The organism is Amycolatopsis sp. NPDC051102 (genome assembly GCF_040682815.1).
Classification (GTDB): Bacteria; Actinomycetota; Actinomycetes; order Mycobacteriales; family Pseudonocardiaceae; genus Amycolatopsis.
In genome coordinates this window covers 1-48,207 of sequence record NZ_JBFBBT010000040.1, presented here as the reverse complement: position 1 = coordinate 48,207, position 48,207 = coordinate 1, and the positions used below count along the sequence as shown (strand labels likewise).

General features: G+C 71.9%; 41 protein-coding genes, 1 rRNA gene and 2 pseudogenes. 15 read left to right on the top strand and 29 right to left on the bottom strand.

Annotated elements, in window-relative coordinates:
• Positions 1 to 312 precede the first annotated feature (312 nt).
• The 14 genes from AB0M93_RS47710 to AB0M93_RS47645 all read right to left on the bottom strand — a co-directional run bounded on the left by AB0M93_RS47710 (position 313) and on the right by AB0M93_RS47645 (position 18,876).
• Complete coding sequence (locus AB0M93_RS47710) at positions 313 to 501, bottom strand: acyl-CoA carboxylase subunit epsilon (protein WP_364287864.1); 189 nt, start codon at positions 499 to 501, stop codon at positions 313 to 315.
• A 16-nt stretch (positions 502 to 517) separates the two neighbouring features.
• Entirely contained in the window at positions 518 to 2,230 is a 1,713-nt protein-coding gene (locus AB0M93_RS47705) for an acyl-CoA carboxylase subunit beta (protein WP_364287861.1), read from the bottom strand.
• Entirely contained in the window at positions 2,227 to 2,412 is a 186-nt protein-coding gene (locus AB0M93_RS47700; protein ID WP_364287858.1) for a DUF6222 family protein, read from the bottom strand. Before AB0M93_RS47700 ends, AB0M93_RS47705 begins: the two co-directional genes overlap by 4 nt.
• Before the next feature lie 67 nt (positions 2,413 to 2,479).
• A complete protein-coding gene (locus tag AB0M93_RS47695; RefSeq protein ID WP_364287855.1) occupies positions 2,480 to 3,055 on the bottom strand; it encodes a flavin reductase family protein in 576 nt (191 codons plus the stop codon).
• A 1-nt stretch (position 3,056) separates the two neighbouring features.
• Positions 3,057 to 3,509: an acyl-CoA thioesterase gene (locus AB0M93_RS47690; RefSeq protein ID WP_364287852.1), complete on the bottom strand. Its 453-nt coding sequence runs from the start codon at positions 3,507 to 3,509 to the stop codon at positions 3,057 to 3,059.
• 1 nt (position 3,510) lies between these two features.
• Positions 3,511 to 9,336, bottom strand: a complete 5,826-nt coding sequence (locus AB0M93_RS47685; protein ID WP_364287849.1) for an SDR family NAD(P)-dependent oxidoreductase — start codon at positions 9,334 to 9,336, stop codon at positions 3,511 to 3,513.
• A gap of 270 nt (positions 9,337 to 9,606) precedes the next feature.
• Positions 9,607 to 10,401 (bottom strand): TIGR03084 family metal-binding protein, encoded by a 795-nt coding sequence (locus AB0M93_RS47680; RefSeq protein WP_364287846.1) that lies wholly within the window; start codon positions 10,399 to 10,401, stop codon positions 9,607 to 9,609.
• A gap of 229 nt (positions 10,402 to 10,630) precedes the next feature.
• Complete coding sequence (locus AB0M93_RS47675; RefSeq protein ID WP_364287843.1) at positions 10,631 to 12,283, bottom strand: GMC family oxidoreductase; 1,653 nt, start codon at positions 12,281 to 12,283, stop codon at positions 10,631 to 10,633.
• Entirely contained in the window at positions 12,280 to 12,837 is a 558-nt protein-coding gene (locus AB0M93_RS47670; RefSeq protein ID WP_364287840.1) for a DUF5987 family protein, read from the bottom strand. Before AB0M93_RS47670 ends, AB0M93_RS47675 begins: the two co-directional genes overlap by 4 nt.
• A gap of 37 nt (positions 12,838 to 12,874) precedes the next feature.
• Positions 12,875 to 13,873, bottom strand: a complete 999-nt coding sequence (locus tag AB0M93_RS47665; protein ID WP_364287837.1) for an enediyne biosynthesis protein — start codon at positions 13,871 to 13,873, stop codon at positions 12,875 to 12,877.
• Between the two features lie 4 nt (positions 13,874 to 13,877).
• Positions 13,878 to 15,851, bottom strand: coding sequence for a CRTAC1 family protein (locus AB0M93_RS47660; protein ID WP_364287834.1), 1,974 nt, complete (start codon positions 15,849 to 15,851; stop codon positions 13,878 to 13,880).
• Positions 15,848 to 16,810 (bottom strand): DUF1702 family protein, encoded by a 963-nt coding sequence (locus AB0M93_RS47655; protein ID WP_364287831.1) that lies wholly within the window; start codon positions 16,808 to 16,810, stop codon positions 15,848 to 15,850. Before AB0M93_RS47655 ends, AB0M93_RS47660 begins: the two co-directional genes overlap by 4 nt.
• A gap of 133 nt (positions 16,811 to 16,943) precedes the next feature.
• Positions 16,944 to 17,942 (bottom strand): DUF1702 family protein, encoded by a 999-nt coding sequence (locus tag AB0M93_RS47650; RefSeq protein WP_364287828.1) that lies wholly within the window; start codon positions 17,940 to 17,942, stop codon positions 16,944 to 16,946.
• 28 nt (positions 17,943 to 17,970) lie between these two features.
• A complete protein-coding gene (locus AB0M93_RS47645) occupies positions 17,971 to 18,876 on the bottom strand; it encodes an AraC family transcriptional regulator (protein WP_364287825.1) in 906 nt (301 codons plus the stop codon).
• A 492-nt stretch (positions 18,877 to 19,368) separates the two neighbouring features.
• Between AB0M93_RS47645 and AB0M93_RS47640 the strand changes: the two genes are divergently transcribed.
• Both AB0M93_RS47640 and AB0M93_RS47635 read left to right on the top strand, forming a co-directional pair.
• The gene (locus AB0M93_RS47640; protein ID WP_364287822.1) at positions 19,369 to 20,175 is read left to right on the top strand and encodes an AfsR/SARP family transcriptional regulator; all 807 of its coding nucleotides are present in this window, start codon (positions 19,369 to 19,371) and stop codon (positions 20,173 to 20,175) included.
• A gap of 69 nt (positions 20,176 to 20,244) precedes the next feature.
• A complete protein-coding gene (locus AB0M93_RS47635) occupies positions 20,245 to 20,943 on the top strand; it encodes a winged helix-turn-helix transcriptional regulator (protein WP_364287819.1) in 699 nt (232 codons plus the stop codon).
• 236 nt (positions 20,944 to 21,179) lie between these two features.
• Here the strand turns inward: AB0M93_RS47635 and AB0M93_RS47630 are convergent.
• Positions 21,180 to 22,417, bottom strand: a pseudogene (locus AB0M93_RS47630) (DUF6596 domain-containing protein).
• Complete coding sequence (locus AB0M93_RS47625) at positions 22,414 to 22,797, bottom strand: YciI family protein (protein WP_364287816.1); 384 nt, start codon at positions 22,795 to 22,797, stop codon at positions 22,414 to 22,416. Before AB0M93_RS47625 ends, AB0M93_RS47630 begins: the two are co-directional and overlap by 4 nt.
• A gap of 144 nt (positions 22,798 to 22,941) precedes the next feature.
• On the opposite strand from AB0M93_RS47625, the gene AB0M93_RS47620 reads away from it, so the two are divergent.
• The gene (locus tag AB0M93_RS47620) at positions 22,942 to 23,604 is read left to right on the top strand and encodes a maleylpyruvate isomerase family mycothiol-dependent enzyme (RefSeq protein WP_364287813.1); all 663 of its coding nucleotides are present in this window, start codon (positions 22,942 to 22,944) and stop codon (positions 23,602 to 23,604) included.
• Positions 23,605 to 23,608: 4 nt separating this feature from the next.
• Here AB0M93_RS47620 and AB0M93_RS47615 read toward each other — a convergent pair whose 3' ends face one another.
• On the bottom strand, positions 23,609 to 24,229 hold the full coding sequence (locus tag AB0M93_RS47615) for an L-threonylcarbamoyladenylate synthase (RefSeq protein ID WP_364287810.1): 621 nt from the start codon (positions 24,227 to 24,229) through the stop codon (positions 23,609 to 23,611).
• Between the two features lie 143 nt (positions 24,230 to 24,372).
• On the opposite strand from AB0M93_RS47615, the gene AB0M93_RS47610 reads away from it, so the two are divergent.
• Together AB0M93_RS47610 and AB0M93_RS47605 are read left to right on the top strand one after the other, a co-directional pair.
• A complete protein-coding gene (locus tag AB0M93_RS47610; RefSeq protein WP_364287807.1) occupies positions 24,373 to 24,885 on the top strand; it encodes a DUF899 family protein in 513 nt (170 codons plus the stop codon).
• A 162-nt stretch (positions 24,886 to 25,047) separates the two neighbouring features.
• Entirely contained in the window at positions 25,048 to 27,402 is a 2,355-nt protein-coding gene (locus AB0M93_RS47605; RefSeq protein ID WP_364287804.1) for a histidine kinase, read from the top strand.
• Between the two features lie 28 nt (positions 27,403 to 27,430).
• On the opposite strand, the gene AB0M93_RS47600 is transcribed toward AB0M93_RS47605, so the two are convergent.
• Complete coding sequence (locus AB0M93_RS47600) at positions 27,431 to 28,036, bottom strand: response regulator transcription factor (protein ID WP_364287801.1); 606 nt, start codon at positions 28,034 to 28,036, stop codon at positions 27,431 to 27,433.
• A 325-nt stretch (positions 28,037 to 28,361) separates the two neighbouring features.
• Entirely contained in the window at positions 28,362 to 28,538 is a 177-nt protein-coding gene (locus AB0M93_RS47595) for a hypothetical protein (RefSeq protein ID WP_364287798.1), read from the bottom strand.
• A gap of 458 nt (positions 28,539 to 28,996) precedes the next feature.
• Between AB0M93_RS47595 and AB0M93_RS47590 the strand changes: the two genes are divergently transcribed.
• On the top strand, positions 28,997 to 29,746 hold the full coding sequence (locus AB0M93_RS47590) for an AraC family transcriptional regulator (RefSeq protein WP_364287795.1): 750 nt from the start codon (positions 28,997 to 28,999) through the stop codon (positions 29,744 to 29,746).
• A gap of 254 nt (positions 29,747 to 30,000) precedes the next feature.
• On the top strand, positions 30,001 to 30,606 hold the full coding sequence (locus AB0M93_RS47585) for a response regulator transcription factor (protein WP_364287792.1): 606 nt from the start codon (positions 30,001 to 30,003) through the stop codon (positions 30,604 to 30,606).
• 75 nt (positions 30,607 to 30,681) lie between these two features.
• Here the strand turns inward: AB0M93_RS47585 and AB0M93_RS47580 are convergent, their stop codons facing one another.
• From AB0M93_RS47580 to AB0M93_RS47570, 3 genes are all read right to left on the bottom strand, one after another.
• Positions 30,682 to 31,851, bottom strand: a complete 1,170-nt coding sequence (locus tag AB0M93_RS47580; protein ID WP_364287789.1) for a histidine kinase — start codon at positions 31,849 to 31,851, stop codon at positions 30,682 to 30,684.
• 84 nt (positions 31,852 to 31,935) lie between these two features.
• Positions 31,936 to 33,381 carry a SagB/ThcOx family dehydrogenase gene (locus AB0M93_RS47575; RefSeq protein WP_364287786.1) on the bottom strand — a complete coding sequence of 482 codons (1,446 nt, stop codon included), beginning with the start codon at positions 33,379 to 33,381 and terminating at the stop codon, positions 31,936 to 31,938.
• A 51-nt stretch (positions 33,382 to 33,432) separates the two neighbouring features.
• Positions 33,433 to 35,751: a TOMM precursor leader peptide-binding protein gene (locus AB0M93_RS47570; protein ID WP_364287783.1), complete on the bottom strand. Its 2,319-nt coding sequence runs from the start codon at positions 35,749 to 35,751 to the stop codon at positions 33,433 to 33,435.
• A 290-nt stretch (positions 35,752 to 36,041) separates the two neighbouring features.
• Here AB0M93_RS47570 and AB0M93_RS47565 point away from each other — a divergent pair, with 290 nt between their 5' ends.
• The 3 genes from AB0M93_RS47565 to AB0M93_RS47555 all read left to right on the top strand — a co-directional run bounded on the left by AB0M93_RS47565 (position 36,042) and on the right by AB0M93_RS47555 (position 38,806).
• Positions 36,042 to 36,737: a winged helix-turn-helix transcriptional regulator gene (locus AB0M93_RS47565; protein ID WP_364287780.1), complete on the top strand. Its 696-nt coding sequence runs from the start codon at positions 36,042 to 36,044 to the stop codon at positions 36,735 to 36,737.
• Between the two features lie 165 nt (positions 36,738 to 36,902).
• Entirely contained in the window at positions 36,903 to 37,478 is a 576-nt protein-coding gene (locus AB0M93_RS47560) for a hypothetical protein (RefSeq protein ID WP_364287777.1), read from the top strand.
• The gene (locus AB0M93_RS47555; protein ID WP_364287774.1) at positions 37,475 to 38,806 is read left to right on the top strand and encodes a copper resistance protein CopC; all 1,332 of its coding nucleotides are present in this window, start codon (positions 37,475 to 37,477) and stop codon (positions 38,804 to 38,806) included. Before AB0M93_RS47560 ends, AB0M93_RS47555 begins: the two co-directional genes overlap by 4 nt.
• Here AB0M93_RS47555 and AB0M93_RS47550 read toward each other — a convergent pair.
• Entirely contained in the window at positions 38,803 to 39,480 is a 678-nt protein-coding gene (locus AB0M93_RS47550) for a maleylpyruvate isomerase family mycothiol-dependent enzyme (RefSeq protein WP_364287771.1), read from the bottom strand. The two genes, AB0M93_RS47555 and AB0M93_RS47550, sit on opposite strands and share 4 nt — an antisense overlap.
• 112 nt (positions 39,481 to 39,592) lie before the next feature.
• Here AB0M93_RS47550 and AB0M93_RS47545 point away from each other — a divergent pair, with 112 nt between their 5' ends.
• The 3 genes from AB0M93_RS47545 (at position 39,593) to AB0M93_RS47535 (ending at position 42,030) form a co-directional block, all read left to right on the top strand.
• Positions 39,593 to 40,312, top strand: a complete 720-nt coding sequence (locus AB0M93_RS47545; RefSeq protein ID WP_364287866.1) for an MgtC/SapB family protein — start codon at positions 39,593 to 39,595, stop codon at positions 40,310 to 40,312.
• A gap of 120 nt (positions 40,313 to 40,432) precedes the next feature.
• Positions 40,433 to 41,329 (top strand): M protein, encoded by an 897-nt coding sequence (locus AB0M93_RS47540; protein WP_364287768.1) that lies wholly within the window; start codon positions 40,433 to 40,435, stop codon positions 41,327 to 41,329.
• Positions 41,326 to 42,030, top strand: coding sequence for a CPBP family intramembrane glutamic endopeptidase (locus AB0M93_RS47535; RefSeq protein WP_364287765.1), 705 nt, complete (start codon positions 41,326 to 41,328; stop codon positions 42,028 to 42,030). Before AB0M93_RS47540 ends, AB0M93_RS47535 begins: the two co-directional genes overlap by 4 nt.
• 31 nt (positions 42,031 to 42,061) lie before the next feature.
• On the opposite strand, the gene AB0M93_RS47530 is transcribed toward AB0M93_RS47535, so the two are convergent.
• From AB0M93_RS47530 to AB0M93_RS47520, 3 genes are read right to left on the bottom strand one after another with little or no spacing between them, the layout of a single operon-like run.
• Positions 42,062 to 42,343 (bottom strand): metal-sensitive transcriptional regulator, encoded by a 282-nt coding sequence (locus AB0M93_RS47530; RefSeq protein WP_003089374.1) that lies wholly within the window; start codon positions 42,341 to 42,343, stop codon positions 42,062 to 42,064.
• Between the two features lie 56 nt (positions 42,344 to 42,399).
• The gene (locus AB0M93_RS47525) at positions 42,400 to 44,505 is read right to left on the bottom strand and encodes a heavy metal translocating P-type ATPase (RefSeq protein WP_364287762.1); all 2,106 of its coding nucleotides are present in this window, start codon (positions 44,503 to 44,505) and stop codon (positions 42,400 to 42,402) included.
• Positions 44,502 to 44,708, bottom strand: coding sequence for a heavy-metal-associated domain-containing protein (locus AB0M93_RS47520; RefSeq protein ID WP_013228663.1), 207 nt, complete (start codon positions 44,706 to 44,708; stop codon positions 44,502 to 44,504). The genes AB0M93_RS47525 and AB0M93_RS47520 overlap by 4 nt, the downstream gene beginning before the upstream one ends.
• 76 nt (positions 44,709 to 44,784) lie before the next feature.
• On the opposite strand from AB0M93_RS47520, the gene cobF reads away from it, so the two are divergent.
• Entirely contained in the window at positions 44,785 to 45,546 is a 762-nt protein-coding gene (gene cobF, locus AB0M93_RS47515) for a precorrin-6A synthase (deacetylating) (RefSeq protein ID WP_364287759.1), read from the top strand.
• A 58-nt stretch (positions 45,547 to 45,604) separates the two neighbouring features.
• Here cobF and AB0M93_RS47510 read toward each other — a convergent pair.
• A pseudogene (locus tag AB0M93_RS47510) lies at positions 45,605 to 46,132 on the bottom strand (IS1634 family transposase); the annotation flags it as partial.
• Between the two features lie 386 nt (positions 46,133 to 46,518).
• Between AB0M93_RS47510 and AB0M93_RS47505 the strand changes: the two are divergent.
• Positions 46,519 to 46,875, top strand: a complete 357-nt coding sequence (locus AB0M93_RS47505) for a VOC family protein (RefSeq protein ID WP_364287756.1) — start codon at positions 46,519 to 46,521, stop codon at positions 46,873 to 46,875.
• A gap of 3 nt (positions 46,876 to 46,878) precedes the next feature.
• Here the strand turns inward: AB0M93_RS47505 and AB0M93_RS47500 are convergent, their stop codons facing one another.
• Complete coding sequence (locus AB0M93_RS47500; protein WP_364287753.1) at positions 46,879 to 47,403, bottom strand: alpha/beta hydrolase; 525 nt, start codon at positions 47,401 to 47,403, stop codon at positions 46,879 to 46,881.
• Between the two features lie 710 nt (positions 47,404 to 48,113).
• Positions 48,114 to 48,207: ribosomal RNA gene (gene rrf / locus AB0M93_RS47495) — 5S ribosomal RNA — on the bottom strand; the annotation flags it as partial.

Sequence of the window (48,207 nt, the reverse complement as noted above, 5' to 3'; positions counted from 1 at the left end):
CTCCTGGCCATGAAACACTCCTCCGGATCCTCCAGCAGTCTACTTGGAAGACGTGTCCGGAAGCCTCGGAGCACTTCACTTTCCCGCCTTGACAACATGCCGCCGGCCGTAGTCACAATCAGGCTTCGGGGTGGCGGGGCCCACCAAGGTGCCGAGACAGCCAACGCATGTACCCACAGGGTCGGCCCACGTACCCAACCAGTCGGCGCGTACCCACAGGGTCGGCCCACGTACCCAACACCAGTCGGCGCGCGTGCCCAGAGGGTCGGCTCGCTTACCCAACCAGTCGGCCGACGTACCCACAGGGTCGGTTCACCGCGGCAGGGCAGACCGCCGCCAAGCCCCGGCCCCACGTCCCCAGGACTCGCCGGCCCAGGCGGAACGCACCGGCGGCGGAGGTTCTCCGGACGCGGCGGCGAGCCCGGCGAGCACCGTCACCAGCGCCGCCAGGCTCTCGTCGTCCGCTTCGCCGCGGACGACCAGAACCAGCTCCGATCTCACCGAAATCGCCACCCCGTCAGATCGGCAGGTTGCCGTGTTTGCGTGCGGGTCCCGGCTTGCGCTTGTCCTGCAGCATCGCCAGCCCGCGCGCGATCGCCGCGCGGGTGTCGGCCGGGTCGATGATGTCGTCGACCAGGCCGCGCTCGGCGGCGTACTGCGGGTTGAGGTACTCCTCGGTGTACTCCGCGACGAGCCGGGCGCGCAGCGCCGCCGGGTCGGGCGCGGCCGCGAGGTCCCGTCGGTACAGGACGTTCACCGCGCCCTCGGCCCCCATCACCGCGATCTCGTTCGTCGGCCAGGCCAGCGACAGGTCGCAGCCGATGGACCGCGAGTCCATCACGATGTACGCGCCGCCGTAGGCCTTGCGCAGGATCACCTGGATCCGCGGCACGGTCGCTTCGCAGTAGGCGTGCAGCAGCTGGGCGCCCTGGCGGATGATCCCGCCGCGTTCCTGCTCGACGCCGGGCAGGAAGCCGGGGACGTCGACCAGGCTGACCAGCGGGATGCCGAAGGCGTCGCAGAACCGCACGAACCGGGCGGCCTTCTGCGACGCCGGCCCGTCGAGCACGCCGGCGAACACCACCGGCTGGTTGCCGACGAGCCCGACGACCCGGCCGTCGACGCGCGCGAGCGCGCACAGCACGTTGCGGGCCCAGCCCGCGTGCAGCTCGAAGAACTCTTCGTCGTCGGCGATCTCCGCGAACACGTCCCGCATGTCGTACGGCTGGTTCGGCTCCGACGGGACGATGTCCGCCAGTTTCGGCCGGTAGTCCTCCGCCGCCCCGGTCGGGGCGGTCACCGGCGGCTGTTCCAGGTAGTTCGACGGCAGCAGGGAAATCAGGTGGCGCACGTCGGCGAGGCACTCCTGCTCGTCGTCGTGCACGACGGTGGCGACGCCGGAATGCGACCCGTGCACGTCGGCCCCGCCGAGTTCCTCGTGGCTGACGCGCCGGCCGGTCACGGCTTCGACGACGTCCGGGCCGGTCAGGTACATCCGCGCGGTGTCGCGCACCATGAAGGTGAAGTCCGCCAGCGCCGGCGAGTAGGCGGCGCCGCCGGCGCACGGCCCGAGGATCACGCTGATCTGCGGCACGACGCCGGACGCGTCGACCTGGCGGCGGAAGATCCCGCCGTAGCCGTCGAGGGCGAGCACGCCCTCCTGGATCCGCGCGCCCCCGCTGTCGTTCAGGGCGATCACCGGGGCGCCGTTCGCCACGGCGAGGTCGAGCACCTTCTGGATCTTCGCCGCGTGCGCCTGCCCCAGCGACCCGCCGAAGAGGGTGAAGTCCTGGGCGTAGACGAACACGCGGCGGCCGTCGATGGTGCCGGAGCCGGTGACGACGCCGTCGGTGTGCGGCCGGTTCGCGGCCAGCCCCGGCCCGGTGGCCTGGTGACGGCGGTACGGCTCGAGCTCCAGGAACGAGTCCTCGTCCAGCAGCAGCGCGAGCCGTTCACGGGCGGTGAGCTTGCCCAGCGAATGCTGGCGCCGCACCGCGTCGAGCTTCCCGTCGGCGATGTGCCCGCGCAGCTCCCGGCGCCGCTGCCGCAGCAACGGCATGCCGGGCGGCGGCGCGGGCACGGCGTCGGCGGTGGCGAGCGCGATCACCTGGGCGTCGCCGGTGTCCGCGCTCCGCCCGAGCCGGCGGCGCCCGGCGCGGAGTTCGGCCGGGACGGGCACCACGTCCGTCTCGTCCGCGCGCTGGGCGCCGCTGTCGGAGGGACCGCTCACGCGGCATCCCTCATCCGCTCGTCCCGGTCACGCTCGATCTCGGCGACGATGTCGGACCACACGATGCCCCGGCCGAGCCGCGGCATCGGGTGGGGGACCACCTCGGCGGGCGAGCTCACCTCGGGGACGAACCGCACCGGGGCCACGCCGGGTTCCGGACGGCTTGCTTCACTGGCGGTCACGGTCAGACCTCCTGTCGTCAAGGCGGCCCCGGCTCGTCCGGGGCCGCCGTCCTCGTGCACGACGTCCTCACGCCGCCCGGGCCCGGGCGTCCACGTCGTGGTAGCCCCCGCCGTAGAAGACGAGCGCCTGCTCGCCGGGCCCGGAGCCGGCCGCGACCACGCGGCCGAGGAAGATCGAGTGGTCACCACCCTGGACGACCTGCGCCACCTCGCACTCGAGCCAGGCGAGCGCGCCGGTGAGCAGCGGCGCGCCGGTGTGCGTGCCGAGGGTGCAGCCCACCGTCTCGAACTGCGCCATCCCGTCCGGCCGCCGCCAGTCGGCGAAGTACTTCGACAGGCCCTGCTGGTCCGACGCCAGGATGTTCACCGCGAACGACCCCGCGGCGACGATCGAGGCGTGCATCCGGGCCGCCTTCGACACGCAGCACAGCACCAGCGGCGGGTCCAGCGACACCGACGTGAACGCGTTCGCCGTCATGGCGTGGGCGCCCTCGCCACCGACGGTGAGGACCGTGACACCCGTCGCGAACCGGGCCATCACCTGCCGCAGCGCCGGTTGCGGTGACAGATCCCGCCGAGCCGGCGACTTGGGCAGCCGCTGCAACGGCCGCCGCTCGGCGGAATTCCCTGCTGCCTGGGCCACTTCACACTCCCTTGCCGTTGAGCGCTGAAGCCACCGTGTACGGCTTCAGCGCCTCCAGCAGCGCCTCGGGCACCCGGGACGGCACGGTCGCGTTGTTGGGCCCGCGCATGCACGCGATCCGCTGCCGCCCGCGCGCCACCAGCCGCTCGCCCTCGGGGTGCAGGTGCACGTAGTCGAACGTGAACTGCAGCTGGGTCGAGGTCAGCTCTTCCAGCCGCATCCGGATGGACAGCTGGTCGAACCCGGTGATCTCGGCGAAGAACTCGCACTCCACGCGGAGCGTGTAGAGCTTGAGGTCGCCGCGGATGTCCTCCAGGACCGCCGGAGCCTTCTCCAGGAGGAACATCTCGCGGCAGCGCCCCTGCCACCGCACGTAGTTGACGTAGTAGACGTTGCCCACCATGTTGGTCTCTTCGAAGCCGACCGTGTGGCGGATCTCGTAGTAGTCGGTCATCTCAGTTCCCCTCTGCCTGGAGCACGGCGAAGACGACGGGGTCCGGCCGGTCGTTGACCGTGGTCGACCAGGTCGCGATCAGGGCTCCGCCGCTCGCGAGCAGCGCCCACCCGTCGGGGTCGACCCGGCGGACGGTGAGCGCCTGGGTCATCAGGCCGGTCTTGCGCACGCATTCCAGCGCGCTCCACACCCGGGTGTTGGCCACCGCGACCGGCTCACCGGTGTCCGCGGCCAGCAGCCGGCCGACGGCGACGAGCTCTTCGCCCAGCAGCCCGGCCCAGTCCTCGTCGGTCCGCTCGATCGCGCTCTCGATGTCGCACGTGACCTGCCCGGTCCCGGTGACGGCCAGGGTCAGCTGCGCCGTGTGGGACGCACTCACCTCGACGCCGTCGGACTCCGGCTTGCCGTCGGGGCGGTACCGGATCTCGATCGGCCGGTCGAGGCTCCGGCTCGCGGCCAGCGCGGTCTGCGCCCGCCGCTCGGCGATGCCTTCGGCCGGGCGGCCGACCGGGTCCGGCTCGACGACCACCGACCGCGTCCCGCCGAGCAGCCGCTCGCACGCCCGCTCAACGTGGGAGCCGAGCATCGACGGGACCCAGGGGCCCGCGCCGTCGCGCTTGCGCACCGCGCGCAGCATCAGCCCTTCCCAGCGTTCGACCAGGGTGCCGTCCGGGTTGCGGACGTCGAGGTCGTAGACGTAGCTGTCGTCGTCCTGGAACCGTTCGCGGGCGTCGAGCAGGACGTACTCGTCGTGCTGCACGCCCGGCTCGGCCAGGTACAGCTTCTCGATGCTCTGCGGCAGCAGGGTCGCGTCGGGGATGCAGCACTGGATCGCGTGCATCATCGCGTCGCGGGTCCCCGGGTCGGCGAGCAGCTGGTCCTGCGGCAGGAACGGCGCGAACCAGGAGACGTTCGCGGTGGTCGCGATCTCGGCGACGGCGTGCCGGGCACTGGCCCGCCGGTAGCCGACGACGCGCTGGAACCGCTTGCCCTGGAACAGGACCGTGCCGTAGAGCTCGCTGATCGGCTCCACCGGCACCGGCGGCAGCGCGACGTCCCGCCGCACCGCTTCGCCGAGCTCCGCCGGGCGGGCGAAGTTCAGCCGGGCGCGGAAGTGGTCGGCGCTGAAGCCGGTCTCGTCGCTGCGGAGGACGACGTCCACCGTGTCGGCGTCCCGGGCCAGCGTGGCCAGCCGGATCGTCGTCGACCGGCCGGGCGAGACGATGATCGGCCGGAGGAACTCGACGTTCTCCAGCACCGGGGTCCCGTCGCGGCCGAGCGTCGCCGTCGCGGCCTGGGTCATCGCCTCCATGCCCAGCACGGCCGGGAAGAGCAGCTGGCCGTCGAGCAGGTGGTCGGCCAGGTACGGGTCGCTGCCCGCGGACAGCTCGGCCTCGGTGATCAGCTCGACGCCCGGGTAGTGCACGACCGCCCGGTCGATGAACCGGGTGAGCGGCAGCTCGCGCCGCTGGATCGGCAGCGTGGGCAGGCCGTTCATCCGGCCGCAGATCACCAGCACCGGCGGGGTGGCCGGGTCGGAGAGCAGGCGGCGCAGGATGGCGATGCCGTCGTCCAGCGGGATCGGCGTGATGCCGTCGCGCTGCAGGGCGGTGACCACGCCGAGCTTCTCGCCCATGCCGGCACCGGACCAGACCGACCACTCCAGCGCGATCGCCCGCGCCTGCGGGTACTCGCGGCCGAAGCGCAGGGTGGCCTCGGTCAGCCAGTCGTTCGCCGTGGAGTAGTGCGCCTCACCGCGCAGGCCCGCGCGGCCGATGATGCTGCCGAAGGTGACCAGCAGCTTGATGCGGCTCTTGTCGACCGCGTCGAGCACGGCGTTGAGGCCGCCGATCTTCGGCGCGAGCGTCTTGCGGAAGGTGTCTTCGGTCAGGCTGAACAACGCGGCCGGTTCGTTGCGGCCCGCGCCGTGCATCACCGCGGTGACCGGGCCGAGGTCGGCCTGCATCCGGCCGACGGCCTCGGCCACCTGCGCGGCGTTGGTGACGTCGGCGCGCTCGTAGCGGTACCGGACGCCGGCCGCTTCCATGCGGTCGAGGTTCTCCGCCAGTTCGGCGTCCTGCTCGGGGTCGCTGCGGCCGAGGAGGGCGAGCTTCGCCCCCGAGTCCTTCGCCAGTGCCAGCGCGCTTTCCGCGGTGATGCCCTTGCCACCACCGGTGACCAGCAGGACGTCGGTGCGATCGAGGGTTTCCGGGATCGGCCCGGCCGGCGCGGCCGGCAGCCCGACCAGGCGCGGCACCGTGCGGCCGCCCTGGCTGTCGTAGCGGGCTTCGGTGAAGTCCGTGGTCGCGGCGACCTCGGCGACGACCGCCGTCACCGCCGCCTCGATCGCCTCGGGCGCCGCCGGGGTCGGGTCGGCCAGGTCGACGATCGTGGTCTTCGCCGACGGGTCCTCCAGCCGCAGCGTCTTCGCCAGGCCGGAAGCGCCGTAACCGTGGTGCACGACGACGAACCGCGTGCCGTTGGGTGCGTTCAACAGGGTCCGGGCCGCGTCGAGGAACAGCCCGACGTGGCTCGAATCGCAGTCGGCCGGCAGGCACAGCAGCACGCCGTCGCCGACGCCGCTGTGGGCGAGCGCCGTCCGCAGCGGCTCGGCGAGCGCGTTCCGCGGGGTGGCGAAGACCTGCCACTCCGCCGAACCGGCACCCGTGGTGAGGTCCGCGGCCGGGCGCGCGGCGGGCAGGTACTCGACGGCGAACGGGCGGACCCACGGCCCGATCCCGGGCGCCTCGCCCTTGCCCGCGTTGTCGTCCGGCTTCGCCGTCTGCGCCAGCTCGTCGATCATCTCGGCGAGCTCGCCGAGGCAGACCGTGGCGAAGTTCGGCATGCCCTCCAGGGCCGGCCGGCCCAGTGCGCGGGTGACGTCGTTGACCAGCTGGCCCACCGTGATCGACGACAGGTGCAGGTCGTCGAGCGGGTGGGTGTCGGCGGTGACCGACTCCAATGGCAGCTCGACGCGCTCGGCGGCGAGCTTGCGGAGCAGGTCGAGCGTGCTGCCGCTGTCCGCGGTGGTGTCGGCCTCGGTCTCGGTGACCTGGGCCCGCTCCGCGGCCAGTTCGGCGGCGAGGTCGGCGTCGATGGCCGGCGCCGCTTCGCAGGGGCTGGCGAGGAAGCGGAACACCCCGTCGGCCGGCAGTTCCCGGACCACCCGGCCGGCGAACAGCCGCTCCGCGGTGACCGGCGCGCCCAGCGCGAAGGCCGCGCCCAGCACCCGCAGCACCCCGGAGAGGGAAGCGTTGTCCGTGTCCAGCGCGAGCACCGGCGTGCCCGGCGCGATCTCCTCGAACAGCCCGGTGAGCACCCGGCCGGGGCCGACCTCGATCACCAGGTCGCTGCGCTCGGCGACCTTCGCCGCCGCTTCGCGGAACCGGACCGGCAGCACGATCTGGTCGCGCAGCAGCTCCGGCAGGTTCTCCGAGGCGTGCAGGACGTCACCGGTGACCGTGGAGACCACCGGGCGCTCGAGCCGCGCGAAGGAGAATTCGGCGAGCCGTTCGATCATCGCGGTCGCCGCGGGCTCGACCTCCGGGGAGTGGAACGCGTGCGACACCTTGATCCGGCCGGCGCCGACCCCCTGGGCCTTCGCCCGGTCGACCACCCGGTCGACCGCCGCGGCCGGCCCGGAGATCACCGTCTGCTGGGGGGCGTTGTAGCCCGCGATGACGACGTCCGAGCCCAGGCCGAGCTCCTCGGTCCGGCCGGGCGAAGCCGCGATGCTCGCCATCGCGCCGGTGCCCGGGCCGACCTCGGTCGCCATCACCTTGCCGCGGATCTTCGCCAGCTTCAGCACGTCCCGCTCGCCGACCGCGCCCGCCCAGTGCAGGGCGGTCAGTTCGCCGAGGCTGTGCCCGGTGGCCGCGTCGGCTTCGATGCCGAACGCGCGCAGCACGCGCAGCCCGGCCAGCGAGCCGGTGACGATCCGCGGCTGCGCCACCTCGGTGGCGACCTGGTCGCCGGTCACCGGCAGCCCCGCCGCGTCGTGGATCTCGGCGGCCGCGGAGAACCGGCGACGCAGCGCGCTGTCCCCGCCGCGGCCGGAACCCTGGCCGGGGAACAGGAAGCCGATCTTCGGCGCGGTCGGGCGCGAGCTCGCGAAGATGCCGTCGGCGGCGTCGAAGACCGACGGGCCCTCCTCGAGCAGTTCGAGCAGCCGGGTCAGCTTGCGCTCGGCCTGCTCGGGGTTCGCCGCGACGACCGCGGCCCGGACTGCCTTGCCGGACAGCTCCCCGGCCAGCGAGCCGGCCAGGTCGGTCAGCTCGGCGAAGGACAGCTTCGGCACCAGCTCCAGCAGCGCGGCGATCCGGCCGCGCAGGGTGGCGACGTCGTCGGCGTCGAGCAGCAGCAGCTCGGCGTCCTGCCGGCCGGCGACGAGGGCGCGGGAGCGGTCGTCGAGGTCGGCGCGGCGCGCCGCGTTCGGTGCCTCGGCCACCGTGACGTGCGAGTTGATCCCGCCGAAGCCCATCGCGGACACGCCGGCGCGCACCGGCTGGTCCGACGGCCACAGCGTGGCCTCGCGCGGCACGTACATCCGGGCGGAGTCGCCGGTCAGCGACTCGTGCGGGACGTAGTGCCCGGTGGCGGGCGGGATGACCTGGTGGTACACCGAGAGCGTGGCCTTGATCAGGCCGGCGACGCCGGCCGCGGCCTTGGTGTGCCCGATGTTGCCCTTGATCGTCGAGAGCGCGGCCGGCTTGGCCAGCGGGTCGGCCTCCCGGCGGGCGCCGGAGAGCGCCTCGATCTCCGTGGCGTCGCCCAGCGCGGTGCCGGTGCCGTGCCCCTCGAAGTAGGACACGGTCTCGACGCCGTAGCCCGCGCGGGTGTAGGCGCGCTTCAGGGCGAGCTGGTGCCCGGCGGCTTCCGGCCGCGTGATGCCGCCCTTGCCGTCGGAGGAGATGCCCCAGCCGGCGACCGTGGCGTAGATCCGCTTGCCCTGCTCGATCGCGTCGGCTTCGCGCATCAGCACCAGCATGCCCGAGCCTTCGCCCGGCCAGAAGCCGTTGGAGTCGGCGTCGTAGACCTTCATCTCGCGCTTGGCCAGCGCCCCGGTCTTGGCGAAGCCGATCACCTCGAACGGGTCGATCGACAGGTCGACACCGCCGGCGATGGCGACGTCGAGGTCGCCCTGGGCCAGCGCGTTCGCGGCGCTGACCACCGACAGCAGCGAGGACGAGCACGCGCCGTCCACGGTGTAGCCGCCGCCGGCGAAGTCGAAGTAGTTGCAGACCCGGCCGGCGATGGTGTTCGCGAGGCCGCCGGCGAGGGTGTCCTCGTTGATTTCCGGGAACGGCTCCTTGTACTGGACCTCCAGCTCGCGCAGGAAGTCCGCGGTCTCGTCGTCGGCCCAGCCGCGCTCGGCCAGCGCCGCGGCGACCGTGCGCCGGACGTAGGGCCAGCGCAGCCGCAGCACGTTGGCGCGGGAGAACTCACCGGTGAGGCTGTTGCCGATGACGACGCCGGTGGCCGTCTTCGGCGCGCCTTCGCCGTCGGGGTACCCGGCGTCGGCGAGCGCCTGCTGGGCGACTTCGAGGGCGAGCCAGTGCGTCGTGTCCGTGGCGCGGAAGGTGCTGCCCGCGACCTTGTGCGCGACCCGGTCGAACTCGTAGTCCCGCAGCACCGCCGCGTTCTGGGCGTAGAACCGGTCCGGCGCCTTCGGGTCGGGCGAATAGTAGTCCGCCCGGTTCATCCGCTCGTCGGGCAGCCGACGGAAGGCCCGGCGACCGGCCAGCACGTTCTCCCAGAGCTCCTCCGGGGAACTTGCGTCCGGATACCGGAGGCCGATACCCACGATCGAAATCCGCTCACCGCTCATGCCAACGCACTCCCACTGGCTCTTGTGTCTTTTGGGGGTTCCGGGTGGCGGAGCCCCCGGCCCGGGGCCCAGCCCCGGTTATCACTGTGTCTTTTGGGGGTTCCGGGTGGCGGAGCCCCCGGTCCGGGGCGGAGCCCCGGATATCGCGGCCCCAGTAACCGATCCGGTTCCAGCATGGCTCCGCTGGCCGGTCACGTCTTCTTTCACCATGCCCGCGGCCACTTTGTCCGCACGCAGCGACAATCCGAAATCCACTTTGGACAGATTCGCTCAGTCGGCGAACTGCCCCGGCGCCCGGCCCTCACCCGCCGGGCCGCGATAGGCCTGCGCGATGTCGAGCCACGCGTCGGCCAGCGCACCCTCGGCCCGCAGGCCGAGGTCGTCGCGGTGCCGGCGCCGGGTGACCAGCAGGCAGAAGTCTTCCGCGCTCCCGGTGATCCGCTCCGGCGAGTCCTCGGGCCCGAACGTCCACAGCGCGCCCGACGGCCCGGTGATCTCGAACCGGAACTCGGTCTCCGGCGGCGTCAGCCCGTGCGCTTCGTAGCCGAAGTCCCGGACACGCACGGCGAAGCCGACGAGGTGCCCCAGCCGGTCGGTGCGCTCCGGGCGCACGCCGAGCGCGTCGGCGACGTCCTGGCCGTGCCCGAACAGCTCCATCATCCCCGCGCAGGCGAGGACGTACGGCGGCAGCGGCCGCACCAGCCACGGCACGAGCTGGTCGCCCGGCACCGCGGCGAGCGCCTTGATGGCTTGGTCCCGATCGGCCCGCCACTTCGTCAGCAGCACTTCCGCCGGGTCGTGCTCGAACTCCTTCAGCGCCGCGTTGACGGCCACGTCGAGCCCGCCGGTGAGCGACTTCGTCATCGCGACGAAGACCTCCGGCTGGGCCGCGGCCAGCCCGGCGATGCGGAGGATGAACGTGAGGTGGGCGATCTGCTCCCGGACCCGCCAGCCCGGCGCGGGTGTCGGGGTCTCCCACTGCTCCTCGGTGAGGCCGGCCACGAGCTCGTCGACCACGGCGGCCTCGGCGGTCAAGTCGGCGATCACGCCCGTCGTGTCAGTCACCTGTGCCGTCCTCTCGAACTTCGATACGTCCCTGGGTGGGCCCGCGGTGGCCGCGGGGGCGGGGGTACCGCCACCGCGGCCACCGGGGGACGGCGGATCGGATGCACCGGGGCGACGGCCTGACCCGGACTCGGGGTCGGTTGTCCCGGGGCTGCGAAGTCCCGGCGCCCGATCTGCCTTCCGGTCGTCACGTGCCGCGACGACCGGAGTTCTTCACTTGCCTGGTGGTTCAGTTGCCGGCCACGAGGTCCAGTTTGGACACCGCGCGGCGGCCGGTGATCGAACCGTCGGGTGCCGGGGCGCCGTACTTGACGTCGACCCCGCGCTCCTGCAGCGCCCGGACGATGCCGGGCACGGCCCGTTCGGCCAGCGCGGCGATCGTCATAGCCGGGTTGACCGTCAGTGCCCCGGGTACCGAAGCGCTGTCGGTCACGAAGATGCCCGCGTGGTCGCGCAGCTCGTGGCTGGGGTGCAGGGCCGACGTCGCCGGGTCGTCGCCGATGCGGCAGGACGCCAGCGGGTGCACGGTGTACGCCCCGACGACGTCGTTGGTCCACGGCGCGACCTTCCCCAGGCCGTCCTTTTCGATGATGGCCTTGCAGTCCGCGTCCGCCAGCGCCCAGCCGCGCAGGGTGTTCGCCGTCGGCTCGTAGCGCAGCGGCCCGCGGCCGAGCATCTGCTGCGAGATCCGGTAGGCGTTGCCGGTCGGCGGCGGCGTGCCGAACACGCCCTCGTTGTCGTCCTCGGTCATCAGGAAGATCGTCAGCCAGTTGGCCCACTGCTCGAGGATCTGCTTCTTCTCCGCGCCGAACCACCGCGGTTCCTCGCCGCCCGGTGCCTGGGCGAGGATCGTGCCGAGCCCGGGCGGGAAGTACAGCTGTTCCAGCGAGTACCGCTCGTACTCCGGCAGCGAGCCGTCGAGCTTGTCCCAGTTCGCCACCGTCGGGCCCTTGCCGATGTGGTTGGCCGCGTAGACGGCACCGTCCTCACGGGACAGCCCGAGCACCTCGCGCACCCGGTCCTCGTCGATGATCGCGGTGTTCAGCCGCTCGCCGTTGCCGGAGAAGTACCGGCCGACGCCGTGCGGCATCGTGCCCAGCGCCGCTTCCGAACGCTGCAGGATCACCGGCGTGGCCCCGGCACCGGCGGCGATGATGACGATCTTCGCCTCGATGACGCCGGAGCCGGTGTGGATCCGGTAGTCCTCTTCGTCGATCAGGTCGAAGTGGACGCGGTAGCCGCCGTCCTCGGTGCGCTCCAGCCGCTCCACCTCGTGCAGCGGCCGGATCTGCGCGCCGTGCGCCAGCGCGGCCGGCAGGTAGTTGGTCAGCATCGACCGCTTCGCGTCGAACCGGCAGCCCGCCATCTGGAAGTTGCAGTTGGTGCACAGGGCGTTGTCCACCGCCACCGGGGCCGGGTTCGCCGTGCGGCCCGAGTGGTTGCAGGCCGCGGCCCACAGCCCACCCGCGTACGAGACGTCGTTCCAGTCCTGTTTGGACACCGGGATCGACTCGTCGACCCGGTCGTACCACGGCTCGAGCGAGTCACGGCTGATCTCCGCCGGCCACATCCGGCGGCCGATGCTGCCGTGGCGGTCGAAGACGAACTTCGGCGCCCGCGGCATCGCGGCGAAGTACACGACGCTGCCGCCGCCGACGCAGTTGCCGCCGAGCACGCTCATGCCCTCGCCGGCGACGAAGTCGAACACCCGCGTGTACGACGAACCCAGCAGGTAGTCGTGTTCGAAGTCCTCCGCGGCCAGCCACGGCCCGCGTTCGAGCACGACCACCTTCGCGCCGCCCGCGGCGAGGTGGTACGCCGGGATCGAACCGCCGAAGCCGCTGCCGACGATGACGACGTCGGTTTTTTCGATGGCACTCATGCCGGGCTCCCCGAAGGTGTCGTGTCGGGATGGAGATCGGCCAGCTTGCGGCCGTAGGAGAACTTCGGGAACCGCCACAGCCCGTCGGCGTCCGGGAGCCGGTAGCCGAGCGCGAGCAGCCCGGGGTGCCCGTTCTCCAGCGCCTCCTTGGTGTGCCGGTGCGGGGCGGTGTCGAAGGCCATGTTGCAGAACAGGGCCAGGCTCACCCACCCCTCCTTCTCCGGGTGCCCCGGCTTGGTCAGCCGGGTCACCAGCGCCCGCCGGTGCTCGTACGGCAACGCGACGAACGGCGGCAGGTCGGTGTCGAGCTCCAGCTCGACCTCGCCCGCGTACGACTTCGCGTGGTCGTTCAGCGACTGCACCAGGTAGGGCAGGCCGGCGGTGATGCCGGTGGCGTCGTAGTTGAGCAGTTCCAGCGCACCCGCTTCCACCGCGCCGGGTCCCGGGGCGGCCCCCGCCACCGCGCGGTCCTCCGGGTACCGCTTCTCCCCCGGCACGATCGTGTCGGCGTACGCCTCCAGGGTCAGCACCTGGACCTCTTCTTCGCTTGCCACCGGCCTACTCCTCACCAGAACGTTGACGGCAGTGCGCTCACGCCGCCAGGGGCTTTTCGTCACCGGCCGGCGCCGGCGGCGCCGCGGCGAGCTGCACCTTCTGCGCCGCCTGTTCGGCCTCGAACTTGATCCGCGCCTTGTTCGAGAAGTGCAGGCCCCACAGGTACATCCCGCGGATCAGGCACACCGAAGCGGTGGCGAAGAACAGTCCGTAGGCGATGTGCGCGGCGGTGAAGAACCCGTACATCATCGCGATCCCGGCGCCGAAGGCGAACTGCGAAACCGGCTTCGACGGCGACGTGCCCGGGTCGGTCACCATGTAGTTCGTGTAGAGCACGAACGCGATCCCGGTGCCCATCGCCAAAGCGCCGGGGATGGCCGTGCCGAACAGCGCCCCGCGGAGGAACGCCTGGACGACGAAGAACGACAGCCAGCCGAAGATCAGCCACATCCGGCCGGTCAGCAGCGAGTTGAGCACCGTGCCCGAGATCAGGATGACCGCCACGATCAGCCAGCCGACCCAGGTGTCGACCTTCTCCGAGAAGTGGTACGGCGGCGTCATGTTGACCCACGGGAACACCAGCAGCATGATCGTGATGCCGAAGTTCGACGGGTTCATGTAGTGCCGCAGCCGGCCGTACACCGGCGCCTGCAGCACCCACTTCGCGCCGACCGCGACGACAACGCCGAAGATCATCGCCCAGACGTGGTCGTTGACGTAGGTCAGCATGTTCAGCGCCAGACCGCTGATGTGCGCCGGGAACAGGAACTCCACCAGGCCCCGGAACCCGTTGCCGCGGAAGCGGACGTCCCGCTTGGTGACGCGGGCGTTGATGATTTCCAGCAGGATCTCCGTGGTGTACGCGGTGCCCACGGCGATGAAGGGGTACAGCCACGGCTGCTCGAAGCCGAGCACGGTGTAGCCGAGGATGTTGAAGATCGTGATCGAGATGGCGAAGCGGCGCAGGGCCGTGATGACCTTGTTGGTCCGCTTCGGCGGGGCAGTGTCCACTTTGGTCGTTATGGGCGTCGCCATGACGTCACATCTCTTCCTTCGCCTGGGTACCGAGCTGGTACATGTGGCAGCCCGGTGCGAGCTTCAGGTCCTGCGTGCGCAGCTGCCCGGTGCGGTCCCGCCACTGCAGGTGCACCGCCAGCGGGCCGGCGGCGTTCTCGCCCAGCCCGATCTGGACGTCGAAGCTGCGGCGGCCGGAGTGCCCGCTGCTGCCGTCGACGCGGCCGACGTACTTCTTGCCGTCCGCGGCGGTCACCGTGACCTCGGCGCCGATCGCCGGTGAACCGGCCGAGGGCAGCGGGCCCGGCGCCACGGGGGCATCGGTGGTCAGCTTCAGCTGCAGGAACTTGCCGGTCTTCGGGCTGTCGTTGTGGTAGAAGACGGGCTGCTCCCACTGCCGCGCGACGGCGAACTCGGGCAGGCCGTCGCCGTCGGCGTCACCGACGCCGATGCCGCGGGTGGGCACCGGAACGGCCAGGCCGAGCTTCGGCGCGAGGTCGACGTAGGTGCCGTCCGAGCGCTTCACGAAGAAGTGCAGGGTCTGGTCGCCGGCGAGGTCGTCGCCGGGCCGGGCGTTCGGCCACCAGAACGGGTTGGACGTCATGCCGTCGTTGGCCACCGCCAGCTCCTGCAGCTGCGGCCAGCGGTTGACCTGCCCCTTGATGAACCCGGTCGCCTGGGCGATCTGGACGTCACCGCTGTTGTTGAAGTCCTCGATCTTGGGGTCCCAGCCCCAGCCCGACCACGCCGTCCGCGTGTCGCCGCTTTCGTCGTGGAACGGGGCCACGCCGTCCTTCAGCTGGTTGCGCAGGTCCGTCAGGTCCTTGGCGGTGTTGACGAACTGGAGGTTCGACTCCTCGACACCCCACGACGTGGTGATGTTGCTGACGAAGATGTCGTAGAGCCCGTCGTGGTTGAAGTCGCCGAAGTCGACGCCCATGCCCTTGAACGAGTCGTTGCCGAGCACCTTCGACTTCGGTTCGGTGACCCCGCGGACCGCGGTGACCTCGCCGAAGGCCACGTGCCCCGGCGCCGACTTGTTGTAGAGCAGGTGGTCGTGCCCGAAGTCGTTGGCGATGTAGAGCTCGGGCAGGCCGTCGGAGTCGATGTCGGTGGCGCTGGCCCCGAGGGTCCACCCGGAGCGGTCGTCGGCGGGGATCGCGTCCGAGGCGTCGGCGAAGGACGCGCTCGGCTGCGTGCCCGCGGTGGCGCCGGTCCAGCGGTAGAGGTACTTCCCGCCGCCGTTCTTCGCGTGCGACATCGACTGGTTCATCGTGATGCCGCCGTCGGCGTTCGGGTCGAGGACCTTGCTGTCCGGGAAGTAGTTGCCGACGAAGACGTCCACGTGCCCGTCACCGTCGAAGTCGCCGATGGTGGCCGCGTTGCTGTTCCACAGCGGGCCGTCGTACTTGCCGTCCGGGCCGCGCTTGCTGCCCGGCACGAGTTCGACCGGCTCGTAGGCGGCGGGAGCGAGCTTGGTGGCGCCGGCCTTCTGCAGGAACACCACCGGGGTGCGGCCCCAGTAGTAGACCAGGACGTCCATCCGGCCGTCTTCGTTGAAGTCGCCGGGGACGCAGCCCATCGGGGCCATGTACTGCCACGTCGGCAGCGGCGCCGGGTCGAGGGCGAACGGGGCGTACCGCTCCTGGCCCTGGCCCGGCGTCGGTGTGACGACGACCTGGTCGCTGCGCGGGTCGACCAGGCAGATGTCGTTGGCCAGGCCGTCGCCGTCGAGGTCGTTCATCGCGATGGCGGCGCCGGTCGAGGACATCCAGGCCGAGATGTGCTCGTACTGCTTGTTGAGCGTCCGGACGTACTGCGACTTCGCCGCCGGCGGCAACGCGATGGTCATCGGGGTGAACTGGAACTTGCCTGCCAGCTGGTCCTGCTCGGCGGCCGAGACGCTCGGCAGGCGCGCGACGAAGAACAACGTCAGCACCAGCGCGATCGCCACGATGCCCGCGAGCTGCCGACGCAGCCAGCGTGTGGTCGCGGTCATTGGTTCACTCCTCCATGGGTCAGCACTTCGCCGGCGATCCGCTGCCGCCAGGCTTCGAATGCCGGGACCTCGCCGTCGACGACCTCCGCCGGGCGCACTTCCTGGGTGATCGCCGCCGCGCGCGCGGCGGGCAGCCCGCAGATCGCCCGCGTGGCGACCTCGGTCTGGGGGATCAGCACGCCGCCGCGCACCCGGGCGTCGGCCGCGAAGGCGCTGCCCTGGGCGAGCTGCCCGCGGTGCTTGCCCGCGCGCTCGGCGAGCTCGACCAGTTCGGCCTCGTCGACACCGCACGCGTAGGTCGACGCCAGCCCGACGCCGGCGTACAGGTCACCGTGGCGGGACGGCGCGAACCCGGCGATCGTCTTCGTCACCAGGTCGACGTCGGTGCCGCAGATGAACCACAGCGCACGGCCGATGCCCTGGTCCATGGCTCGCAGCGCGTAGGCGCTGTACCGCTTGTCCGGCCACGGGAAGCCCGGCTCCTGGTACTGCTGCCGCACGTATTTCTCGGTTTTGAAGTACGCCTGGTGGAAGCCGTAGCCGTCGAGCACCAGCCAGCGCAGCAGCGGGTCGAACCGCTCCGCCTTCGGCCAGGCGAAGCGCGGCAGCCGCGCCATCGCCCAGCCGACGCCGACCAGGATGATGTACTCCTGCCGGGTGCCGCCCGGGCCCGCGACGAAGTCGTCGATGTGCCGGCGGCCGCCGAACGGCAGGCCGTCGAGCATCGCGTAGCCCATTCCCGCGCCTTCGTAGGCGAATCCGCGGAACTGTTCCGGAATGCGACCCAGCCATTCTTCGCACTGGGCGGGAGTCCGCGCTTCCACGGCGTGTGCGTAGCCGAGCAGGAACTTCTCCCCCACCGTTTCCAGCAAGTACTGAGCCTGCGGGCTCTTCTTGTGGAAACCACGCTTGTCCAGCGACGTCTCGGAGACGTCCGGTGTCAGGATGCGGCGCCTCAACGCGCGCCAACCGTCGCCCAACGCACTTCCCCCTTACGGGTCGCATAAATCTTTGGCCGAATACATCCACGGTCACAGATTCCGCACCGGCAGCTCTACTCCACGTTTGCCGCCGGCCCGCGGACGCAGGCGTTCAGCTCGCCGCCCGGTGCGCTTCGGGCCGCAATTCCGCCCGGATCCGCTCGCGCCAGACCTCGTACACCGGCAGCGGTCCGTCGTCGTCCCCGCCGGCGGCTTCGGTCCGGTCGGAGATGTCCCGCAGCGCCTGCACGGACCGGCCGGTGAGGACCTCGGCCGCGAGGTGGGTGTGCGCGGGCACGTAGGCAGCGTAGGTCCGCGCCTTGACCGCGAAGGCCACGCCCAGGGCCAGTTCGTCGTGGTACTCACCCGCCGCGCGCCGCAGGATCCCCAGCCCGCGCTGGTCGGCCCCGCCGGCGAAGGTCGAGGCGAGCCCGACCCCGCTCCACAGGTCCGCCCGGCGGTGTTCGGCGAACCGCCCCACCGCGGCGGCGGCCGCGGTGGGGTTCCCGCCGTGGATGAACCACAGCGCCCGGCCGACGCCCTGGTCGAAGGCGCGGGCGAAGTACTCCGGCCGGCCGGCCCACGGGTAGGGCACCGGCTCCGCCTGCTCGTCGACCCACTTGCCGGTGTCGAAGTAGGCCCGGTCGAAGCCGTAGCCGTCGACGGCGAGCCAGCTCATCGTCGGGTGGTAGGCCACCCCGGTCAGCTCCGGCAGGATGTTCTTCCACAGTGGCCGCGGCAGCCGCGCCATCGCGAAGCCGATCCCGATGTAGGTCAGGAAGATGTACGGGCGCGCCGGCCCCTCCAGCAGGGCGCGCGTGCGGTCGCGGCCGCCGCCGGGCATCGCGTCGAGGATGGTGTAGCCCATCGTCGCGCCCTCGTAGGCGAACCCGCGCTGCTCCGGCTCGATCAGCGCGAGGCGACGCTCGATCTCCCAGAGCGGCGCCCCTTCGATGGCCCATTCGAACCCGCACACGACCGCCTGCGGCACCGCCTCCAGCCGGGCCGTCGCGTCGGTGTGGGTGACAGGGAAGCCGCGTTCGGCGAAGCCGACCGAAGCGAGTGAAGGAGCGAGAAACCGCTTGCGCAGAACTCCGATTACGGTGGACATCTGTCTTGGTCCCTTGTTCGGCGGGGGATCAGGCGACGGCGCGCAGGTGCGGCCGCGCCGCGGCGAGCATGCGCTGGGTGAACGGCGACTGCTTCGACGCGAGCGTGATCGCGATCGGAGCGTCGGTCGGGGCCGGGGCACGCAGCGCGATCCGGCTGGCGGACCGGCCGTGCGGCGCCACGTGCACGGTCGAATAGGCGATGGAGAACCGCGGCCCGGCGGCACCCGGCTGGTGCTGCGCGACCGCGATCGCGGTCCACTGGCCGGCCGGCGCGCCGTGGATGGTCAGCTCGCCCGAGTTCATGCTCGCCATGCCGGTGAAGGCGACCGGGCCGCACTGGGGCACCGGGTCGGCGAACAGCCCGACGAGCGTGTCCGCGGGGGCCGAACCTCCGGGCAGGTCCAGCTGGATCACCAGCTCGCCGGTGCCCGACTGCAGCGACGCGCAGCTGCGGCCGGCCGCACGCAGCGTCCGCAGCGGCGGCAGCCGCCGCAACGTCGGCGAGATCGCCACCAGGAGCTCGGCGACCTGCGGTTCCCGGTACTGCGTCGGCGTCATCCCGACCGCCCGCGAGAACCGGCTGGTGAACGTGCCGACGCTGCTGTAGCCGACGCTGCACACGATGTCGGAGACGTTCAGCGACGTGGTCAGCAGCAGGCGCTTGGCCTCGAAGAGGCGCACCGCGGTGAGGAAGCGGCCGGGCGTCACGCCGGTCGCGTCGGCGAACATCCGGGAGAAGTGGAACCGGCTGACGAACACTTCGGACGCCAGGTCGGCGAGCGTGATGGGTTCGAAGTACCGCTCCCGGATGGACGAAATGGCCTGCAGGACGGCGGGCCGGACCGACTTGTCCACTCTGTCGAGCGCCGGCTCGCGGGCGGGAGCGTCGAACTCGCCGCCGTGTCCGACAGCCGCTATCGATCGCAACATCATCAGCCCAACCTCGAATCCCCTGGTGGAAGTTCTTCTTCTCCTCGTGCCAGGGAAGACGCCGTTTCTCGGGGATCGATTGACGAGCGATGGAGGAGACCGGTGATCCGGTTCACCCGTCGGTGTGACACCCGGTCGGGGCCGGGTGGTCCGCCGGTCCGGGGCGTGCAGAACGCCTGGACGCGGTGTGCCGGACGCCCGCGGCCTTGATCGGCGGCGGTCCCGCGGGACGCGCGTTTGGTCCGATCCGGGGAGGCCACGGCCCGGACGGCGGCGGGTTCGACCAGATGGCGGCGGGTGCACCGCGCACCCCCGGAACCTGCGAAACGCATGCGGGGCCGGGAAGAACCCACGCCGGGTCCGGTGGGCGGTTCACTGGCCGCCGGAGCGGCGCTCTGTCACATTCGGATAGAAGCCCGGAGATCGGCCGTCCACCGACCCGCGCGGCACAACCTGGGGAGCGCGAGGACGCATTGACGATGCTGGAGGCCAGCCATGTACTCCGAACTGCAGCCCACCGACGAGCCGGTCGACGGCGACGTCCACTTCAGCGTGCTGGGGCCGCTGGAAGTGCTGCGCGACGGTGTCGATTACGCACCGAGCGCCCCGAAGGTGCTCTCGTTGCTCGCCGTGCTCGTGATGCGCCCGGGCAAGATGGTACACATCGACACCCTGATCCGGGAGCTGTGGTCGGACAACCCACCCCGGACGGTACGGACCACCCTGCACACCTACGTCTACCATCTGCGTCGCTGCATCATGCAGAACGACCTCGCCGAGGACGCCGAGAAACTGCTGGTCACCAAGCAGTCCGGCTACACGTTCAACATCAATCCGTCCCAAGTGGACATCCATCGGTTCGTGCGGCTGCAGCAGGCCGGCTACGAGCGCCAGGCCGCCGGCGACCACGCGGGTGCCGCCGACGCCTGCCGCTCCGCGCTCGACCTGTGGTCCGGGCCGCCGCTGGCGAACATCCACTGTGGACCGGTGCTGTCGGCCTACCGGACCGAGCTGCTCGAACTGCGGCGCAGCGTGCTGCACCTGCGGATCGAAGCGGAGATCGTCAGCGGCCGGCACCGCGAGCTGATCGGCGAGCTGCGTTCGCTGGCCACCGGCAGCCCGCTGGACGAAGCCCTGCACGGACAGCTGATGCGGGCGCTCGGCCGCAGCGGCCGCCGGTCCGACGCGATGGCCGTCTACCGCAGGCTCCGCACGCGGCTGGCCGGCGAGCTGGGCGTCGAACCCTGTGACGACCTGCAGTCCCTGCACCGAGAGCTGATTTCCGAGGGCGACCACCGGTGAGCCGCCCCACCCGCGTCCCCGGCTCCCGCCGGGCCGTCGCATCGCCTGAGAAGAAGTGAGGAATGTTCGATGCCCACTCCGCACACCCGTGCCTACGGCCAGTTCTGCGGCGTCGCCCGCGCGCTCGAGCTCATCGGTGAGCGCTGGTCGCTGCTGATCATCCGGGACCTGGTGCTCGGCGCCAAGCGGTACGACGAGCTGCAGGCCGGCCTGCCGAAGATCCCGCCGTCCATCCTGTCCGCCCGGCTCAACGACCTGGAGGCGACCGGCGTGATCCGCCGCCGCGTCCGCGCCGAGCTCGACGCGGGCCTGGTCTACGAGCTGACCCAGTACGGCAGCGAGCTGGACCACATCGTGCTCGACCTCGGCCTGTGGGGCGCCCGCTCGCTGAGCAAGCCGGCGGCCGACGACGTCGTCACCCTCGACACGGCCATCCTGTCCCTGTACACGACGTTCCGCCCGGAGAGCGCGGAAGGCGTGCAGATCAACTTCGAGATCCGCTACGACGACCGCATGACGGTGCACGCCCTCGTCGAGGACGGCGCGGTCAAGGTCGGCGAAGGCCGGTTCCCCGGGGCCGAGCTGGTCATCCGGACCGGCCACAACGCGGCCTTGCTGGACCTGATGAGCGGCCAGCTCACCGCGGCGGCGGCGATCCGGTCGGGCAAGCTCGCGATCGAGGGCGAAGCGGCGGACCTGGAGCTGTTCGCGCAGCTGTTCCACGTCCCGGCGGCCCCGGAGCCGGCGAGCGGCCTCGCGGTCCACTGAACGACGGCCGGGCCTGCTCGTCCGGCAGGCCCGGCACCCGAGCGGTCGACTCGCGTGATCGCACGCTCAACTCGCGTGATTGGGCAGTCAACTCACGTGATCGGACGGTCGACACGGCTCCGCGGCAACCAGGATCGGCGTGTCGACCCTCCAGACACGCGTGTCGACCCTCCAGACACGCGAGCCGACCGCCTGGGTACGCCAGTTTGCGTGAGCGGGGGGATGCCGGACCTCCCTCAGGACGGCGGCAGCTCCGCCTCGACGCGCGCCGCCTGCGCCTCGAGGTACCGCCGTTCCGGCCGCTCTCGGTCCGCTTCGCGGCCTTCAGGTAGTGCTCGCGCGCGTCCGCCGGGCGCCCCGCGCGCTCCAGCAGGTGCGCCCGGACCGCGTCCACGCGGTGGCCGACGTCGAGCTTGGCGTCGATGCCGTCCAGCACGGCCAGGCCGGCGTCGGGGCCCGCGACCTGGGCGACGGCGACCGCCAGGTTCATCGTCACCACCGGGCCCGGCATGAGCTCGCCGAGCACGCCGTACAGCTCGACGATCTGCGGCCAGTCGGTCTCGTCCGTGCCAGGTGCCTCGTCGTGCAGGGCGGCGATCGCCGCCTGGACCTGGTACGGCCCGACCGGGCCGCGGCCCAGCGTCGAGCGCACCAGCGAGACGCCCTCCTCGATCATCGCCGCGTCCCAGCGGCCGCGGTCCTGGTCCGGGAGCGGCACGAGCTCGCCGTCCGGGCCGGTGCGGGCCGCCCGGCGGGCGTCGGTGAGCAGCATCAGCGCCAGCAGGCCGGCGACCTCGCCCTCGCCGGGGATCAGCGCGTGCACCGCGCGGGTCAGCCGGATCGCCTCGGTGGCGAGCTCGACGCGCAGCAGGTTCTCCCCCGACGTCGCCGTGTACCCCTCGTTGAAGATCAGGTACAGCACCTGGAGCACCACCCGCAGCCGCGCCGGGAAGTCGTCCGGCGACGGCTCGCTGAAGGTCGACCCCGCGGCGGCGACGCTCTCCTTCGCGCGGGTGATCCGCCGCGTCATGGTCGCCTCGGGCACCAGGAAGGCGCTCGCGATCTGGGCCGTGGTCAGCCCGCCGACCGCGCGCAGCGTCAGCGCGACCTGCGAGGGCGGCGAAACGGCCGGGTGGCAGCACAGGAACAGCAGCGACAGCGTGTCGTCTTCGGCGGCGGGCTGCTCCTCGCCGGGACCGGCGACGACGGTCACCGGCTCCCGCACGGCGACCGACTCCTCACGCCGCCGTCGCGCGCTCTCGCTGCGCCAGTGGTCGGTGAGCCGCCGGGTCGCGACCGTGATCAGCCAGCTGCGCGGGTTGTCCGGGACACCCTCGGCCGGCCACTGCTCGCTCGCCGCCAGCAGCGCCTCCTGGACGGCGTCCTCGCACGCGTCGAACTGGCCGTACCGGCGGACCAGCACGCCCAGCACCTGCGGCACGAGCGGCCGCAGCACTTCGGCGACGCCGGTCACGCCATGGGCACTTCGGTTTCGGCGTCGGCGAAGAAGACCACCTCGCGGACCTCGATGCCGAGCCCTTCGACGGCGGCGTCCGGGATCATCCCGGCGAGCTCGACGGCGCGCTCCTTGCTCGCGCACTCCACGAGGTAGTAGCCGGCCAGGAACTCCTTCGACTCCAGGAACGGGCCGTCGGTGACGGCGGGCAGGCCCCCGCGCACGCGCACGACGCTGCTGTCGGCGACCGCGCCGAGCGCCTGGGTGCTGATCATCTCGCCGGATTCCCGGATGGTGCGGATGAACTCCTGGTGCCCGGTCATGATGCCGTTCATGTCCTCCTCGGACAGCTTCGCCATCACGTCGGGGTTCAGGTACATCGCCAGCAGGTACTTCACGTCCGGGCTCCCTTCAGCCACCCTCGCCGCGTCCGTGGCCGAACATAGCCGACCACGCCGCAAGCGCGGAGTGGAGCTGCCGCGCGGCCGCCTGCGAGGCTTGATCCGGGCAGTCCCGGCTGCCGGACCAGGAGGTTGGCGCCGATGGCCGACGTGTTCACGGACCTGCAGACCGAGACCGAGGCGCTGGCCGAGCTGGCCGAGCGGCACGGGTACGGCCCCGGCCCGGACCTCACCGGGTACTTCGCCCGGCTGACGTCGACCGCGCGGCTGGTCCGGCTCAGCGTCGAGCACCCGGCCGCGTTCGGGGTCACCCCGCAGATCTCCTACGACACGCTCGACGAGGCGATCCTGTGCTGGCTGATCGAGCAGCGCAAGGCCACGGCCCTGCTCACCTCGGCCCCGCCGGCCCCGGAGCTGCCGTGGAGCGACGGCCCGCTGCGCCCGTCGGTGCTGGCGGCGGCGGTGCTGACGGAGCTGTTCGCCTGCGGCCAGGACATCGCCGACGTGGTCGGGACCCGCCTGCGCCGCACGGACGCGATCGGGCACGTCGCCTACTACGGCGTCCGCACGCGCGACCGCCTCTACCACCGCCACCAGGAGACACCGCCCGGCCAGTTCCGCTTCGAGCTGCAGGCGCCGTCGGGCGAGCTCTGGATCTTCGGCCCGGAGGGCGCCCGCGACCGCATCACCGGCCCGGCCGAGGACTTCTGCCTGCTGGTGACCGGCCGCCGCTTCGCCGAGGACCTGTCGCTGGCCTTCACGGGCAGCCACACGGCCGACTGGCTGGAACTGCTGGAGCGCTGAGCCCCTACTCGAACGGCGCCGGGTCGCCCGCGCCGACGCGCAGGATTTCCGCTTCGCCGGAGGAGAAGTCGATCACCGTCGTCGGTTCGACCCCGCAGTCGCCGGAGTCGAGCACCGCTTCCAGGGCGTTGTCCAGCTCTTCCTTGATCTCCCAGCCCTGGGTCATCGGCTCGCCCTCGCCGGGCAGCAGGAGCGTGCTCGACAGCAGGGGTTCGCCGAGCTCGGCCAGCAACGCCTGCGTCACCCGGTGGTCCGGGATGCGCACGCCGACCGTCTTCTTCTTCTCGTGCATCAGCCGGCGCGGCACCTCCTTGGTGGCCGGCAGGATGAACGTGTAGCTGCCCGGGGTCGCCGCCTTGATCGCGCGGAACACCGCGTTGTCGATGTGCACGAACTGGCCCAGCTGGGCGAAGTCCTGGCAGACCAGGGTGAAGTGGTGCCGGTGGTCCAGCTTGCGGATGGAGCGGATCCGGTCGAGCCCGTCGCGGTTGCCCGGGCGGCAGCCGAGGGCGAAGCACGAGTCGGTCGGGTAGGCGATCAGCCCGTCGTTCCGGAGGATCTCGACGACCTGGCCGAGCGCCCGCTTCTGGGGGTTCTCCGGGTGCAGGTCGAAATAGCGTGCCATGGGTCGAGCCTAGGGTCGCTCGCCCGGACCGGCACGCCCGCCCCCGCGCGTCTCCCATCTTGCGGAACCCGGGCCGAACGCTGGGCCCGGCCGCGGGGCACGGCCCACAATCCGCAGTGGACCACAGCCAGGGAGGGCGAGTCATGACGGAGCTGACCGTGCCGGAACTCGACCGTCCCCGTGTCGTCGCCGGGGCGAAGTACCTGTTCGAAGGCCCGCGTGGCCGCGTTTCGCTGACCGAGCTGTTCCGGGCGCACCGGCGCCTGGCCGTGCACCACCCGATGGCCGACCACAGCGGACCCGCGGACGTCGTCCCGGCCGCCGAGGTCACCGCCGCGCTGCAGGACCCGGGCCTGCGGCTGGTGCTCGTCTCCCGCGCGCCCTACGCCAAGCTGGAGCAGTACCGGCGGCACCTCGGCTGGGACGTGGCCGCGTACTCGGCCGCGGGCACGGCGTTCACCGAAGACTTCCCGGCGACCCGGCACGTGCCCGGCGCGGCGGGCGGCGACTCCTGGGACGACGAGTCCGGGCTCAGCTTCTTCCGGCTGGTGGACGGTTCCGTGCTGCACACCGGCTCGGTCGCGGTGCCGCGGCTGGACTTCGTGGGCCTGCTCGCCGCCGCCGGCGTCCTGCCGCCGGCCCCCGGCGGCCACTGACCCGATCGGACGCCACCCGGCGTTCCGGGCCCGATGGCAGGTTTTCGCACCGCTGCCGGCGCACCCCGTTGAGTTATGATCGGCCGTCAGCTCGCACGAAGCGCCCAGACCCGGCCTCCCGGGCGGCCCGGTCGCCGCACAGATCCCGGAGGGTCCGCACTGATGTCTCCGGTCGCCGCACTCGAGCCCTCCAGCGGGCGCTCCGCGACCGCCGAACCCCGCGGCACCACCGCGGCGGACCGGCGCCCCCGCCTGGCCACCTACCTGGCCTCGGCCATCATCGTCGTGGTCATCGCCGGGTTCAGCGTGATCGGGGTGGTCGGCTTCCTCCCGGCGTCGGCCGGCAGTTTCCACGCCGTCTACGCCATCACGGCCGTGGCCGGGCTGCTCGGGATCCAGCTGCTGTGGTTCAGCCGTCCCTCGGCCCGGCTGGACTCGGTCACCAGCCGGGTGCTGCTCGCCGTGGTGGTCGTGCTCGCCTACGTCCCGCTGCCGACCTTGGGCATCCTGTGGGCGGACATGCCGGACTTCGTCGGCGGCGCGGCGCTGCTGGTGCTGCCGCCGCGGTACGCGTGGCCGACGCTGGGCGTGGTCGCCCTCAGCGAGGTGGCGGTCTACCACACGTTCGGCGCGTCCCTGTCGGACACGGTCTACATCGGCTTTTCCGCCTGCTTCTACAGCATCCTCTACTACCTGCTGGCCCGGCTCGCGCGGATGGTCCACGAACTGCACCGCGCCCGCACCGAACTCGCCCAGCGCGCGGTCGCCGAGCAGCGGCTCGCCTTCGCCCGCGACCTGCACGACCTGCTCGGGCTGAGCCTGTCCGCGATCGCGCTGAAGGGCGAGCTCGCGCAGCGGCTGATGCGGAAGTCGGTCGAGGCGGCCAAGGCCGAGCTCGGCGGAATCACCGCGACCGCCCAGCGCACCCTGTCCGACGTGCGCGCGGTCTCGCACGGCTACCGCGAGCTCTCGCTGGAGAAGGAATCGCGGACGGCCGAGACGCTGCTCTCGGCGTCCGAGATCGCCGTGCGCGTCCACCTCGACCAGGGCGACCTGCCGGTCCAGGCCCGCACGCTCCTGGCCAAGGTGCTCCGCGAAGGCGTCACGAACGTCCTGCGCTACAGCGATGTCGAACACTGCGAGATCGACGTCCGCCACCACGACGGCAAGGTCACCCTGGAGATCGTCAACGACGGCGTGACGGCCGACGACCCGGCGAGCACGCTGGCGACGCTGCCCGACGAGGTCGCCGCGCTCGGCGGCTCGGCGACCGCGAAGACCGGGGCGGACGGCCGCTTCCGGCTCAGAGTCGAGCTCCCGGTCCCGGAACGGCTGGGCAGCGGGGGCGCGCACCAAGCCGAACGGCAGGCGGAGACCGACTCCAAGCGGATCCGCCGGCTGCTGCCGGTGGTCATGTCCCTGATGGCGTGCGGGGCCACGCTGCACGTGCTCCAGCTGACCACGCAGCCGTGGCAGGTGATCCTGGTCGTCGGCTCGATCGTGGCGCTGCTGGCGCTGCAGTTCTCCTACTTCAACCGCCCGGCCACCAACCTGCGTTCGGCGCAGAGCTACGGCATGTTGTTCGTCCAGGCCTGCCTCATCTACCTGCCGCTGCTGCCGCTGGGCTCGAAGTGGGTCAGCCTGCCCGGGCTGCTGATCGGCAGCGCGCTGCTGGTCCTGCCGCCGGTCGCGGGCTGGGTGTTCTTCGCGCTCAACATCGCCGCCTACGCGCAGATCCAGCGGATCTCGGGCGCGGACGTCACGTCGACGGTCTTCTACACCGCCGCGACCGTGATGACCGGGCTGGCCGTGTTCGGCCTGTTGTGGCTGGTCCGGCTGGTCACCGAGCTCGACAACACCCGGCGGCGGCTGGCCGAGATGGCCCTCGCCGAGGAGCGGCTGCGCTTCGCCCGCGACCTGCACGACCTGCTCGGCATGAGCCTGTCGGCGATCGCGCTGAAGAGCGAGCTGACGGCCCGGATCCTGCCGCTGGACCGCCACCGCGCCGCCGACGAGCTCGCGGAGGTCCTCGGCCTGACCCGCCAGGCCCTCTCCGACGTGCGGTCGGTGGCCAGCGGTTACCGCGAATTGTCGCTGGACAGCGAGTCGCGCACCGCCAAGTCGGTGCTGATCTCCGCCGATGTCCGGGTGCGCATGGAGATGCTCGAAGACGAGCTGCCCACGCCGGTGCGCACGGTGCTGGCCGTGGTGCTGCGCGAAGGCGTCACGAACGTGCTGCGGCACAGCAAGGTGGAGAGCTGCGAGATCGCCATGCACCGCACCGACGGCGGGATCAGCCTCGACATCGTCAACGACGGCGTCGGGGGCTGCCGGAACGGCGACAGCGGGGACGCCGGGGAGCCGGTGGTGCCGGCGCCGCCCGCGGTGCCCCGCGATTCGTCGCCGGGCAGCGGGATCGGCAACCTCTCGCACCGGGTCGCCGACCTCGGCGGCGAACTGACCGCCGGGGTCGAGCCGGACGGCCGGTTCCGGCTGCGGGCCGTGGTTCCGGTCTGAGCCTTACTGGTCCATACCAGTTGGGGGCTCAGAGCCAGCCGGACTCTTCGGCGATGCGGATGGCGTCCACCCTGTTGCGGGCGTTGAGCTTCGCGACCACCGTCGTCAGGTAATTCCGGACCGTGCCGGCGGAAAGGTAGAGCCGCGCGGCGACCTCCACCGTCCCGTAGCCCTGCGACGTCATCCGCAGCACGTCCAGCTCGCGCGTGGTGAGCGGGCAGTCGACGGTGTCCCAGGCGGCCAGCGCCAGGTCGCCGTCCACCATCCGGCGGCCGGCTAGCACCCCGCGGACGGCGTTGGCCAGCTTGTCGGGCGGGGCGTCCTTCAGCAGGAACCCGCCGACCTTGGCGTCCAGCGCCCGCCGCAGCGTCCCCGGGCGGCCGAGGCTGGTCAGGATGAGGGTCCGGCACCCCGGCAGCTGCTCGTGCAGCTCACCGGCCGCGGTGAGGCCGTCCTTGCCCGGCAGGTCGATGTCGATGACCGCCACCTGGGCCTGGTTGGCGCGGGCCGCGGGCAGGATTTCCAGGCCGGACGCGACCTCCGCGACCACGTCGATGTCGGGTTCCAGCCGCAGCAGGGCGACCAGCGCGCCCCGCACGATGTGCATGTCCTCGGCAACCAGCACTCTGATCACGGGTGCCTCCGCACTCACGATTCCCCAGAAGTCAAGTCAACCATTCTGCTTGACGAATCGGTTGCACCGTTCGGGCATCTCTCGGGGCCGACGCCACAAAATGCACAGTCGCAGGCAAATGCGAGGTTAAAAATATCGTGTCGCGATCGCGCGGCTACGTCCCGTAACGAACTTACCCCATGATCGGTGCATTGTTGGAAATTTTCCTGTCAGGTGGTTTGCGGACACCACGGCGCTCCACATGCGACGAGCCGGTCACCACCCGGCGCGCGGTGCGCGCCCGGCGTGACCGGCTCAGCAGACACGAGAACAGCGGAAACGACACTCAGGCCGCTTCGAGGACGTCGAGGCGGCAGATGCTCCCCAGGATCGGCCGAACGTCACCGGTGCCGTCGCTCCACTGCTCGAACCGGTCGATCGACAGGTCGGTGGCGGCCTGCTCGACCTCGATGCCCAGATCGGCGAAAAGTGCGCGGACGTTGGCAGAAACCTGTGCGGACATTTTGTGCTCCCAGTGGCGAAGATGAATGCTTCACGTGACATAAATCGTCGCCCAGTGGTGCCCGGACAGCCAGTGCCCGCGTCATCGGGCCGCTATGGCTTACGAATGGTCCGTGCGGTTTCGGGAAAGAGTCCGAACGGCCTAACAGGCCATCGAATAGGGGGCGAATCACGCTGGTTTCGTCACCATGCGCGATCGCCCGGATGCGCGGTGCGGTCGCCGCGGACCGCCATGTGCATCCGTCATGTCCGGGATACCCAGCCAGCCCGCCGTCAAACGGGGCATGTGCAAAACGCATGTCGACCACCGGTGAAATCCATCCGCACCGGTGCACAGAGCACTTAAGAAGTAGACGTCCGCGGTCCTACAGTTTTGGTCGGAATCGTTTTTTTCCGCACCCGGAAGCCTTCGCCGGAAGGCCCGGACGCGGCACCGTCGACCGGAGGGGACGGCCCACCATGGATGAGATCGTCCGGCAAGCCGTGGCACGTGCGATCGTGACCATGCGAGACAACCTGGGCGAGCGGCTCACGATCGACGACCTCGCCCGCGCGGCCATGTTCAGCAAGTTCCACTTCACCCGGGTGTTCCTGCGGGTCACCGGGCTGTCGCCGGGCCGGTTCCTGTCGGCCCTGCGGCTGGCCGAGGCCAAGCGCCTGCTGGCCACGACCGTGATCTCGGTGGCCGACATCAGCCACCAGGTCGGGTACAACAGCGTCGGCACCTTCAGCGCGCGGTTCAGCGGCAGTGTGGGCGTTTCGCCGTCCCGCTACCGCCAGCTGCACGGCATGGCGCCGCGGATCGCCGGCCGGCAGGCCCAGCCGGGGTCCGGGGCGACCGTGCGCGGTCAGCTGCGGGTCGCCACCGACGCCGAGGTCGGGCCGGTTTTCGTGGGTCTGTTCGCCGCCCGCATCGCCGAAGGCGCGCCGGCCCGCCACGCGATCCTGCCCGGTCCGGGGCCGTACGCGCTGACCGACGTCCCGCTGGGGTCCTGGTACGTCCTGACGCACGCCTACGGCACCACCCCGCTCGACAACCACGGGCTGCGGCCGTTCACCGGCCTGACCGGGCCGGTGACCATCCACCGCGGCGTCACGGCGAGCCTCGCCGACGTCCGGGTGCGCCCGCGGCACGGTTTCGACCCGCCGGTCCTGCTGGCCCTGCCCGACCTGCGCCAGGCCGTGGTCTCCCGCCCGCTCGCGAGCTGAGCGGGCAATTGCCGGCACCCGAATCCGCCGTCCGTTAATCCACGGGCGGCGGACTCACCTGTCCGGGGTGAACACAGCCATTCGGCCCAGCAGCCGGCATCGGCCGCCGGATTGCCCGCACCGGGCGGGATCGGGCAGGCGAGGCGGCGAATTCCGGTATTCCGGGGATCCCGATCGCGGGAAACTCCGGCAGCGCCGCGCAATGGCGTACAATTGCGGTTCGGAGTCGCCGGACTGGGGTGCGAGGTACCGACGTGATCAAGGTGTTGCTGGCCGAGGACATGCACATGGTCCGCGGCGCCCTGGTCGCCCTGCTGAACCTCGAATCCGACATCGAAGTGGTCGCCGAGGTGTCCTCGGGCGACCAGATCCTCCCCGCCGCCAAGGCGGCCAAGCCCGACGTCGCGGTCATCGACATCGACCTGCCGGGCAAGGACGGGCTGTCCGCGGCGATCGAGATCCACGAGAGCGTGCCCGGCTGCCATACGCTCATCCTGACCAGCCTCGGCCGCCCGGGCACGGTGCGCCGGGCCCTGGACGCCAAGGTGAACGGCTTCCTGCTGAAGGACGCGCCGTCGGACAAGCTGGCCAACGCCGTGCGCTCGGTCGCCATCGGCCGCCGGGTCATCGACAGCGAGCTGGCCTTGGCCGCCTGGGAAACCGACGACTGCCCGCTGACGCCGCGCGAAGTCGAGATTTTGGGCCTGGCCGCGAAGGGGCGCACGGTCTCCGATATCGCCTCCGAGCTGTTCCTGTCCGCCGGCACGGTCCGCAACTACCTGGCCTCCGTCGTGACGAAGCTGAACGCCCGCAACCGGGTCCACGCCATCCGGATCGCCACCGAAGCCGAGTGGCTCTGACCCACCCTCCACTGTGGAGGGTGGCAACCGTCTTCGCACCAATCAGGACGACCGCCTGGGCCTGCGGGAAAACGTTTACCGTCGCCCCAGGGGGATGGCCACCAGCAGCCGGTGGGTGCCGTCGGCCCCCGCTTCGGTCGTCAGCGTTCCGTTCAGGACGTCGATGCGGTCGCGGAGGTTGCGCAGCCCCGCCCCGGAATCGGCGGCACCCTCGCCGGCCGCGCCGGCCGCGCCGTCGTTGACGATCTCCAGCCACGCCGTCCCGTCCCCGGCGCTCACCGACAACGCGCACCAGCTGGCGGTGCTGTGGCGCACCACGTTCGTGACGCCTTCGCGCAGCACCGTCCCGAGCGCGGTGGCCACCCGGGGCGGCAGGTCGCCGAGGCCGGCGCGGGCCACCGTCACGCGGGTCCCGGCCGCGCTCAGCACGTCGGCCGCGACCTTGCATTCCTCCTCGAGCGACAGGTCGCGGTAGCCCGCGGCGATCGTGCGGACGTCGGCCAGCGCGCGCCGCGACATCACCAGCAGCTCGGCCAGTTCCTCCTTCGCCTGCGCGGGCCGGGTGGGCACCAGGCGGTCGACGAGTTCACCCTTCAGGGTGATCGCCGAGAGGCTGAGCCCCAGCAGGTCGTGGAGGTCGCGGGAGAACCGCTTGCGTTCTTCGATGCCGGCCTGGCGCTTCAGCTCGCGGACCTCGTCGTCCCGCTCGTCCACCAGCCGCGCGGCCGTGCCGAGCCCGAACAGGGTGAGCGCGGCGACCCCGGCGGTCACCGTGGCCGCCACGCCCACGACCACGTCCACCGAACCGGCGTGCCAGGCCGGTCCGAACCCGGCCACCGCGCACGCCGCCAGCGCGCCCGCGACCGCCCTGGCCGGCGGGTACACCAGCAGCAGCCCGCCGGCGAAGAACCCGCCTGCCGTGCTCCACGAGGCCCCGAACTGCAGCAACGGCCCGAAAGCCACCGCTCCCTGGCCGACGAGGACCAGCGCCGGGTGGGCGATGCCGCCGTAGACGAACCAGGCCAGGTGCCCGCCGGACAGGGCCACCGCGCAGACCAGCGCGGCCAGCCGCACGGGCCACGGTTCCCCGCCGGTCAGGACGGGCAGGACCGCCAGCAGCGCGACCCCGGCGGCGGCCGCCGCCTGCGCGCCCAGCACGAGGACGCGGATCCCGGGCCGCTCCCGCTTGAACGGAGAAGCCTGCCCGGCGTCCCGTCCCCGGAACCCCGTACCGCGAATGCGCACCGGCCGAACCACGGCCCCTCCCCACGCCCCCACGCCCCAGTGGTACCAAGGTAACAGGGCGGGACGTTCCGGGCGGATCGTCCGTCAGCGGGAGAACGGGAAGTCCAGGACGCACTCGCCGACGCTCACCTCCGTCGGCCACTCCAGTTTCAGCGAGCGGTCGACGCGGTCGCCGGCGTCGACCGGGACGGCGTGCGCGGTCAGGCCCATCGCCTTGGCGGTGAGGTAGAGGACCTGCTGCAGCGCCCCCACGTGCACCAGCGTGGTCGCGTAGGCGGCGCTGCCGAGCACCCAGGCGATCCGCGACATCCGCGCGGTCATCGTCAGCAGCACCGAAGGCCTGCGGTGGCTGCCGGCGCCGATCATCGCGACGTCGAGCATCCCGTCCAGGACCCCCATGTCGTCGTTGATCAGCGTGAGCGTGTGCCACAGCGGGTCGTAGTGGTAGGTCCCCCGCGCCAGGCCCGCGCAGCGGTTGATCCCGACGTAGATCTCCAGCTCGTACAGGCAGGCGACGCTGAAGTACGGGCGCTGGGACGCCTCGTGACCGGGTCCGCCGGGCAGGTGGGCGGGCCCGATCGACCGCACCCGGGCCGCGCGGTAGAGCAGCTCGCCGACCTGCTCGGCGGACAACGCGCGTTCGGTGACCTCCGGACAGGTGTGGTCGGCTTCGAGCAGCGTGGTCAGCGCCGGGTCGGTCGCCTCGATCACGGCCGGGTCCGGCCGGGGCAGCGGGAAGGTCGGGCCGGCGGTGATCTGCTTGACCACCGGCGGTTCGGCACCCGCCCGGCGCGCCTGCGGGTCCGGCGGCCTGCCCTTCTGCCAGGTCCGGCTGCGGGCGTGGAACCGCAGGTCCTCGGGCGACCAGGCGGCCAGGTCGGCGTCGGTGTCCTCGGCGAACGCGGCCCAGTCGTCGGCCACCAGCACCACGCCCGCGGCCACCAGGAACGCCACGACGTCCGCCACCAGCGGCTCGGCCAGCCCGGTGGCCTCGGCGACCTGCGCGACCGTGACCGGCCCGGCCAGTGCCGACGCCACGGTGACCGCGGGCGGCCGCAGCAGCGCGACCCGGTACCGGGCGCGGGGCGACTCGAGCTGCAGGCCGCCGTCCTCCGGGCGGATCGCCGAGAACCGGGACAGCTTGATCAGCCGCCCGGGCGGCACCGGATCGCTCGGGAAGACCGGGGACTGGGTCACCGGGATGGCCGACAGGACCGGCCCGCGGCCGTCGTTGAGCGCCAGCGAGTGCACGACCGAGCCGGACAGCCGGTTGAGGACCTTCCGCAGGACGCCCGCCCAGGCTTCCGCACCCCCGCTCGCCGACGCCGCGAGGTTGCCCATCGACACCGGGCCCAGCACCATCCGGCTCAGCGATTCGCGGACCGACCCGGGTATCCCCGCCAGCTCGTACTCACCCCACCAGGTGATCGCGACGACCGTGTCGTCGTCCCCCGCCTCCAGCAGGGTGTCTTCGGTGAGGGACCAGAGCCGGACGGTCTCCGGGATCCCCTCCGGGCGATCAGCAGGCAAGGCCAACTCCTCAAGCCGGGCAACGAACACGTGCCCCCGCCGGGGGCGCCGTCACAGGAACATCGGGAACGGGTTGAGCCGCTCGTACGGGGTCGGCGCGTCGAGCCGGCCCAGCCGGACCGGGACGTCGAAGAGCCGGCCGGGCGCGAACCGGGCCCAGAACGGGCGCAGCCCCGGCACGATCACCTTCGCCACCGGGATCCCGACGTCCGGCCGCGTCTGGTCGAGCACCAGCAGCTCCAGCCCGGCGCGGCCGAACACCCGGCCCAGCGCCTCGACGTCGTCGCGGACGTCGGTCCGGTTGACGAACGGGAAGTCCGCGGCGGTGCGCATCCGCTGCCCCGCCGCGGGCCGCAGGTACGGCTGGTTCGCGACGGTGGCGTGGGCGAGCCAGCGACGTGCGTCCGGGTCGTCGAGGCCCTCGCCGGCGGCCCGCACCACGGGCAGCATCTGGTTGAGCTCGGTCACCGCGCGACGCACCGCGATCCGCGGGTCCAGATGCGCGCCGAAGCCGAGCATGATGTCCTCGTGCGGGCTGTCGGTCCGCCGGGACAGCGCGGCGGTGACCGGGATCCCCAGGTCCGACGTCACGTCGAGGACCCACAGCTCGCGGCCGATCGCCCCGTAGTTCGCGGACATCTCCGCCAGCCACGGATCGGCGAAGGACGCGAGGTCGACGCCCGGCACCGGCGTGCGGTTGTACCACCACAGCGCGACGGCGTCGCGCTCGACCAGTTCCAGCGCACCCTGCAGGATCGCGTCCTCCAGGCTGCTGCCCGCCGCCGCGCCGTTCGAGTCGGCGCGCACCCCGCGCGCCGCGCTCCCCCGCGGCGTGCCGTAGTACAGGTAGGACGTCGGCAGCAGGCGGCGGTGCCCGGCGGTCGACCACACCGGCGTCCAGTCGATCGCGGCGGTGCGGTCGAACGGCTCGCCGACGCGCTGGAAGTCCGCGTGCTCGGGGTTCCAGGTCGCGCGTTCGGCGTACTGCCGGTCGGCGAAGAGCATGCATTCGTTGGGGTGCACGGCCTGCTCGGCCAGCTCGTCGTAGGACCCGTGGATCCGCAGTTCGTCACCCTGGAAGTTGCCGGAGAACCGTTCCGCGGCCTCGCAGAGCGCGCTGACCTCGGCGTCGAGCGGGCTGACGCCCTTGCCGCCGTTCTCGCAGCGCAGCCCGGCCCGCAGCGCCGCCATGCCGGTGACGCCGCGGGCGATGTTGGGCCCGGAGCGGTAGGCGTTGGCGAACCACGGCGCGGCCGGGTCGCGCTGGATCTCCTTGATGATCCCGGTGATCGGGCTGACCAGGTGCCGGTGCCGGTCGAGCATCTGCGCCGGCGTCGCCGTGCGGTGCCCGCCGCCCCCGGTGGTCGCCTTCTTGGCCGGCTGCAGCACGACGGGGCGCGCCGAGCGCCAGGCCACTTGCCACGGGTCGCCGCAGCGCGGGCACTGCGGGCGGCGGCGCAGCTCGTGCAGCCGGCCCTGCAGGTCGAGCGTGTCGAGCGTCCACACGCACTGCTGGCCCTGGTACCGGTACCCGGCCACCCACTTGGCCGCCTCCAGCGCGACGAGGTGCGCGGCGGCCGCGGTCAGCGGCGGCAGGGCGGCCACCGGGTGGCGCGCCGGGCCGGCGTGGCCGAGTTCCTCCTGCACGCACGCCTCGGCGTGCCGGTGGCCCCACAGCCGGTGGGTCAGGCAGTGCCAGCACGCGCCGCCCGGCTGCAGCACGGGCCCGATCCACACGTGGGCGCCCCACGGGCGCGCCAGCAGCCACGGCCGCCCGGCCCGCCGGTGCTCGGCGTCGATCCGGGCCAGCCGCGGGTCGAGGTAGTCGGCGCACAGCACGACCGACAGGTCCGCGGGGCCGCTGTCGGTGCGGACACCGAGCCCGGCGCCGGCCAGGGCCCGCTCGACCGCGCCCGGGTCGACGCCGTCGGCGTCGTCGCCCACCGCGGTCAGCCGCACGGTGCCCTGCCGCGCGGCCGCGAGGTCGGCGTCGACGCCGCAGGCGTCCCAGTAGGCCAGCACGCCCTCGTTGCCGGGCCGGGATTCGGCGGGGGCGCTGCGCAACGTCACCAGGCCGGCGTCGACCAGCTGCGTCAGCAGCGCGGCGACCTCTTCCGGCGCCATCCCGCCGGGACGGCCGCGCAGCAGCCGTTCGAGGTCGTGCGTGCCGTCCAGCAGCGCGGCCAGCGACTCGATCTTGGCGCCGCGCATCGCGATGACGCCCTGTTCGGAGAACAGGTAGGCCCCTTTGCCTGCCCGCACTTCCGCCCTCAGGTGCCGTCGGAACGCGGGTGCCGGGGTGGCGGCCGGCGCGGGCGCGGGCTCGCCGTCGCCTGCCTGGACCCGGGCGTCCACCGCTGCGTTGCGCATGCGCTCTCCTGCCGGTCGTCGGATGGGCGGGACGAGGAATCAGAATCCTGCTCCACCTGGTGACCTGCGGGCCAGTGCCGCGAGCACGGAGAAAGAGGTGCGTTTTCCACGTTTGGACATGAAAAACGCACGGGGTGGCAGTGCACGGCTCACTGGCCGCGCGCGGCGGCCACCCGTCACCGTAGACAGCAACGCCCGTGGCGGCACGGCGCACCGTAACCGAAGTCGCGGCCCCGCGCGAACCGGACCGCTCCCGGGCCGGCACTCCGAGACATAGTGAGGACCCGAGTATGCCTACCTCTGCTCGCACCTACGGACAGTTCTGCGGCCTCGCCCGGGCACTCGAGATCGTCGGTGAACGGTGGTCGCTGCTCGTCGTGCGCGACCTCATGCTCGGCCCGAAGCGGTTCAACGACCTGCAGCGCACGCTCCCGCGCATCCCGGTGAGCATCCTGACCTCGCGCCTCAACGAGCTCGAGGAGGCGGGCGTGCTCCGCCGCCGCGTCCTGTCGCAGCTGGACGCCGGCGTCGTCTACGAGCTCACCGAGTACGGCGCCGAGCTCGACCAGATCGTGCTCGACCTCGGCCTGTGGGGCGCGCGCTCGCTGAGCTACCCGAAGCCGGACGACGCGTTCACGCTGGACACGGCGATCATCTCGCTGTACGCGACCTTCCAGGAGGACGCCGCCGCGGGCGTCCACCTCAACTACGAGCTGCACCACCTCGGCGGCGAGATGATCGTGCACGCGATGGTCGACGACGGCGCGCTCAAGGCGTCCGCCGGTGCGCTGCCCGATGCCGACCTGGTGATCGAGCCGCAGGGCCCGGCGCTGTTCGACCTGCTCACCGGCAGCCTGTCGGCGCAGGAGGCCATCGACGGCGGCAAGGTGCGGCTGGAGGGCGACCCCGCCCACCTCGACGTGTTCACCCGGCTGTTCCACATCCCGCCGGCCCCGGAGCGCTCGACCGGTCTCGCGCTCCACTGAGGCTCTACCCGTTCCGGAGCGAGTGGCCGCGGCACCCGGCGCAATCCGCCGGGTGCCGCAATTCCCGTTCCGGAATCAGCATTCTGGAGTAATCGGCCGCCGCGTACCAGCGGATATCGTCGACCCACCACCGAAATGCCGGATTCGCGAGACACTGGGGTGCACATGTCGACGTCCGAAGCCGTTCGCCGGGGCGGGTTCCTCGGCGAGCTCAACAGCCGCCACCACCACCGCGCACTGACCGTGTTCATGGTCGTCGTGGTCGCGCACTGGGCCGAGCACATCGTCCAGGCCGTCCAGATCTACGGCTTCGGCTGGCCGACCTCGCGGGCGCGCGGCATCCTCGGGATGCCGTTCCCGTGGCTGATCTCGCAGGAGTGGCTGCACTACGGCTACGCGCTGGTGATGCTGGTCTTCCTGTGGGTCCTGCGCCACGGCTTCGCGGGCCGGTCGCGGCAGTGGTGGAACCTCGCGCTGGGCATCCAGTTCTGGCACCACATCGAGCACCTGCTGCTGTTCATCCAGGCGCAGTCCGGCTGGCGGCTGGCCGGGCAGAAGGTGCCCACCAGCATCATCCAGCTGCTCGTGCCCCGCGTGGAGCTGCACCTGTTCTACAACACGATCGTCACCATCCCGATGATCGTGGCGGTGGTCCTGCACCGGCGCGCCTCGGCCGCCGAGCGCAAGCTGACCGGCTGCTCCTGCGGCGTGCCGCGGCGGCCCGTGCTCGCCGCGTCGTGAAGCGGGCGCTCGCGCTGCTGGCGCTCCTCGCCGGCTGGCTGCTGTTCAGCGCCCCACCGGCTTCGGCCCACGTCGAAATCGTTTCGTCGGCCCCGGGGGACGGCGCCCGCCTGAGCGCGGCGCCGTCCCTGGTGTCGGTGACCCTGTCGGAGAACATCGGGATCCAGCCGGGGGCGATCAAGGTCGTCGACCTCGGCGGCCGGCAGGTGGACTCCGGGCCGGTGTTCCAGCCCGGCGACGTCCCCGAGCAGGTCGCGGTGCGGCTGAAGCCGGGCCTGCCGGACGGCAGCTACCTCGTCGAATACGCCTTCGTCTCGGCCGATTCCCACCCCGTGCGGGGCACGTTCGCCTTCGTGGTCGGCACCGGGCCGCTGGTGACGTCGGCGGGCGCGGTGTCGGCCGCCACCGGCACCGACCCGGCCGTCAGCACCCTGTCGACGGCGGTGCGCTGGCTCGCCTACCTGGGTGTGGTGCTGCTCGGCGGGCTGGCGTTCGTGGTGCTCTGCCGCCCGGCGGCCCGCACCGACTCCCGCGCCCGGCGGCTCCTGAACTGGGGCGCGGGACTGGTCGCGGTGACCACCGTCGCCGCCTTCGTGCTGCAGGGCCCGTACGCGGCCGGCCGGAACCTGGAAGCGGTGTTCGACACCGGGCTGCTCGCGGACACCTGGCGCGTCGCCTACGGGAAGCTGCTGCTCCTGCGGCTGGCCGGGGTGGGCGCGCTGGCCGTGCTGCTGCCCGGGCTGCTGCGGCCCCGCCTCCCGGACCGGCTGCGCTCCCGGTACGAGAACCTGGCCATCGTGAGCGGCTTCGTCGTGCTGCTGACGTTCTCGGCCACCGGCCACCCGGTGACCGACCCGATCATGTTCGTGTCGGTGACGGCGGACCTGGTGCACTTCGGGGCGATCGCGCTCTGGGCGGGCGGCCTGACCCAGCTCGCGCTGGCCCTGTACCGCCCGGCCGGCGGCGAAGACCTACGCCCGGTGGCGGCGCGGTTCTCCCGCATCGCGGCGGGGTCGGTGCAGGCCATCGCGATCAGCGGCGTGGTGCTGGCCCTGCGCATCATGCCGTCGCTGTCCACCTTGTGGAGCACCGGGTTCGGCCTGCTGGTGCTGCTGAAGATCGCCGGCTTCGCGCTGCTGCTGGCGGTGGCGAGCCGCTCGCGCCGGGCGGTGCAGCAGAGCCTGACGGAGGCACCGGCCGAAGGAACGACGAAGACGGTCGCGACGAGCCTTCAGCGCCTGCGGCTGGCGGTGGGCGTGGAAGTACTGCTCAGCGTGGTGGTGCTGGCCTTGGCGGCGCTGCTGACGGTGACGCCGCCGGGCGGTTAGCGACCCGGTGCCGACGGCGGGGCGAACGGCCCCCAGGTGAACGCGGGCAGCCACGGCCCCGGCGCCTCGCTCCAGTCCAGCTCCGCCAGCTGACCGAGCGAGCGCCGGCCGGCCAGTGCGCGGTACAGCTCGTAGGCCGGAGCGGTGACCGACGCCGTGGGCCGGCCCGTGCCCGCCGTCCACGCCGATCCGCCGGTCGTGCGCAGGCGCAGCGGCCGGAGCTCGCGCCCGGCGAGCGAGCCGGAAAAGCCGCGGACCAGCACATCGAAGCTCGGCACCCAGGCCGCGTGCTCGGCCGGCGGCGGGACGCCGAGCGCGGCGCGCAGGTCGAGTTCGTGGGTGTAGGCGTCCATGACCATGATCTCGCCGCTGTGCCCGCCCGCCGCCGCGAGCCGCCGGTCGAGCTCCGCGCCGACGTCGTCCCAGCGGTCGAGCAGGGCGGGGACGCCGGGCGGCCCGTCGAGCGCGGGCGGCGGGGTGCCGCCGTGGCGGACGAGCACGCGTTCGGCGATGCCGGTGAGGTGGCCGAGCAGGTCGATGACGGTCCACTCCGGACACGCGGGCACCGGGCGCAGGTGCGTTTCGGGCCGACCCTCGAGCAGGGCGCGGACGCCGCGCCGCACCTCCGGATAGCCCACGAAGTCCGGTGCCGGGACCGGCCGAGTCGCTGTCAACGCGTTCCACCTCACCCTGGCACGATCGCTGCTCGGGGCCCAGTATGCCCTGGTGACGGCGTCGGCGGTTCTCCTCGAGTGCCGCCGTCCGGACAGCTTGGAGGTCGTGACCTTGCCCACCCTGTGGTCCACGCCGGCGCAGTGGGAACTGCTGCCGCCGGTCCTGCTGGCGCTCGTGCTGAGCGTCGCCATCGGGCTCGAGCGCGAAGCCGGCATGAAGGCCGCGGGGCTGCGCACGCACAGCCTGGTCGGGGTCGGCTCGGCGGTGTTCATGCTCGTGTCGAAGTACGGCTTCGCCGATCTGCTCGGCCTCGACCACGTCTCGCTCGACCCGTCGCGGATCGCCGCGCAGATCGTGTCCGGGATCGGCTTCGTCGGCGGCGGCCTGATCTTCGTCCGCCGCGACGCGGTGCGCGGCCTGACCACGGCGGCGACCATCTGGCTCACCGCCGCGGTCGGCACGGCGTGCGGTGCCGGGCTGCCGGTGCTGGCCGCCGGCACGACGATCGGGCACTTCGTGGTGACCCGCGGTCTCCCGCCGCTGCAGCGGTTCGTCGCGCGCCACCGGCGTGAACCCCCGGTGATCCGGTTGAGCTATCTCGACGGTCACGGCGTCCTGCGCGCGGCGCTGGCCGTCTGCACCGGGCGCGGGTGGTCGGTGCACCACGTCGACGTCGACCACGAGTCAATTTCCGAAGAGGGGCACCGGATTGCGGTCGTCACGCTGCGCCTGGACGGGCGCGGTGATCTTTACGACCTGGCCGGCGAACTGGCCGAACTGCCCGGCGTGCGGAGCACGTCCACCGGCCGCGGGGAACCGTTCGACGAATGATCGGCCGCCCGGGCAGCGCGCGGCGGGGAGTTTGCGGCACACTGGGGAGCACACGGAATTCCCCGGTGCCGCAACGAAAACGCGCGGCCGGGGAGAAACCATCCAATTCGGAGGTGAGGCATGGCCCCCGGCGGTGGCGAAGACGTGGCGCTCGTGCAGCCCGGATTCGACCTGGCGTGGCGCGGTTTCCACCGCGCGCAGGTCACCGAATACGTCGAGTGGGCCGAGGCCGAGATCCGCAGGCTCACCGCCGAACGCGACGCGGCGAGGCAGCGCGGGGCCGTGCTCACCGAGGAGAACCGCGAGCTCCGCGTGAAGATCGACCGGATCAGCATGACGCCGATCCCGGCGGACGCGCTGCAGGAACGCGCCCGCCGGATGATCGAGCTGACCCGCGAGGAAGCGGCGGAAATCACCGCGCAGGCAACGGAAACGGCGGAGCGCATCCGCCGCGAGGCCGAGGCGGAGGCCGTCCGGCTCACCGAGAAGGAGCGCCGGCTGGTCGCGGAAGCCGAGGCCGAGCGGGCGCGGCAGCGCGCCGAGCACGAGGAGTTCGTGCGCGCGGCCGAGCAGCGGCGCCGCGAGCTCGACGAGGCCGCGGCGCACCGCCGGGCCCAGCTCGAAGAGGATCACACGCGGGCGATGACGGTCCGGCGTGCCGACGCGATGCGCGAGCTGGCCGAGCAGGAAGCGGCCGCCCGGGCGAAGGCGGAACAGCTGGTCACGACGGCCGAAGGCGAGCTGGCCGCGGCGAGGAAGAAGGCGGCGCAGCTGGTCACCGACGCGACCCGCCACGGCGAAACCGTGATCGAGGCGGCCGAACGCGAGGTCACCGTGCTGGCCGAAGTCCGCGACAAGCTCCACGCGAGCCTGACGGGCTGCCGCACGTTGCTGGCCGACGCGGCGATCGCCCTCGACGACCGCCCGGTGCCGTTCGACCCGGAAGCGACGTTGCCGATGTCGAAGAGAGTGCCGGTCCAACGACGCTCGCCGGCGGACGACCTGGCGGTCGGTTGACGAACGCCGCCGCTTCGGTCCGGCGCGGGCCGGCCGTGGCAGCGGCGGTGGTGACGCTGGCGGCATCGACGACGTTGGCCAACCGGGTGCTGCCCGGCTGGGCGTACCCGCTGTGCGGCCTGGTGGCGGCGGCGGTACTGGTGGTCCTGGCCCGGGCGGCCGGGTGCTCGTGGCGTGACCTGGGCTTACGCACGTTCCGCCGACCGGCGCTGGTCGGCCTGGCCGGGGCGGCCCTGGTGGCGGTCGTGTTCGGCATCGCGCTGGCGGTGCCGTCCCTGCGCACGGTGTACCAGGACGGCCGGGTGGGCGACCCGGACTTCGGCCAGCTGCTGTGGCTGACGTGCGGCCGCATCCTGTTCGGGACGGTGCTGATCGAGGAGGTGGCCTTCCGCGGCGTCCTCCCGGCCCTGTTCGGCGCCGAGGACGAGCGGTGGCGCTGGCGGCCGATCCTGCTGGCGGCGGCGCTGTTCGGCCTGTGGCACGCGCTCCCGGCGTTGGCGATCGGCCGCAACGCGGCGGTGCACGCGGTGTTCGGCGCGACGCCGGCGGTGGTGCTGCAGGTCCTCGCCATGGCGGCCGCGGGCGCGGCGGGGATCCTGATGCACTGGTGGCGTCACGCCGGGCGCGGCGTGCTGGCGTCGGTGATCGTGCACTTCACGACCAACGCGGGCGGCCTGACGTTGGCGGTCCTGGTGCGCTGAGCAGGCTTTCGCCTGGCCGCCGGCTCTCGAGCTACGAGCGCACGAGCCGCGCGATCGCGTCCGAGGCTTCTCGCACCTTCAGGTCGGCCTCTTCGCCACCCGCAGCCGCCGCCTGGACCACGCACGTCGCCAGGTGCTCGTCCAGCAGCTCCAGCGAGAACGACTGCAGCGCCTTCGTCGCCGCCGAGACCTGGGTCAGGATGTCGATGCAGTACTTGTCCTGCTCCACCATGCGCTGCAGCCCGCGGATCTGTCCCTCGATCCGGCGCAGCCGCTTGAGATAGGCGTCCCGCTCGTTGCCGTAACCCGTCATCGCCCACCTGTCCCCGTCGTCGGCTTCCCTGCCGGCGACTATACCCTCCCGGGGTGTCAGCGGAACCGACGCAGCCGGAGGCTGTTGCTGACCACGAACGCCGACGAGCACGCCATGGCCGCACCGGCGATCATCGGGTCGAGCAGCCCCAGCGCGGCGAGCGGCAGCGCCGCGACGTTGTAGGCGAACGCCCAGAACAGGTTGCCCTTGATCGTCGCCAGGGTGCGCCGGGCCAGCCGGATCGCGTCGGCCGCCACCCGCAGGTCGCCGCGGACCAGCGTCAGGTCGCTCGCCTCGATCGCCGCGTCGGTGCCGGTGCCCATGGCCAAGCCCAGGTCGGCCTGGGCGAGCGCGGCCGCGTCGTTGACGCCGTCGCCGACCATCGCCACCACGCGGCCCTCGGCCTGCAGCCGCTTGACGACGTCGACCTTCTCCTCCGGCAGCACCTCGGCGACGACCTCGCCGATCCCCGCCTCGGCTGCGATCGCCCGCGCCGCGCCGGCGTTGTCGCCGGTCAGCAGCACCGGCGTCAGGCCGAGCGCGCGCAGCTCGGCGACCGCCCGCGCGGACGTCGGCTTGATCGTGTCGGCGACGACCAGCCGCCCGCGGACCTCGCCGTCCCAGGCCACGCTGACCGCGGTGGCGCCGTCGGCCTCGGCGAGCTCGCCGCCGACGAACGCCGGCCGCCCGACCGAGACCTCGTGCCCCGCCACCACCCCGGTCACCCCGAGGCCCGCGGTGCTGCGGAAGTCCGTGACGGCGGGCAGGGCGCCGAAGCGTTCCCGCGCCGCGTCCGCGATGGCGCGGGCGATCGGGTGCTCGGACGCGGCCTCGACGGCGCCCGCGAGGCGCAGCACTTCGCCGTCGCCCTCGACGAGCGCCATCCGGCCGGTGGTGACGGTGCCGGTCTTGTCGAGGACCACGGTGTCGACCCGGCGGGTGGACTCGAGCACCTCGGGGCCCTTGATGAGGATGCCCAGCTGGGCGCCGCGGCCGGTGCCGACCAGCAACGCCGTCGGCGTCGCGAGACCCAGCGCGCACGGGCAGGCGATGATCAGCACGGCGACGGCCGCGGTGAACGCGGCGTCCGCCGGCCCGCCGGTCGCCAGCCAGCCGACCAGTGTGGCCAGCGAGGCGAGGACAACAGCCGGCACGAACACCGCGGACACGCGGTCGGCCAGCCGCTGGACCTGGGCCTTGCCGTTCTGCGCGGCTTCGACGAGCCGGGCCATCTGCGCCAGCCGGGTGTCCGCGCCGACGCGGGTGGCGCGCACGAGCAGCCGTCCGCCGACGTTGACGGTCGCGCCGGTGACCGCGTCACCCGGCCCGACCTCGACCGGCACGGACTCCCCGGTGAGCATGCTGGTGTCGACCGCGGAGCCGCCCTCGGCGACCACGCCGTCGGTGGCGATCTTCTCGCCGGGCCGGGCCACGAAGACGTCGCCGACCTGGAGTTCGTCGACCGCGAGCAGGCGTTCTTCGCCGTCGCGGAGCACGGTGACGTCCTTCGCGCCGAGGTCCATCAGCGCGCGGAGGGCGGCACCCGCGCGGCGCTTCGACCGCGTCTCGAAGTAGCGGCCGGCCAGGATGAACGTGGTGACCGCGGCGGCCACCTCGAAGTACAGGTCGTGGTGGCCGCCGCCGAAGACGAGCGCGTACAGCGACCAGGCCACGGAGGCGACGACGCCGAGCGAGATCAGCGTGTCCATCGTGGCGGTGGCGTGCCGCAGGTTGACGGCGGCGGCGCGGTGGAAGGGCCACGCGCCCCAGGTGACGACCGGGACGGCGAGCACCAGCGCGGCCCACGGCCAGGCGGCGAACTGCCAGGCCGGGACCATCGAGACCACGACCAGCGGGATGGTGAGCACCGCGGAGACGAGCAAACGTTTGCGCAGCGTCGACGTCTCGTCCGAATCAGCGGGCGTCTCGGGCTCGGGAAGCCGCGCGGAGTAGCCGGCGGCCTCGACGACGGCCTTGAGGTCGTCTACCGACAGCCGGCCGGGGTAGCTGACCTGCGCTTTTTCCGTGGCGTAGTTGACCGTCGCGGTGACGCCGCCGACCTTGTTGAGCTTCCGCTCGACGCGGGCGGCGCAGGACGCGCACGTCATCCCGCCGATGGCGAGCTCGACGCGCGCCGCGGCGGCCACCTCGGCGGAGCTCACGCGACCAAGCGGTAGCCGGCCTCGGTGACGGCGGCGGCGACCGCGTCGGTGGTGAGCGGGGTGTCGCTCGTCACGGTCACGCGGCCGCTCTCGACGTCGACGTCCACCTGCCGGACGCCGTCGAGCTCGGAGACCTCCTCGCGGACCGAGGTGGCGCAGTGCCCGCAGGTCATGCCCTCGACGGTGTAGGTCGTTTCGGCCATTTCCCGCTCCTTTCGTCTCCTCCCTTTATACCCATCGGGGGTAGGGGTTCTCCATCGGGGGCGCCAGACTCGCGGCATGCGGAAGATCTACGCGATCGGCATCGGCGCCGGCGACCCGGAGCACCTGACGGTCCAGGCGATCGACCGCCTCAACCGCGTCGACGTGTTCTTCGTCCTCGACAAGGGTGCCGAGAAGGCCGACCTGGTGCGGCTGCGGCAGGAGATCCTCGACCGGTTCGTCACGCGCGAGTACCGGGTGGTGCTGGCTACGGACCCCCCGCGCGACCGCACGCCAACGGACTACCGCGCGGCGGTGGCGGACTGGCATTCGGCCCGGGCGGCGGTGTACGAGTCGATGATCCTGTCCGCGCTGTCTCCGGACGAGGTGGGCGCGTTCCTGGTGTGGGGCGACCCGTCGCTGTACGACAGCACGATCGCGTTGATCGAGGCGGTGCTGGCGCGGGGGAACGTGTCGTTCGAGTACGAAGTGGTGCCGGGCATCAGCAGCATCTCTGCCCTGGTGGCCCGCCACCGGACGACGATGAACCAGATCGGCCGAGCGGTCCAGCTGACCACGGGCCGCCGTCTGGCGTCGGGCTGGCCGGAGGGAGTGGACGACGTGTTCGTCCTCCTCGACGCCCACACGACGTTCGACCAGTTCACCGAATCAGGCCTGCACATCTTCTGGGGCGCGTACGTGGGCACGCCGGACGAGATCCTCATCTCGGGTCCCCTCACCCCAGCCCTGGCCGCCCGGATCACCTCAACCCGAGCGGAGGCCCGGGAGCGCCACGGCTGGATCATGGACACCTACCTCCTCCGCCGCCCCACCCCCTGATGCCCCTCCAGTCACGCGAGATGCCCGCCCAATCACGTGTGACCTGACTTGGCTCAAATTAGTGCGCACCGCGGTCGTGGATGCGGGTGAGGGCATCGCGGAGGTCGTCGAGTAGCGGGTCGACGGCGGTGAGGGTGTGCTCGCCGGCCTGGATGTTGATGGTGCGGTAGCGGCGGGTGGTGCGCACGAACTTCTTGATCGACCAGCCGGTGGTCTGCTCGATCCACCTGCTGACGGCCAGGGCGGCGAACACGACCGTCAGGTGCGCGTCGATCGACTCGCGCTTGTGGTGGTAGATCGGCCGCGCACGTAGGTCGTGTTCAGACATTCGGAACGACTTCTCGATGTGGAACAGTCGGTGGTAGGCGTCGATCACGAACTCGGCGGTGACGTCCGGGAGGTTGGTGACGTAGCCTTTGAGGCCGGCAAGGGCGCGTGCCTTGGCTTCCAGGGTCCGGTTGACACTCTTGGTGGCGCCGGTGAGCTGGACGAACCGGTTGCGTTTGACCGCGGTCTTGCCGGCGACGGCCTGCTCGGCCTTGGCGACCTGTTCGTCGATGCCGTGCAGGGTACGCCGAGCCCGGTCCGCGACGTGATCGCAAGCGGCCCACCACCAGCACCACTGCCGGCCTGCAACGCCGCGAAGTCCGGGCCAAAGTCGAGCTCGGGCTGCCCCACAGCCAGACGCTGCCTCGCCACCGCCTTGAGCGCCTCCAACGCCGCATCGTCATGCGCCGAGCCGATGTGCTCGATGTCCCGCGACCCGCGACCCGCGACGCGAGGAGTGCACGATCTGCACCGCCCTGGCCCCCGACGCCGTCTTCACCGTGCGCACATACGCCACGAGAGACAGCCTGGAACCGGCCGCTTAGTGCGCAGATTTTCGCTGTTCACACGACGAAACCGCAGCTCAACAGCCAGCACCCTACCCAAGATCAGGGATCTTGAGCCAAAGTCGAGTAAGGTGACGGAATGGTCATGCGGGTGGCGGTTCCCGTGCTGCCGTGCCGAGATGTGCAGGCAGCGCGGTCGTACTTCACGGACGTGCTCGGATTCGACACCATATTCACCTGGGAGACCCCACCTAGCTACGCGGCCGTGATCCGCGACACCGCCGAGTTCCACCTGTACGCCGAAAGCAGCGTCGGCCCGGCCAGGGTGACGGTTGTCGTCGACGACGTCGATTCCTGCCACGACGAGCTGCGCGCCCGCGGCGCCGACATCGTCGAGCCACTGGCTGACCGGCCCTACGGGATGCGCGACTTCAACGTACGGACACCCGATGGGCACTTGTTGATCTTCAGCCAGCCGCTTACCGAGTCCGGGTGACCATCAGCGGACCAGCCGGAAGAATGACCGGACCTCGTCGACGAACAACGCCGGCTGCTCCAACGCCGCGAAGTGGCCGCCCTTGCCGGGCTCGTTCCAGTACCGGATGTTCGGGAACCGGCGCTCCGCCCACCGCCAAGACGGGCGCTGCAGCTCCTTGGGGAAGACCGAACAGCCGGTGGATACGGTCACCGGCGCGCCGGCCGACCCGGAGATCCATTCGTTGACCTGCCGGAGGCTTTCCCAGTACAGCCGGGCGGATGAGGCACCGGTGCCGGGCAGCCAGTAGAGCATCAGGTTGTCGAGCAGCTCATCCCGGGTAATAACCCGATGCAGGTCGCCACCGGAGTCGGTCCACGACCAGAACTTCTCGACGATCCAGGCGCAGAGGGCGGCCGGCGAGTCGACCAGCCCGTAGCCGACCGTCTGCGGCCGGGTCGGCTGCTGCGCCGAGTATCCGGAGCCCCATTCGTCCGCCTCCCGCAGTGTCGCGAGCGCCGCCCGCTCGGCACCGGTGAGGTCGTCCAACGTGGCCGGATCGGGCGGTGCGAGCGCGGCATGAGATGGATGCCGGCGACCCGATCGGGTTGCCGTTGACCGATGCTCATGGCGATGCTGGTGCCCCAGTCGCTGCCCTGGGCGCCGGTAGCCGAGCCGGGCCATCAGCTCGCACCACGCGTCGGATATCCGCTCGATCCTCCACCCCTGCGCGGCCGGCTTGTCTCTGAAGCCGTAACCGGGAAGCGATGGGCAGACCCCTAGAACCGGCCGCTTAGTGCGCAGATTTTCGCCGTTCACACGACGAAACCGCAGCTCAACAGCCAGCACCCTACCCAAGATCAGCGATCTTGAGCAGTGCCCGCCCAATCACGTGTGATGCACGCCCAATCACACGTGATGGCTCTGCAGTCACGTGTGATGCCCGCGCAATCACGCGAGTTCCGTCCTCAATCACGCCAGTTCCGGTTCTGATCACGCGAGTTGCGGTCTTGAGCACGCCGGGCGTGTGCGCCGGGAGGCATCACCCGTGATCCGGGAGACATCATGCGTGATTGAGGGGGCATCAACTGTGATTGGCGCGCCATCACTCGTGATTGGCGGGCCATCACGGTGCCGGCCGGTGGCGCACCCGCAGGGTCGGCTCGCGTACCTGGAGGGTCGGGTGGGCGGGGGGGGAATGCGGAAAGGCCCCGGGAGAACCTTTTCGGGTTCTCGACCGGGGCCTTTCCTTATGTTGAGTTCGGCGGTGTCCTACTCTCCCACAACCCTTCGGTTGCAGTACCATCGGCGCTGTCAGGCTTAGCTTCCGGGTTCGGAATGGGACCGGGCGTT

What these genes read in the sequence shown, in the direction of transcription:
- AB0M93_RS47645 (WP_364287825.1), bottom strand. Translation starts at nt 18,876, where the DNA reads ATGATGTTGCGATCGATAGCGGCTGTCGGACACGGCGGCGAGTTCGAC.
- AB0M93_RS47660 (WP_364287834.1), bottom strand. Translation starts at nt 15,851, where the DNA reads ATGACCGCGACCACACGCTGGCTGCGTCGGCAGCTCGCGGGCATCGTG.
- AB0M93_RS47640 (WP_364287822.1), top strand. Translation starts at nt 19,369, where the DNA reads ATGTACTCCGAACTGCAGCCCACCGACGAGCCGGTCGACGGCGACGTC.
- AB0M93_RS47605 (WP_364287804.1), top strand. Translation starts at nt 25,048, where the DNA reads ATGTCTCCGGTCGCCGCACTCGAGCCCTCCAGCGGGCGCTCCGCGACC.
- AB0M93_RS47650 (WP_364287828.1), bottom strand. Translation starts at nt 17,942, where the DNA reads ATGTCCACCGTAATCGGAGTTCTGCGCAAGCGGTTTCTCGCTCCTTCA.
- AB0M93_RS47685 (WP_364287849.1), bottom strand. Translation starts at nt 9,336, where the DNA reads ATGAGCGGTGAGCGGATTTCGATCGTGGGTATCGGCCTCCGGTATCCG.
- AB0M93_RS47505 (WP_364287756.1), top strand. Translation starts at nt 46,519, where the DNA reads ATGGTCATGCGGGTGGCGGTTCCCGTGCTGCCGTGCCGAGATGTGCAG.
- AB0M93_RS47570 (WP_364287783.1), bottom strand. Translation starts at nt 35,751, where the DNA reads ATGCGCAACGCAGCGGTGGACGCCCGGGTCCAGGCAGGCGACGGCGAG.
- AB0M93_RS47610 (WP_364287807.1), top strand. Translation starts at nt 24,373, where the DNA reads ATGACGGAGCTGACCGTGCCGGAACTCGACCGTCCCCGTGTCGTCGCC.
- AB0M93_RS47590 (WP_364287795.1), top strand. Translation starts at nt 28,997, where the DNA reads ATGGATGAGATCGTCCGGCAAGCCGTGGCACGTGCGATCGTGACCATG.
- AB0M93_RS47530 (WP_003089374.1), bottom strand. Translation starts at nt 42,343, where the DNA reads ATGACGGGTTACGGCAACGAGCGGGACGCCTATCTCAAGCGGCTGCGC.
- AB0M93_RS47615 (WP_364287810.1), bottom strand. Translation starts at nt 24,229, where the DNA reads ATGGCACGCTATTTCGACCTGCACCCGGAGAACCCCCAGAAGCGGGCG.
- AB0M93_RS47690 (WP_364287852.1), bottom strand. Translation starts at nt 3,509, where the DNA reads ATGACCGACTACTACGAGATCCGCCACACGGTCGGCTTCGAAGAGACC.
- AB0M93_RS47520 (WP_013228663.1), bottom strand. Translation starts at nt 44,708, where the DNA reads ATGGCCGAAACGACCTACACCGTCGAGGGCATGACCTGCGGGCACTGC.
- cobF (WP_364287759.1), top strand. Translation starts at nt 44,785, where the DNA reads ATGCGGAAGATCTACGCGATCGGCATCGGCGCCGGCGACCCGGAGCAC.
- AB0M93_RS47540 (WP_364287768.1), top strand. Translation starts at nt 40,433, where the DNA reads ATGGCCCCCGGCGGTGGCGAAGACGTGGCGCTCGTGCAGCCCGGATTC.
- AB0M93_RS47665 (WP_364287837.1), bottom strand. Translation starts at nt 13,873, where the DNA reads ATGGCGACGCCCATAACGACCAAAGTGGACACTGCCCCGCCGAAGCGG.
- AB0M93_RS47560 (WP_364287777.1), top strand. Translation starts at nt 36,903, where the DNA reads ATGTCGACGTCCGAAGCCGTTCGCCGGGGCGGGTTCCTCGGCGAGCTC.
- AB0M93_RS47675 (WP_364287843.1), bottom strand. Translation starts at nt 12,283, where the DNA reads ATGAGTGCCATCGAAAAAACCGACGTCGTCATCGTCGGCAGCGGCTTC.
- AB0M93_RS47595 (WP_364287798.1), bottom strand. Translation starts at nt 28,538, where the DNA reads ATGTCCGCACAGGTTTCTGCCAACGTCCGCGCACTTTTCGCCGATCTG.
- AB0M93_RS47620 (WP_364287813.1), top strand. Translation starts at nt 22,942, where the DNA reads ATGGCCGACGTGTTCACGGACCTGCAGACCGAGACCGAGGCGCTGGCC.
- AB0M93_RS47565 (WP_364287780.1), top strand. Translation starts at nt 36,042, where the DNA reads ATGCCTACCTCTGCTCGCACCTACGGACAGTTCTGCGGCCTCGCCCGG.
- AB0M93_RS47635 (WP_364287819.1), top strand. Translation starts at nt 20,245, where the DNA reads ATGCCCACTCCGCACACCCGTGCCTACGGCCAGTTCTGCGGCGTCGCC.